Annotated in this window: 44 protein-coding genes and 3 pseudogenes (1 of these 47 only partly in view); 25 read left to right on the forward strand and 22 right to left on the reverse strand. The window is 70.8% G+C overall.

The features are described 5' to 3' along the window. The 8 genes and pseudogenes from BLT82_RS37245 to BLT82_RS24475 all read right to left on the reverse strand — a co-directional run. Positions 1–2,675: caspase family protein (locus tag BLT82_RS37245; protein ID WP_244292110.1), on the reverse strand; the 2,675-nt coding region annotated here is incomplete at its 3' end. Next, positions 2,672–3,535: a hypothetical protein gene (locus tag BLT82_RS24440; protein ID WP_093658671.1), complete on the reverse strand. Its 864-nt coding sequence runs from the start codon at positions 3,533–3,535 to the stop codon at positions 2,672–2,674. The genes BLT82_RS37245 and BLT82_RS24440, both read right to left, overlap by 4 nt. Positions 3,536–3,986: 451 nt before the next feature. Beyond that, positions 3,987–5,375, reverse strand: a complete 1,389-nt coding sequence (locus BLT82_RS24445; protein ID WP_093658433.1) for a CoA transferase — start codon at positions 5,373–5,375, stop codon at positions 3,987–3,989. Between the two features lie 961 nt (positions 5,376–6,336). Beyond that, positions 6,337–7,219, reverse strand: a pseudogene (locus BLT82_RS24455) (RNA polymerase sigma-70 factor). A 104-nt stretch (positions 7,220–7,323) separates the two neighbouring features. After that, on the reverse strand, positions 7,324–8,535 hold the full coding sequence (locus BLT82_RS24460) for an NAD(P)/FAD-dependent oxidoreductase (protein ID WP_093658437.1): 1,212 nt from the start codon (positions 8,533–8,535) through the stop codon (positions 7,324–7,326). A gap of 472 nt (positions 8,536–9,007) precedes the next feature. Next, positions 9,008–10,897: a hypothetical protein gene (locus tag BLT82_RS24465; RefSeq protein ID WP_093658439.1), complete on the reverse strand. Its 1,890-nt coding sequence runs from the start codon at positions 10,895–10,897 to the stop codon at positions 9,008–9,010. 162 nt (positions 10,898–11,059) lie between these two features. Beyond that, the gene (locus tag BLT82_RS24470) at positions 11,060–11,731 is read right to left on the reverse strand and encodes a response regulator (RefSeq protein WP_093658441.1); all 672 of its coding nucleotides are present in this window, start codon (positions 11,729–11,731) and stop codon (positions 11,060–11,062) included. Then, positions 11,728–12,855: a sensor histidine kinase gene (locus tag BLT82_RS24475; protein WP_093658444.1), complete on the reverse strand. Its 1,128-nt coding sequence runs from the start codon at positions 12,853–12,855 to the stop codon at positions 11,728–11,730. The genes BLT82_RS24470 and BLT82_RS24475 overlap by 4 nt, the downstream gene beginning before the upstream one ends. Positions 12,856–13,082: 227 nt before the next feature. On the opposite strand from BLT82_RS24475, the gene BLT82_RS24480 reads away from it, so the two are divergent. Next, the gene (locus BLT82_RS24480) at positions 13,083–13,457 is read left to right on the forward strand and encodes a DUF6223 family protein (RefSeq protein ID WP_093658446.1); all 375 of its coding nucleotides are present in this window, start codon (positions 13,083–13,085) and stop codon (positions 13,455–13,457) included. Positions 13,458–14,341: 884 nt separating this feature from the next. After that, a complete protein-coding gene (locus BLT82_RS24490; RefSeq protein ID WP_244292111.1) occupies positions 14,342–16,000 on the forward strand; it encodes a DUF6895 family protein in 1,659 nt (552 codons plus the stop codon). A gap of 461 nt (positions 16,001–16,461) precedes the next feature. Here the strand turns inward: BLT82_RS24490 and BLT82_RS24495 are convergent, their stop codons facing one another. Further along, positions 16,462–17,322, reverse strand: a complete 861-nt coding sequence (locus tag BLT82_RS24495; protein WP_208868021.1) for an NAD(P)-dependent alcohol dehydrogenase — start codon at positions 17,320–17,322, stop codon at positions 16,462–16,464. Between the two features lie 171 nt (positions 17,323–17,493). Here BLT82_RS24495 and BLT82_RS24500 point away from each other — a divergent pair, with 171 nt between their 5' ends. The 4 genes from BLT82_RS24500 (at position 17,494) to BLT82_RS24515 (ending at position 21,800) form a co-directional block, all read left to right on the forward strand. Beyond that, on the forward strand, positions 17,494–18,144 hold the full coding sequence (locus BLT82_RS24500; protein WP_093658452.1) for a TetR/AcrR family transcriptional regulator: 651 nt from the start codon (positions 17,494–17,496) through the stop codon (positions 18,142–18,144). 390 nt (positions 18,145–18,534) lie between these two features. After that, positions 18,535–20,415, forward strand: a complete 1,881-nt coding sequence (locus tag BLT82_RS24505; RefSeq protein ID WP_167746072.1) for a histidine kinase — start codon at positions 18,535–18,537, stop codon at positions 20,413–20,415. Then, positions 20,406–21,107 (forward strand): response regulator, encoded by a 702-nt coding sequence (locus BLT82_RS24510; RefSeq protein ID WP_093658456.1) that lies wholly within the window; start codon positions 20,406–20,408, stop codon positions 21,105–21,107. Before BLT82_RS24505 ends, BLT82_RS24510 begins: the two co-directional genes overlap by 10 nt. Positions 21,108–21,293: 186 nt before the next feature. Beyond that, the gene (locus tag BLT82_RS24515; protein WP_093658458.1) at positions 21,294–21,800 is read left to right on the forward strand and encodes a hypothetical protein; all 507 of its coding nucleotides are present in this window, start codon (positions 21,294–21,296) and stop codon (positions 21,798–21,800) included. Positions 21,801–22,108: 308 nt separating this feature from the next. On the opposite strand, the gene BLT82_RS24520 is transcribed toward BLT82_RS24515, so the two are convergent. From BLT82_RS24520 to BLT82_RS24530, 3 genes are read right to left on the reverse strand one after another with little or no spacing between them, the layout of a single operon-like run. Beyond that, complete coding sequence (locus tag BLT82_RS24520) at positions 22,109–23,161, reverse strand: ABC transporter ATP-binding protein (protein WP_093658460.1); 1,053 nt, start codon at positions 23,159–23,161, stop codon at positions 22,109–22,111. Beyond that, on the reverse strand, positions 23,158–24,777 hold the full coding sequence (locus BLT82_RS24525; RefSeq protein WP_244292112.1) for an ABC transporter permease: 1,620 nt from the start codon (positions 24,775–24,777) through the stop codon (positions 23,158–23,160). The genes BLT82_RS24520 and BLT82_RS24525 overlap by 4 nt, the downstream gene beginning before the upstream one ends. Before the next feature lie 2 nt (positions 24,778–24,779). Then, entirely contained in the window at positions 24,780–25,796 is a 1,017-nt protein-coding gene (locus tag BLT82_RS24530; RefSeq protein ID WP_093658462.1) for an iron ABC transporter substrate-binding protein, read from the reverse strand. 317 nt (positions 25,797–26,113) lie between these two features. Here BLT82_RS24530 and BLT82_RS24535 point away from each other — a divergent pair, with 317 nt between their 5' ends. The 7 genes from BLT82_RS24535 to BLT82_RS24565 all read left to right on the forward strand — a co-directional run bounded on the left by BLT82_RS24535 (position 26,114) and on the right by BLT82_RS24565 (position 38,093). Further along, positions 26,114–28,753: an AMP-binding protein gene (locus BLT82_RS24535; RefSeq protein WP_093658464.1), complete on the forward strand. Its 2,640-nt coding sequence runs from the start codon at positions 26,114–26,116 to the stop codon at positions 28,751–28,753. Positions 28,754–29,317: 564 nt separating this feature from the next. Further along, the gene (locus BLT82_RS24540; RefSeq protein ID WP_244292113.1) at positions 29,318–30,316 is read left to right on the forward strand and encodes a 3-oxoacyl-ACP synthase III family protein; all 999 of its coding nucleotides are present in this window, start codon (positions 29,318–29,320) and stop codon (positions 30,314–30,316) included. A 2-nt stretch (positions 30,317–30,318) separates the two neighbouring features. Further along, the gene (locus BLT82_RS24545) at positions 30,319–31,266 is read left to right on the forward strand and encodes a beta-ketoacyl-[acyl-carrier-protein] synthase family protein (RefSeq protein ID WP_244292114.1); all 948 of its coding nucleotides are present in this window, start codon (positions 30,319–30,321) and stop codon (positions 31,264–31,266) included. Then, complete coding sequence (locus BLT82_RS24550; protein WP_093658470.1) at positions 31,266–33,230, forward strand: fatty acid CoA ligase family protein; 1,965 nt, start codon at positions 31,266–31,268, stop codon at positions 33,228–33,230. Before BLT82_RS24545 ends, BLT82_RS24550 begins: the two co-directional genes overlap by 1 nt. Then, positions 33,227–34,261: an NAD-dependent epimerase/dehydratase family protein gene (locus BLT82_RS24555; protein WP_244292115.1), complete on the forward strand. Its 1,035-nt coding sequence runs from the start codon at positions 33,227–33,229 to the stop codon at positions 34,259–34,261. The genes BLT82_RS24550 and BLT82_RS24555 overlap by 4 nt, the downstream gene beginning before the upstream one ends. Before the next feature lie 2 nt (positions 34,262–34,263). Further along, positions 34,264–37,413: a non-ribosomal peptide synthetase gene (locus tag BLT82_RS24560; RefSeq protein WP_093658474.1), complete on the forward strand. Its 3,150-nt coding sequence runs from the start codon at positions 34,264–34,266 to the stop codon at positions 37,411–37,413. After that, complete coding sequence (locus BLT82_RS24565) at positions 37,410–38,093, forward strand: formyltransferase family protein (protein WP_093658476.1); 684 nt, start codon at positions 37,410–37,412, stop codon at positions 38,091–38,093. Before BLT82_RS24560 ends, BLT82_RS24565 begins: the two co-directional genes overlap by 4 nt. Positions 38,094–38,471: 378 nt before the next feature. On the opposite strand, the gene BLT82_RS24570 is transcribed toward BLT82_RS24565, so the two are convergent. Further along, positions 38,472–38,819, reverse strand: coding sequence for a helix-turn-helix transcriptional regulator (locus BLT82_RS24570; RefSeq protein ID WP_093658677.1), 348 nt, complete (start codon positions 38,817–38,819; stop codon positions 38,472–38,474). 260 nt (positions 38,820–39,079) lie between these two features. Here BLT82_RS24570 and BLT82_RS24575 point away from each other — a divergent pair, with 260 nt between their 5' ends. Next, a complete protein-coding gene (locus BLT82_RS24575) occupies positions 39,080–39,478 on the forward strand; it encodes a universal stress protein (protein ID WP_244292116.1) in 399 nt (132 codons plus the stop codon). Between the two features lie 45 nt (positions 39,479–39,523). Beyond that, complete coding sequence (locus BLT82_RS24580; RefSeq protein WP_093658478.1) at positions 39,524–40,591, forward strand: TerC family protein; 1,068 nt, start codon at positions 39,524–39,526, stop codon at positions 40,589–40,591. Positions 40,592–41,136: 545 nt separating this feature from the next. Here the strand turns inward: BLT82_RS24580 and BLT82_RS24590 are convergent. Both BLT82_RS24590 and BLT82_RS24595 read right to left on the reverse strand, forming a co-directional pair. Further along, on the reverse strand, positions 41,137–41,814 hold the full coding sequence (locus BLT82_RS24590) for a response regulator (protein ID WP_093658681.1): 678 nt from the start codon (positions 41,812–41,814) through the stop codon (positions 41,137–41,139). 8 nt (positions 41,815–41,822) lie between these two features. Continuing rightward, positions 41,823–43,037 carry a sensor histidine kinase gene (locus BLT82_RS24595; RefSeq protein WP_093658482.1) on the reverse strand — a complete coding sequence of 405 codons (1,215 nt, stop codon included), beginning with the start codon at positions 43,035–43,037 and terminating at the stop codon, positions 41,823–41,825. Between the two features lie 171 nt (positions 43,038–43,208). On the opposite strand from BLT82_RS24595, the gene BLT82_RS24600 reads away from it, so the two are divergent. The 3 genes and pseudogenes from BLT82_RS24600 to BLT82_RS37605 all read left to right on the forward strand — a co-directional run. Next, a complete protein-coding gene (locus tag BLT82_RS24600) occupies positions 43,209–44,297 on the forward strand; it encodes an ABC transporter permease (protein ID WP_093658484.1) in 1,089 nt (362 codons plus the stop codon). Continuing rightward, positions 44,294–45,022, forward strand: a complete 729-nt coding sequence (locus BLT82_RS24605; protein ID WP_093658486.1) for an ABC transporter ATP-binding protein — start codon at positions 44,294–44,296, stop codon at positions 45,020–45,022. The genes BLT82_RS24600 and BLT82_RS24605 overlap by 4 nt, the downstream gene beginning before the upstream one ends. Before the next feature lie 301 nt (positions 45,023–45,323). Beyond that, positions 45,324–45,431, forward strand: a pseudogene (locus BLT82_RS37605) (IS5/IS1182 family transposase); the annotation flags it as partial. A gap of 104 nt (positions 45,432–45,535) precedes the next feature. Here BLT82_RS37605 and BLT82_RS24615 read toward each other — a convergent pair. Both BLT82_RS24615 and BLT82_RS38095 read right to left on the reverse strand, forming a co-directional pair. After that, positions 45,536–45,934, reverse strand: a complete 399-nt coding sequence (locus BLT82_RS24615) for a cupin domain-containing protein (RefSeq protein WP_093658490.1) — start codon at positions 45,932–45,934, stop codon at positions 45,536–45,538. A 188-nt stretch (positions 45,935–46,122) separates the two neighbouring features. After that, positions 46,123–46,527, reverse strand: a pseudogene (locus BLT82_RS38095) (four-helix bundle copper-binding protein); the annotation flags it as partial. A gap of 775 nt (positions 46,528–47,302) precedes the next feature. On the opposite strand from BLT82_RS38095, the gene BLT82_RS24625 reads away from it, so the two are divergent. Beyond that, positions 47,303–48,475, forward strand: coding sequence for a glutathione-independent formaldehyde dehydrogenase (locus BLT82_RS24625; RefSeq protein WP_093658492.1), 1,173 nt, complete (start codon positions 47,303–47,305; stop codon positions 48,473–48,475). 255 nt (positions 48,476–48,730) lie between these two features. Here BLT82_RS24625 and BLT82_RS37250 read toward each other — a convergent pair whose 3' ends face one another. Next, positions 48,731–49,018, reverse strand: a complete 288-nt coding sequence (locus BLT82_RS37250) for a hypothetical protein (RefSeq protein ID WP_093658494.1) — start codon at positions 49,016–49,018, stop codon at positions 48,731–48,733. A gap of 188 nt (positions 49,019–49,206) precedes the next feature. Here BLT82_RS37250 and BLT82_RS24635 point away from each other — a divergent pair, with 188 nt between their 5' ends. Further along, the gene (locus tag BLT82_RS24635; protein ID WP_244292117.1) at positions 49,207–50,061 is read left to right on the forward strand and encodes a universal stress protein; all 855 of its coding nucleotides are present in this window, start codon (positions 49,207–49,209) and stop codon (positions 50,059–50,061) included. A 52-nt stretch (positions 50,062–50,113) separates the two neighbouring features. Further along, positions 50,114–50,794, forward strand: a complete 681-nt coding sequence (locus BLT82_RS24640; protein ID WP_244292118.1) for a hypothetical protein — start codon at positions 50,114–50,116, stop codon at positions 50,792–50,794. An 82-nt stretch (positions 50,795–50,876) separates the two neighbouring features. On the opposite strand, the gene BLT82_RS24645 is transcribed toward BLT82_RS24640, so the two are convergent. Then, positions 50,877–51,386 carry a MarR family winged helix-turn-helix transcriptional regulator gene (locus tag BLT82_RS24645; protein ID WP_093658498.1) on the reverse strand — a complete coding sequence of 170 codons (510 nt, stop codon included), beginning with the start codon at positions 51,384–51,386 and terminating at the stop codon, positions 50,877–50,879. A 9-nt stretch (positions 51,387–51,395) separates the two neighbouring features. Beyond that, positions 51,396–52,517: a PP2C family protein-serine/threonine phosphatase gene (locus BLT82_RS24650; RefSeq protein WP_093658500.1), complete on the reverse strand. Its 1,122-nt coding sequence runs from the start codon at positions 52,515–52,517 to the stop codon at positions 51,396–51,398. A 174-nt stretch (positions 52,518–52,691) separates the two neighbouring features. Between BLT82_RS24650 and BLT82_RS24655 the strand changes: the two genes are divergently transcribed. Further along, positions 52,692–53,234, forward strand: a complete 543-nt coding sequence (locus BLT82_RS24655; protein WP_244292119.1) for a nitroreductase family deazaflavin-dependent oxidoreductase — start codon at positions 52,692–52,694, stop codon at positions 53,232–53,234. A 383-nt stretch (positions 53,235–53,617) separates the two neighbouring features. On the opposite strand, the gene BLT82_RS24660 is transcribed toward BLT82_RS24655, so the two are convergent. After that, positions 53,618–54,790, reverse strand: a complete 1,173-nt coding sequence (locus BLT82_RS24660; protein ID WP_093658504.1) for a PucR family transcriptional regulator — start codon at positions 54,788–54,790, stop codon at positions 53,618–53,620. 234 nt (positions 54,791–55,024) lie between these two features. Between BLT82_RS24660 and BLT82_RS37255 the strand changes: the two genes are divergently transcribed. From BLT82_RS37255 to BLT82_RS24670, 3 genes are read left to right on the forward strand one after another with little or no spacing between them, the layout of a single operon-like run. After that, on the forward strand, positions 55,025–55,174 hold the full coding sequence (locus BLT82_RS37255) for a hypothetical protein (protein WP_167746074.1): 150 nt from the start codon (positions 55,025–55,027) through the stop codon (positions 55,172–55,174). Further along, on the forward strand, positions 55,171–55,737 hold the full coding sequence (locus tag BLT82_RS24665) for a PRC-barrel domain-containing protein (protein ID WP_093658506.1): 567 nt from the start codon (positions 55,171–55,173) through the stop codon (positions 55,735–55,737). Before BLT82_RS37255 ends, BLT82_RS24665 begins: the two co-directional genes overlap by 4 nt. 29 nt (positions 55,738–55,766) lie before the next feature. Beyond that, positions 55,767–56,177 carry a PRC-barrel domain containing protein gene (locus BLT82_RS24670; RefSeq protein WP_244292120.1) on the forward strand — a complete coding sequence of 137 codons (411 nt, stop codon included), beginning with the start codon at positions 55,767–55,769 and terminating at the stop codon, positions 56,175–56,177. 206 nt (positions 56,178–56,383) lie between these two features. Here the strand turns inward: BLT82_RS24670 and BLT82_RS24675 are convergent, their stop codons facing one another. Continuing rightward, positions 56,384–57,671 carry the 3' portion of a glycoside hydrolase family 15 protein gene (locus tag BLT82_RS24675; RefSeq protein ID WP_093658510.1) on the reverse strand. The gene runs 560 nt beyond the window's last position, so the window shows 1,288 of its 1,848 coding nt (coding positions 561–1,848); its start codon lies beyond the right edge, outside the window; its stop codon occupies positions 56,384–56,386.

The raw sequence follows: 57,671 nt of genomic DNA on the forward strand, positions 1-57,671 counted from the left end.
GAACCCGTCGACAGGTCCCACAACCGCACCGATTGGTCGGTACTGCCGCTCACGGCGACGGGTGTGCCGTCCAGAACCGTGCACGCCACCGCGTTCACCGCGTGAGTGTGCCCAACGAGGGGCCCGCCGACCGACGCGCCTGATGTCAGGTCCCAGACGCGGAGCGTTTCATCGGTGCTGGCGGAGACGGCGATCGGATTGCCGTCCAGGACGGTGCATCCCGTCGCCGTCACCCAACCGGTGTGCCCAATGGTGAATGTATCCCGCAGTGCCGGGGAGAACCCGCTCCCCGTAGCCCATCGGGGTGCCCAGGTGTGCCCCGGCATGTAGCTGGTCAGGCGCCTGTGCAAGGGGCCGGCGCCGGCACGGGCAGCGTCGAGGGCGAGAGACTGCCGCCGAACGGCGGCAGCGGCGGTGGCATGAAGACCGAGGGAAGCGCGATAGACGGCTGCGGTCAGGCGCGCGGATTCGCCCCGGGCGTGGTGCAACTGAGGTGTCAGGCTCCGTGGAACGGCGTGTACGAGATATTCGGTGTCGGTGAGGATGTCGTCGAGGCGCCCGGCGGCAGCGGCGTGGAAAGCGAGGTAGTTGAGGGTGTAGGGATGGGCACGGGACCAGTCACGCACGGCATCGCCGCGATAGGGGACGCGTTCGGTCACCACGTCCGTGATCGCCGCATGGACGGTGCGGGGATCGGATTCTTCGCGCAGGTACTCGGCGAGGGCCTGGTGGTAGAGGCGGTAGGCCGAGCGGCCGGATTCGGTGGCTTCCACCACATAGGAGCCGGCCGTGCGGCGCAGCCACAGGAGGTCGTCGTCCGTGTAGGTACGGCCGGAGACCGCTGAGGCGAGGGGCGCCCAGATGTCCTCCCAGGGCAGGCCCTGGCCGACGGCGAAGGCCAGCGGGCGCAGGAGGTCCACAGCTCGCCGGGCATCAGGTCCGAGGCGGCGGCCGAGGTCATCGCGCATGGCCTGCCCGGCGTGGCGCGGCAGGCTGTTGCGCCACGCCCGGTCCATGGGGTTGGTGATGACGTCGTCCGCCGCGGCCAGTGTGCCCGCGGTGATGCGGGCGACGAGGAACGAGGTGCCAGCCGCCTCGGCGACCGCTTCGGCGACCGGCCGCAGGGCTGCGGGGCGGCGCCGATAGGGAGAGGTGCGGCGGGCTTCGATGAGGTTGCGGATGGTGTAGGCGCGCAGTGCTTCCGGGTCGGTGTAGCGCGGATCGTCGAGGTTGACGACCTGGGTGTGGTAGGCCGAGCTGTGCCGGATGATGCCGACGCGGTCCAGGAGGTAGGAGCGGGTACCCAGCAGTAGCCGGATGCGGCCACGGGAGTGCTCGATCAGTGGCCGCAGGACCCGCGAGCACAAGGTGTCGGGGCTGTCGGCCTCGTCCAAGGCGTCGATAAGCGCCGTGAACGGCCGCTGGCGCGCCTGCGTCTCCAAGCCGTGGAGGAGCTCGCCGACAGTACGGGCGTGTACGCCGGCGGCGGCGGCAAGCCCGTGCAGGACGTCGTCGTCGGTGAGGTTCTGGGCGTAGACGGCTACGTCCACGGCACCCTCACCCGGCACCAGGTCCGAATGGAGACCGAGGGCTTCGACGGGTACGGTGCGGCGCCGTTCAGGATGGGACAGGACGGCAATCAGACCGAGGACGGCGGTCTTGCCCGATCCGGGCCCTGCGGTGACCACGCGACACGCCGACGCGCCTTCGGCAGCGTTGCTGTTCAGCCACGTGGTCAGGTCGGCCAACGCGGCACGGCGGCCGCAGAACCACCACCCCTGCGCACCGTCGCCGTGGTAGCCCATGGCGCGCACCAGGAGACGACGCGTGAGTTCGGTATCGCGGCGCCTGGCCTGTTCGTCGAACTGCGCGGCTTGCTGGACGGCCAGGTCCACACCGGTCAGGCGGGTGCTGTGACGGGGATTGGCCAGGAATGCGGGCGGTTCTCCAGTCAGCCCGACCAGCGTCAGGCCGGTGCGCTGGTAGCCCGGACGGTCGGGGTGGTCGTTCATCTGCTGCACAACCGTGGACACCGACAAGGCTTCGGGCCCGTGTCCTGCCGTGGCCGGGCTCCCCACCGCCTGTGCGAACAGGTGGGGGAACAGCCCGGCCCTCGCCTGCTGGTGAGGCTGCGCGGAGGAGATGATCACAAGACCCGAGCCCGTCGCCTGCCCCCACTGGGCGCTGATGCGATTCAACGCGGCCGCGGCCAGCTCGTTCCCTCCCTGCCCGGAGTAGCAGGTGTCCAGGATCAGGAGCAGACGTCGCACGAGGGTGTGCCGCAACATCGTCCGGGCCAGTTCCACCGTGGGAAGTGCGGTGTAGGCGATGTCGTCGGGGTCGGTGTCGGTGGTGAACAGTACGTGGTCACCGCCGTCGTCGAGGACTTCGCCGTGGCCGGACACGTACACGGCCAGCAGGTCGTCCTCGCGCCGGTCACCGGATTTGCAGAACGCACGTAGCTGGTCGGTCAGTTGGACACGGGTCGGATCCAGCCCGAGCGCGGTCTGATGCCGGTAGCCGAGCTCGCGGGTGAACAGTTCGATGATGTGCTCGCGGGCCTGGACCAGCCCGGGCCGGTCCCACTCCGGACATTTGGGGTATCGCGAGACAGCGGTCGCAATCAGGAAGCGGCGCGGGGCGTCGCCTTCCGCACCGCCCCCTCGAACGCTCACGCGAGCCCCGCCGCGATCGCCTGCCCACACAGCTTGTCGGTCAAGTACGCGGTCGCATCGTGCGCATGGGAGCCGTTGTGCACCCGTGCAGACACCACCGACTCACCGAAGGCGGGGCGCAGATCTTTGACCAGCGCCACGACGTCGCCCTCATCGGCAATGTTGGTCCAGGCGAGGCCCTTCCCACCCGGCCAGACTCCGCGTGCCGTGCGGCCGAGTCCCAGAGGTACAGGCTCCAGCCGGTGGAAGACCAAGTGCGGGATCCCCAAAGGCGACCCGATGGTGACCAGTGCTCGCACGCCGTGCCCGGGCCGGGCGCACAGCGCCTCATAGGCCACCACCGAACCCAGGGAATGGGCCACCACAACCCGGGTATCCTGGCCGATCATCTCCACTACCCGGCCACGGACCTCGTCCCGCACATCAGCATCAAGGAGGTAACGACTCACCTGCTTCAGGTCGTGAACCATCGACCGAAGTGCGACACCGGCGAAGAACCGGGAACCCGACAGGGCCCGAAGCGCAGCTTGCACCGACCGCGGCGTCGCCACCAGCGTGTCAGCCGACGGAGGCACCACACCTGGATCATGCTCCGCGGCCGCCCGCCACCATGCCAGCAGCAATTCCTGCTCGAGGCCCTCCTCGACGTCGGCAGCGGTGTAACGCCTCTCCCCTACAGCGAGTAAGTCTCCGTCCAACCGGAAGACATCCCCGTAGAACGCCATGGCCAGTTCAGGTTCGGGTTCCTGCGCCCCGGCGCGACGCAGCCCATCCGTCAGAGCGGGCCGCCACTGACCGGTGAGGGTGTCCTCGCCGAGCAGCTGCTTACCGATCCCGTGCACTCCCACTACCCGCGCCATGCAGCGCCCCCCGGACTCGCCCGCCTCTGTGAGAAGCACTGTAGAAGTCACCGCACGGCCAAGCGGGGCGAACAGGCAATCTGCTCGGGACGGACGAGAGGAGGACGAAGGCGGCGAACAGTGCCAAGGGACCCCTCCGGTAGCGGCGCAGCAAGTCCTGCCGGCCCGGATGCGCCTGTCAGCCGGGCAAGTTCGCTGTCGGAGCACCCGGTGGTCGGCCGCTCCGACAGCGACAGGAGGGGAGAGCATTGCGTTTCATAGATGGTCACCTACGAGAATGTGCTGGTTCGCTCCGGGACAGAGCCAGGAGTCGCGCCGATGCGGCTTACCGGGTCCCGCCGGGCCTGCGTGCAACGCCACATGTGGCGTACTCGGTGACATGGTCGTCCCGCATCCCGCGGCCGCGACACGACTTCATCGGCGTGACGGGTGCACCGACCCGATGTATGCGTCAGGCGCCGCCCCAGACCGGTGCGTCCGTCCCCCACCGGCCCGGCGGACGTGCCCAGTCCACCGGGCCCCCCTCGTACGACACCGGTGGCAGCGCGTGCCGGAGTCGGCCCATGGGGCTGTCGGTCTCGGTCAGCCAGTGCTCGGCGTTGAATCCCTCGTCCTCGCCCGGAGCGGGTGCCAGGTCGTGGATCAACCAGTGCGCGGTCTGCGCCAGGGCCAGGCGGACCAGCCGCGTGCCACCGGTGCGGTGCTGCTCGGTGAGCGCGCGCAGCACCCCGGCCGCGAGCAGATAGCCGGTGCCGTGGTCGAGCGCCTGGGCGGGCAGCACCCCGGGCGAGTCCGGCGAGCCCTCCAACTCCGCTATGCCGGTGGCCACCTGGACCAGGCTGTCGAAGCCGCGCCGCTCGTGCCATGGCCCGTAACGGCCCCACGCGGAGAGCTGGGCGATCACGAGACCCGGACGGCGCTCGGCGAGCGCCTCGGGAGTCAGCCCGAACCGTTCCAGCGCGCCCGGTCGATAACCGGTGACCACCACGTCTGCCTCGCCGAGCAGTTCCTCGAAGAGCCTACGGTCGGTGGTCTGTCCCAGGTCCAGGGTGGTCGAGCGTTTCCCCATCCCGGTGTCGTTGTGGGCCTCCTGACTTTCCGGCAGCTGTGGGGCGTCGATCCGCAGCACGTCAGCGCCCTGCAACGCCAGCGTCCGGGTGGCGACCGGTCCGGCCAGCACTCGGGTCAGATCCAGGACGCGCAGACCCGCGCACGGTAGTGGGGCACCGTCGGGCATCCGGTCCGGGGCGTCATCGATGCGCGCCGTCGTGAGCAGCGGCTGCGCCGCCGCCGTGATCCCCTGCTCGCTCTTGTCCCAGTCCTCGGGGCCGCGTGCCGCGATGGCCAAACCGCCGACCGCGTACACGGTCTCCTCCACCTCGAGCGCGGTAAGCCCCGCGATCGCCCGGGCCACCGCGTCCACCGCCTTCTCGCCGGCGTCCCTCTGAACCCCGAGAGCGGCGAGCAAACGGGCCCGATGGTGGGGATAGTTGGCGTGCGTACGAACCCATCCATCGGCCGCTCGCCAGAACCGCGACAACGGCGAGAACGTCGACCACCCTCGACCGTCGACCCGCACCAACCGGTCGCTGAGGAACGCCGTCGCGACTGCCTCGTCATCGACCCGCACGCGCATCACGGGGCGTCCCGTGCGTAGGGAATTGAGCTCGGCAGCCGCGAGCGAGCACACCGCGACGGTGGCGCGCGCCAGCTCCATGACGGGCAGCCGCGCCGGCAGGCCTCCGGACGGGCCGCCGTAGGACACCCGGTCGAGCAGCGAAGAATCGGCGCCCAGTGCCGCCCAAGCCTGTGAGGTCCCGGAACTGATGGGAGAATTCATAACTGCCACCATCGCATCGGGTGCCGCTACGGCTGCTCAGCCTCGACCGTCCGCGCCGACTGTTTTCGGACAACCCGAAGACCGGGGTGGGATCAAGGCCCTGGGGAACACGGGCTGCTGAACCTCCTGCACACGTACACCAACCGGTCCCGGACGCCGACGCAGCCACATCTTCCCGCGCCGGCTCGGCCGGGATGATCCCCACCAAGCCCGACGACCTCAATGCCGAACAGCACGGCCTACTGGCAAGAGCTCCCCGCCGCCCGACCTGCGACGACCCAACTGACGGCTCACAGCGCGGACTTCGTCCACTCCTGACACCTCGCGAGGGAAATACCGAGGGCTCTCGCGCTGGATCGTCCAGGCCCGCGCGACCGCTCTGCCCAAAGCCGCTCGCCCTGACCCGGCCGATGCGTCTCTCGCACTCATCGTGGGCGACGTGGAGGGCGGACAGCGCATCGCCGGGCGTCGGCGCACCAACGAGGATCCCGAAACTCCCCGCAGGACACGTCCACCCCAGCCGTCTCCATGCCGAAGGAACGTAGCCAGGCGTGCAGTTGGCGGTACCCGGTGGCGATGGTGGGAACTCGCGGTCGGCGAGGTGACGGCCGATCCGGTCGATCACCGCCGCACGGTAAGGGTCTCGCCGTGGGTGCCGACGCCGCCTGTGACTTCCGGGGCCCGGTCCGTCCTGCTGTTCACTGCCGCTTTCTCGTTGATCCCGGTGGAGTGGCACGCACCGGCCGGGCGGGCGGACAAGACAGTGATGGAGCTTCTGGACCAAGCTCCTGACTTGTTGGATCGTCACGGGCCCGCAGTGCTCCTTTGGTCACGGACGCCCGTCCGGTCGCGTGCGTCGGCCTCCCCCGAGCTGGACGACGAATCCCCTTGGGACAGCCAGTCGGCGTCGGTGAGTTCGTGAGTCGGACCCACTCGGAGAAGCCACCGCACATCCTCACAGTCAGTGAAGGGTGAGCGGAGTCGCGGATGCGACGCGGGACAGTTTTTCGGGGTTGCGGACGTAGTACAGGCCGGTGATGTGGGCGTCCTCGACGCTGATCGCCATGACGCCGTCGACCTCGCCGTCCAGGCGGACGAGGAGTGCCGGGTTGCCGTTGACAAGGGTCGGTTCGGTGGTGATCGTGCCTTCGAGCTTGCCCAGGCCGCCGGCGAACATACGGGCCACCCGCTCGGCGCCGGTGACCGGCCGCAGCGCCGCGTGCTTGATGCCGCCGCCGTCGCTGATCAGGACGACCTGGGGGGCGAGGACATCGAGGAGGACCTGCGGATCCCCGGTCTCGACGGCGCGCCGGAACGACTCCAGGACCGCCCGGCCCTCGGCCGACGAGACCGACCGGCGGGGGCGGCGGGCGTCGACGTGCCGGCGGGCGCGGTGGGCGATCTGGCGGACGGCCGCGGGGCTCTTGTCGACGGCGGCCGCGATCTCCTCGTAGCCGATGCAGCACGAAGACGGCCCGCTCGGTCGGGGACAGCGTCTCCAGGACGAGCATGAGCGCCATCGACACGCTCTCGGCGAGCTCGACGTCCTCGGCCACGTCCGGCGCGGTGAGCAACGGCTCCGGCAACCAGGGGCCGACGTACGCCTCCCGGTGGCGCTTGATGGTACGCAGCCGGTTGAGCGCCTGCCGGGTGGTGATCCGGACAAGGAAGGCACGCTGGTCGCGGACCTGCCCCTGGTCGGCCTTGACCCATTGCAGCCAGGTCTCCTGCAGGACGTCTTCGGCGTCGGCCGCCGACCCGAGTACCTCGTAGGCGACGGTGAAGAGCAGGTTGCGATGGGCGAGGAACGCCTCGGTCGTCGGGTCGGTGGCGGCCCCGCTCATCTCTCGTCCCGTCCCTCGTCCTTGGCGATCAGCCCCGCGGCCGACCGCCGTTGCGTGCGTCCACAGCACGATCTTCCCAGCACGCACCGGTCAGCACGCACCGGTCAGGACGCCCGGTCGGCGGGGACCGGTGTCCCGGCGCGGTGGGCGCGCAGCAACTGCCGGCGCTTCGCAACACCTCCCCGTACACGGTGCAGGCGGAACGAACCGGGCTTGCGCGCCTCACCGGCCAGGTGCCCGGGGATGCGCTTGCAGACCATCTCCTTGATCCTTGCGCCCAGCCCGTCGTCGATGTGCAGCCACACCGCGACGTCAGACCGGTTGGCGAACTGGTAGATCCCCGCGCTCCGGCCCAGGCTGATGCACTGGGCGTGGAAGCCCTGATGGAGGGGCTCCGGCCGCTCACCGGCGAGCCGGCTGAGTACCGTGTCGGCGGCCCGCGCGCCCAGTGGTGTCGCGTTGAGGCAGCTCATCCGCAGCGGCAGACCGGACGGCGCCGCGGAGTCCCCGGCCGCGAGGACGCGCTCGTCGTCCACGCTCGTCAGCGTCTCGTCCGTGAGCAGACGCCCCGCGGCGTCGGTGCCCAGCCCGCTGCGTGCGGCAAGGTCCGGAACGCCGAAGCCGACGGTCCAGACGGTGACCTCGCTCGGCAGCTCACGGCCGTCGGCGAGCCGCACGGCGCCGCGGGTCACCGCCGTCACCTTCGCGCCCGAACCGTCGATGACCGTCACACCGAGCCTGGCCAGCCGCTTCGAGACAGACCGCCGGCCCCGCGTGTGCAGGTACGGGCCGAGAACGCCGCCGCAGACCAGGGTGACCCGGCGGCCCTGCTCCGCGAGCTCGGCGGTGGTCTCGATGCCGGTGGGACCGGCGCCGACCACCGTCACCGGGGCCGTCGGGGGCGTGGCGTCAAGGACCGCACGCAGCCGCTGTGCCTCCTCCAGGATGGCGAGCGGGTAGGCGAACTCAGCCGCTCCGGGCACGCTCGCTTCGGCGCTGCCGCTGCCCACCGCGTAGATCAGGTAGTCGTAGTCGAGCGTGCCCCGGGCGGCTGCGAGCGTCACGCTGCGCTCGGCCGCGTCGATGCGGGTCACAGTGTCGACCACGAGCCGCACGCGCTCGGCCAGGACATCCCGGTAGGCGATGACCCCGTCGTCGGATCCGCCCACCAACTGGTGCAGGCGGACCCGGTGGACCAGGTCCGGGCGCGGGTTGATCAGCGTCACCGTCACGTCGTCGCGCCGCGTCAGCCGGTTCGCGGCCATCACGCCCGCGTATCCGCCACCGATCACGACCACATGCGTCTGCTCAGTCATGGTGCCTCCTCCGGTCCACGTGTTCGGCCTTAAGTCACCGCGACATCGGCCGCCGTGACAGCACGTGAGCCAGATCACACCACTCGGGCTCGGCGGGACGGGGACCACCTTGGTTCACCAGGTGGGACAGGCCGCGAGTCTCGAGGGGCAGCATGTGGCCGCAGTGAATGCCGGATATGCTGCGCCGCCGCCTCCACCATGATCAGGTGGAGCCGACTGACCTGCCGGTGCCTCGAGGGCTCCGGCAGATCACGCGTTCGGCCTTGCTCGGTTCCCAGCCCAGCCTCGTCGCGCCGGTCACGAGCCAGGGCAGACGTCCGGGCCCAGGGGCAGTGCACAACACCGGGAATGGTCCGTCAGGAGGGCACACCGCGACGTGCACTCCGTCAGGAGGATTCACCCGACTGGGCCGTGGACGGGTAGACCCCTGTGACTCCGGTGTCCAGCGTGCGCTTCTTCTGCCCTTCGCTGATCACGAGGCTGAACGCGCCTTTGGCGGTGACGCGTTCGATCCGTTGCCCGTCGGCGGCAGCGAGGGCCGGGCGGGCTCCTTCGCTGACTGCTTCCAGGTGTTGGCGCCGGGTGCGAGGGTGTAGTGGAAGGGTGCACGGCCGAGGTCGGCGGCGCACGATGCGGCGTCGGCCCCCTTCTCGGCTCGGTAGACCACGTGAGCCGTGCCGTCGGGGTCGAACCACGTCTCGTGGACCCGGTAGCCCACGCCGGGGCCTTTCAGCGGAACGGAGGTGCCGGAGGCGATGTCGAGGCCGGCCATCGGGTAGGCCCCTCCACCGCAGGAGTCGTACGGCGGCTGTCCAGTCGGCGGGTCGAAGACCGCCCTGCTGCCGTCCGGACTGACGGCCCAGAGACCGTTCGCGTAACCGAGCGTGGGCAAGCCCCTGACCTGCCGCGCCTTGGTGGGTGAGCCGAGCGTGGTCAGGATGGATCGCTGGCCGGTCTCCCCCACGCGCGAGACCGCGTAGGTGTGCAGCCCTGAATCGCTCCAGGTGTTGAGGAGTCTGGTGTTCGGCGGTCCGTCGTGCGCCGGACCGGCTGGGATCTCGGACAGGTCGTGGTCCTTCGCCGCACCGCCGTCGGCGGGGTGGCTGCGGATGTCGTTCCCCCCGGAGACGAGTTCACCGTCCACGAAGGCGATCGTGCACGCGAAACACGTCCAGGAGTGCTCCTTCCCGGACCTCAGATCGCGCAGCTTGACCGTTGTGTCGTCCGCGAGGCCGTCCCCGGAATCGGCGGTGTTCGTCTCCGTCCACGCCACGCGGGTGGCGTCCTGCGACCAGAAGACCCGGCCCGGGCTCGTCCGGTTCCCCGTGGTCGCCAGCACCTGGGGGCGGCCATTCGGCTTGCCGAGGACCTTGACCTGCGTCCTCGTGGTCCAGGCCAGCGGACGAAACTCGACGGCCGGCGCCGGGGAACCAGTGAGCTCAGCGCACCGGCGGCGGGCGGCGCCGTCCTCGGTACTGGTCGTGGTGGCGCAGACGTGGCGGTCCCTGTCGGCGGTGAGCGTGCAGGAGTCGGCCTGCGGGCCCTCGTCGCAACCCCAGTACACAAGGCTGACGCCCTCGGGAAGGGGCTGGGCCGGGTCCACGGAGACCGGGCCGGACTCACCCTTCTTGGATTTCACGACCCTCGTGCAGTCCGTGGCACCGCCCCCCACCGAGCAGGCGCCTTCGGGGTCGCCAGGCATGGTCGCCTCGATGACGCTGGTTGCCACGGTGACCCGGACCGGCACGGTGTCCGCTCCGGCCTGCTGGCTGAGCACGACTCCCCCCGCCGTCACCGTCGCCGCGAGCCCGCCGCCCACGACCACCTTGGCCGTCATGCCCATACCCGTCTTGGCGGCGACACCGGCCTTGGTCGAGGCGGCCACCGACCCGGGGTCGACGGGCAGGGCGGACGCGAGTTTGTGTCCTGCGTCGCCCAAGCCCGGGTCACCCAGAGTGCCCTGGTCACCCGCCGCCGGACCTTCGCCGCCGGAACCGTCGAGGCTCGCCGCGTCCTGCTGCGCGCCGTCGTCACGGGGCACCGATGAGTCCGCGCCGGCGGCCGGGTCCCCGCCGCACGACCGCGCGGCGTCCTCGGCGGCCGCCGCATGGCCCTCGTCGCCGAGTTCCCGCCAGTATGCCCCCGCCGCGGCGAAGGCCACCGCCGCGAGGACGCGCTTGCCCGAGACCAGTCTGCGGACACCGTCCTCCCGGCGGAGGCCGCCAGCCTGGCCCGTGCGGCCTCGCCGGCGCTGGCCTGTTCCCTGCGCACGGGTGCCTGGGGGCAGGACCTCGACCACTACCACCCCAAAGACGTCGACGCGGTCGGCCTCCCTCTCGGCCGCGACCAGACGCGCATCCACACCTGCCCGACCGACCCTGCCCCACCCACACCGCCTCACTTTCCCGCAGGTCCTCCAGGAGCCGTGTGGCCGAGCCGGGAAGAAGGTCTCGCCGAAAACGGGAAGGCTTTGCCGGGACTGCCCGCGAGGTCCTGGCGGCGGGCACCGCAGCGCCCCGGCCCGTCAACGGCGTACGGAGTTGCGCGGGGTTACCAGACCGGATTCGTAAGCGAGGACCACGAGCTGGGCGCGGTCACGGGCGTGGAGCTTGGCCATGGCCCGGTTGACATGGGTCTTGGCGGTGAACGGGCTGATGACGAGGCGATCGGCGATCTCGTCGTTGGACAGGCCCTGTGCGGCCAGGGCGACCGCCTCGCGTTCGCGGCCGGTCAGCCCCTCCAGCCCGCTGCCGACACGGGTCGGGGGAGGCTGGGTGACGTACCGGTCGATGAGCTTTCGGGTGATCGCGGGCGCGAGCAGGGCGTCGCCGCGGGCGGCCACGCGTACGGCGTGCAGGAGGTCTTCCGGCACGATGTCCTTGACGAGGAAGCCGGCGGCGCCGGCGCGCAGCGCGTCGAAGACGTGCTCGTCCACGCCGTAGTTGGTCAGCATGACGACGTGCACACAGGCCAGGGCCGGGTCCGCGGCGATGCGCCGGGTCGCTTCGATGCCGTCCATGACGGGCATCTGGATGTCGATGAGCGCGACGTCCGGCAGATGCTCCCTGACGAGGGCGCAACCCTCTCGGCCGTCGGCGGCCTCGGCCACCACCTCGATGTCGTCTTCAAGGTCGAGCAGCGCGCGGAAGCCGCTTCGGATGAGCGGCTGGTCGTCGACCAGCAGGACACGGATCACGGCGCTCCGTTCATGGGGAGTTCGGCCTGGACGGTGAAGCCGCCTGCGCGGCGCGGTTCGGTGCGCAGCCGGCCGCCCAGAGCCGCGACACGTTCGTGCATGCCGCGCAGCCCGAGGCCGGGAGTCAGCGCGGGATGCGAGGTGGCCTTTCCGTCGTCGTCGACGCGGATGGCGAGGGCGTCCGACCGACATTCGATGAGTACCGAGACAGTGCTCGCGGCGGCGTGCCGGGCGACGTTGGTGAGCGACTCCTGAACGATCCGGTAAGCGGTACGGCCCACTCCCGCCGGCACGTCCTGCGGACGTCCTTCGATCGTCAGCGTCGTCTCCAGCCCCGTCGTTCGGAACCGTTTCACCAGGTTCGGGATGTGGTCGAGTCCGTGCGGCGGGGTGGTGTCGTCGTCGCGCAGCGCCTCCAGGGTCGAGCGCAGCTCCCGGCTCGCCTCCCGGCCCGCCTCCCGGATCGCCAGCAGGGCCTCCGGCACCTGCTCGCCCCGCCGCCGGGCCACGTGGACCGCGACCTCTGATTGCACCTTGACGACCGAGATCTGGTGGGTGAGCGCATCGTGCAGTTCCCGCGCGATGCGCAGCCGCTCCTCGTCAGCCCGGCGTCGCGCGGTCTCCTCGCGGGTGCGCTCGGCTTCGTCCGCCCGGCGTTCGGCCTGCCGCACCGCCTCCCCGGCGGCGAACGCGGCGATCAGCCAGGCGATCTCAAGCGTGCTCCGGGCGTGCGCCACGACCTCGCGCGCGGACCCGTCATGGAGGACCAGGGCGGTGAGGTGGAGTACGACCAGCAGGCCCAAGGACGCCGCCAGCGTGACGCCGCGGTACCCGGCGCGTACCGCGCCGAAGACCGCGACCAGGTACGAAACGGCGAGTACCTCGAACCCGGCCCCCAGGTGGCCCACTGCGCAGAGTCCGGCGACAGCCAGGACCACGAGCGGCGCCCGGCGTCGCGCGGCCAGCGCCAGCCCGCCGGTCACCAGCAAGGTGGCGCCGAGCAGTTCGCGGCCCCCGGCCGGGTGCGGCCCGGACAGCCCGGTGACCAGCAGCAGCGCTGCCACGCCCAAGGCGGTCGCCCAGTCGGTGACTGCGGCCGGGACAGCGAACCGTCCTTTGTCCATGGCCGCACCGTAGCCGGATCCGGTCGTGGTCGAGTCCGACCCTGGGACGAACGCCGGCTACTGCGTGCGCGGTACCAGCGCGCCGTCTGCCGCAGCCGGAGTATCCGGATCGCCCGGCGGTGGCAGCGGAAGGTGCCTGCATCTGCTGGACGACCCGCACGGGACCCGGCGCGCATGCTCGCAAGGCACACCGAACGTCGGAATCAACGGAGAAGGAGGGGATCGGCATGAGTGCTTCAGCAGCACTGATGGCGGCCGCCGAGGGCGGGATCATCGGCGACGGGCGGACCGGGGCCAACCTGGCTCTGGGGGTAGGGCTGCTCGGCCTGGCTGTCGGCGGGCTGGCCCTGGCCCGCGCGGGCCGCCGGATCGGCTCCCGCTACGCGCGCATCGGCGGGGTGTCGGCCATCGCGGTGGGGCTGGCCGGCACGATCCTCGCACTGCTGCACGTGGCAACCACCAGTGGCGGTCCCGGCACGGGCAACGGGCTCCTCGGCGCCGTCGTGGCCATCCCGCTGGGGCTCGGCGCCGTGTTCCTCGGCCGCCGGGCCCTGGCCCGTGGCCACCGCGCCGACCCGCCGGCAGATCGGATGTCCGTCTGACCGTCACGGCGTGCGTGCGGCCGGCGCGCGCCGGACCCCGTGGGCTTGCCACCGACGCCCGTCAGAAGACGGTCTTGCCGACCACGAACCCCCAGGCCCGCCAGGTAGCCCCATGAATACCCGGGGTACTCGCGGCCCTCCCACGGGCGCTCGATCGTCAGGTGAGTCAACATGGCTGCGGTCAGCGGGAGTTCGTCTTCGCGTACGAGCCAGACGGCCCGACGGGTTCCGCCGCGGGTCGGCCCCGTCCGATGCATGCGTGACAGCCCTGCCCTGGTTCGTCGTCGCCCTGCGGGCCGTGACCACCGGTTCGGGCCAGGTTCCGGCTTGATGCAGCGGTCCTCCGGAACGGGCTTGGGCGGTCGGCCGTCGGAAACTCGGGGCGTGGACCCGCTTCGGAAACCGCTTCACGCGGTCGCCACGGATTCCGTCCCATCAGCGCGAAGTGCAGGTGTTGCAGGCCGCGGCGAAAGCCGTTCGACCGCGAGTAAACGGCCCCACCAATGGGATCGATATGACTGTATGAGTTACCGCACGCATATTCCGCTGCCATGCTCAAGGAGCAGATAGTGGTTGGGCAATGCTCGCCCCTTTGAACAGGGAGGTGCGTCAATGTCCTGTCCGCCGTCTGTTGATGCGCGTAAAGCGCTGGACTTCCTCAGGACCAGTGGACTGGTCGATCTCAGCGTTCCGCTGGAGCGCGTGGTCGGCCAGGTCAGCCAACTGGACGACGTGGCCGGCTACGTCCTGGCCTGGGAACGCTACGTCCTCGTCGTCGCCAACGAGGTAGCCGCGGACGCCGCCACGCCGTCCGACAACTGAACCACGATCGCTGACTGAAGGTGACTGCCGGGAGGAACAAAGTGAGAACAGAGGAACCCGGCGTGCGGTCATCTCGATGGCGCGCGGTGGAGACCCAGGCGGTCGCCTGGCTCGCTGCGCGCCGGGACCTGCTGGACCCCCGCCATACGCACCCGGACCGTGTCCTTTTCACCCGTAAGGCGCTGATCGAGACTGCTTTTCTCGTGGGTTTGCGCGCCCGGCTCGATGACGCACCCCTGACGGGTGACTACGCGGCTCTTCTCGAACAGGTCGAAGAGGTCGCCCGACAGCCCTCATACCGGGAAATGATCCCCCGGGACGAGGCGGCCCTGCTGTTGTACGCCGGGACATACGCGGCCCTGCGGCTCTGCGGCCGCGAAGACCTGGAGTTCCGACGCCTCATCCAACAGGCCGTGGACGGCGGGTACGCAGCGGCGTTCGAGCGCATCCCGTACCGGCAACTGGACCTGCTCCACACACTTCACGTATGCGGCATCGCGCACGATCTGCCGACGATGGACGAGGTTCTGCCGTTCACGCTCCTCTGCCGCCGGCCGAACGTCCTCAAGCTGACCGATCGCGACGTCTACGCCATCACCCACACCATCTTCTACGTCACCGACTTCGGCAGGCGGGAACCCGTGTGGCCCGAGGGCTACGACCCCAGGGAAGGCGTCGAACTCGTCGAAGCGCTCCTCGTCCTGGCCGAAGGCCGCGCGAACGCCGACTTGACCGGCGAACTGCTCTGCTGCCTGTATTCCCTCGGCGTCACCGACGCCTGCACCGAAGACCGGGCCTGGGCCTATCTGGAATCAGTACAGGAGGACAGCGGACGGGTGAACGGTCCCGAGGGTGTCGTTCATCCCGGGATCGACAGCGGCGACGACCACTACCGACGCTGGGCAGAGGCGTACCACACCACCATCGTCGCTGCTCTGGCCGGCATGCTCGCACGAAGCACCCGCCGCCGGCCCGTCACGGCGCGCCGGAACCCGCCGGCCGCACTCCGCCTGGAGACGCCGCTGCGGAGCGCCGTGGTGTGGCTGTGTGAGGCGAGCCTGCCACAGGACCCCCGTACCGGGCTCGCCGGAGTCGCGGCCGCCGCCCTCGGAGCCGCCGCGATCGACGAACACGACCTCGTCCAGCCGGCGCTCCAGTACTACGCGGCACGCCTCGCCGACGCGGACCCCGCCTTCTGGCAGGAACAGGGCATGGAAGTGGTGGGAGAGTTCGCCCTGGCCCTCCGAGCGGCAGATGTCGCATGCCCCTCCCTGAACGGCTTCCTCAAGGCCGCAGCGGACGCGGTCGGTTCACTCACCACGATCCCGGTGGACATCGCCGACGGAGTGCACCGGCTGCACGCTCTCGGATTCGTCCCCGCGTCCACCGCCGCGGCCATCCCCCGGCAGAACGCACACCGGGAACCGCCTCACTACCCGCTGCACGCCGCACTCGCCCTGCGTGAAGCCCTCGAGAACTACCACCTCGGCCAACTCGCAGCCACCATCCGCACACTCGTCCACCAGGGGCACGGCCCGCACCGCATCACCCAGGACGCCATCGCCTTCCTCGTCGCCCAGCAGAACACAGACGGCGCCTTCGGCCACCCCGCAACCGACGAACCCACAGCACGGCGGAAGGCCCAGTACTCGTGGACCCGCAGCGCCGTAACCGCCCTCGCCACCGCCGTGGAGAGACGGGACGTCATCGCCACAGGCTGACACGCGGCTGCGTGCAGGACCCTACGGGCCCGCCCCTGAGGCGTCACAGATTTCTGCAGCGCTCGCCCACTGGCTGCAGGGCTGAACGTCCCTGGCGGGTCATTCCCTCCGCACCTCCACGCGAGGAACCGGCCCGCATCGCTGCCCGCAGTCTGCTCGGCGGCCAGGGTAACGCGTGGCTGGATCCCGTCGTCCTGAGCGTGCTGTGCGCGCGCCCAACGCCGGACATCGCCGAAGCGATGCAGCCGGCTCGCGCGGCCCGTGCATCACGTCCCCGCCCGGGTGCCGGAACGGGATGCGCGGACAGTCACAACGGTGGCGGGACTGTCCGCTGCTGTCAGCTCACCGAAGGTGGGGCCGATCAGTGAGTCACGCTGGACTGTGGCTCTCTGGCCCACCGGTTCGGAGAACGCGGAGGACGTTCCAGCCAGAGATAGCCGGACGACGCCGTGCCGCCGTGGCTACGGGCGCACGACGATGTTGCCGATCTTGCGGCCGCTGTCGACCCGGTGATGTGCTTCAGCGATGTCGCACAGGTCGTAGATCTGGTCGATCACGACGGTGATCTTGCCATCGGCAGCCAGTCGCAAGAGCAACTCGAAGTCCTCGACGCGTTCGGGTGCAGGGCCCGCGACGACGTTGCCACGGGCACGTACAGTGTCGCCCAGGCCCGCGACAGCCAGCAGCAGCACCCCTCGGGGACTCAGCAGGCGCCGGCCTGAGGCGATCGAGAGGTTGCCGACGACGTCCAGCACCACGTCGAACCGGTCGGCGATGCCGGCCAGGTCGTCCCGGGTGTAGTCGATGACCCGCGCTGCTCCCAGGTCGGCCACCAGACCCGTGTTCGCCGTGCTGGTCACGCCGGTGACGGTCGCGCCGAAGTACTTCGCCAACTGGACGGCGTTCGTGCCGATCGCGCCTGACGCACCGTTGATGCACACCGACATGCCGGGCCCCACCGACGCCCTGTCCCGCAGGAAGTACAACGCTGTCGAGCCTCCGAACAGCAATCCCGCGGCATCCTCGTGGCTCACCGCGGACGGCTTCCGCGCGAGCCTCCTCGCCGGCACCACGACGTACTCGGCATGTGCGCCGAGTCTCACCCCGGTCATGCCGCACACCTCGTCACCCGGCGCCATGTCCCGGACGCGCGCGCCAACGGCAAGGACCTCCCCGGAGAAGGAGCTGCCCAGGACCGTCCGCCGAGGACGGAGAACGCCGAACGCCAACCGTGCGAACAACCCGAAACCCGCCGGGAACCGGGCCCCGCGTATACGCGAGTCGGCCGAGGTAACCGCCACCGCCTTGACGCGCACCAGCACCTCGTCTCCACGTGGCGCGGGCCGTGGAACCTCGCCGATGCGTACGACGTCGGGCGCGCCGTACCGGTCGACGACTGCTGCCTTCATGCACCCCTCCTTACAAGTGTAAGTCTGCGCTTCACGGTAGCCTTACGGGCGTAAGTCAGCAAGCCTGATCAGAGAGGTTCCGTCATGCCCCGGCGTCCGGCGCTCAGTCACGACCGCATCATCGACGCCGCGGTGCAGGTCGCCGACCGCGGCGGCCTCGCCCAAGTGAGCATGCGCAACGTCGGCAAGGAACTCGGCGTCGAGGCGATGTCGCTCTACCATCACCTCGCCGGCAAGGACGCATTGCTGGACGCCCTGGCGAACTGGACCTTCACTCGGATCGAGCTGCCCGAACCCCGGCAACCGTGGCGGCGGGCGATGACCGACCGCGCGGCGTCGGCCCGGGCCACCCTGTCACAGCACCCATGGGCCCTCGGCCTCATCGAGTCGCGCCGCTCCCCAGGCCCGGCCCTGCTCCGACACCACGACACCGTGCTCGGCTGCCTGCGCCACAACGGCTTCCCGATGGCGCTGGCGTCGCACGCCTTCTCCGCGATCGACGCCTACGTCTACGGCTTCGTGCTGACCGAGCTCAACCTGCCCTTCGACACCGACGCCGGAGTCGAGGAATTCGTCGGCGAGATCCAGGACCGGCTCTCCCCCGACGCCTACCCGCACCTGGCCGAGCTGATCACCGAGCACGTCATGCACCGGGACTACTCGTACGCCGACGAGTTCGGCTACGGTCTCGACCTCATCCTCGACAGCCTCGAAGCACGCCTGGCAAACCGGTGAAGCGGCCTCCGACAGTGCAGGCAGGCTCGGACGAGCAACCATGGTTGGCGACGCGGCGGTTGGCGCGCGCGGTATGCGCCGGATGTGCCACAAAGAGCGAGCCGGCACTGCCCACCGACGCGGCGGGGGCCGTGATACGAGGGTGACGTCCGTTGCTCCGGCTCGAGGACCAACGTTCCGTCAACTCCCGGGTCTCCGGTCCCGAACAAGCCGTCGCCCACCAGGCCCGCCGGCAGCTAACGGCGGGGACCGTGAGACCAGTTGAGGTCGGAGGCCGTGGCCTCCCCCGTCGGCCGTGGCCGCTTCCCGGCCCGGGGAACGACCAAGAAGGCATACACTGTCCGGGCATTCATTGACATGTACAGACGCGGTGCCAGGGGGAGGCATGACGTGTCCGAGCCAGACCGGCGCTCCGGCGGCAGGCCGACGTCGGTGAAGATCCTGGAGTCAGGGTCCGACCTGAGGCGCCGGGGCGGTCCCGCCGAAGAACTTCCGACCGGTACGAGAGCCACCCGCAAGGCCCGGAAAGCACGGTCGTCGCCCCGCCTCCGACGCCGTACCGAGGCGGGAGCCTGCGCCCTCGCCGCGCTCACCTGGGCCGGTACGGCCGTCGCACTCTCCGGCCCGGTCCTGGAGCGCGGCTGGATCGGAACCGTGCTGCACGGATTCGGTGCGCTGGCGATCCTGTGCGGACTGGTCGTCTGGGTACGCTCCCCCACGCCCGGAACCGGTCGGCTGCTGATGATCTGCGGCGCCGCGTTCCACCTCGGGGACCTGCGGGCGAGCCACCACCTCGCGCTCTTCGCGACCGGCTACTGCCTCGCATACCTGTGGACGGCGGTACTGGGCCACCTCGTGCTGGCGTTGCCGGACGGGCGTCTGGTGGACCGCCCGTCAAGGATCCTCGCGGTGGCCGGCTACGTCGGCGCGGTGGGCACGCAGATCGGCCGGTACGTCGCGGAGTCGCCACGACCGCCCTGGTGGTGGGACATGACGCCCGGCCCCAACACCGCCTGGGCACAGGCCGGCAGCTGGGTCTACATCGGACTGACGGTGGCCGTACTGGCGGTGGTGGCCCGCCGGTGGGCCTCGTCGACCCGGCTGCGCCGTCGTCATGCCACGGCCATGTGGGTCGCCGCGGCGGTGGCCGGGGCCGGCGGTGCCGCTGCCGCGACTGCGGGCGCATTCGGCGCACCCGTCCGCGTCCGGGTGGCGATCCTGCTCGCCGCGCTGGCCGTCGATCTGATCGTCATCCCGCTGGTCGCGGTGGCCAGGCTGGTCCAGCTGGAGATCGCGCAGGGACGGGCCGCTCGTGCGGTGCTGCGGATCGAGCAAGGAAACCCGCACCTTCCGCCCCAGCGGCTCCAGCAGGTGCTCGCCGACGCCCTGGGCGACCCCACGCTCACCCTCGTCCACCCGTCCGGCCCCGCGGACGGCACGCAGCCGCGGCCGCAGCGTCCCCCGAGCGGCCGGGCCGTCACGGGGGTCCGCCGCCGGGGCGCGCTCATCGCCCTCGTCGAGCACGACGAGGCGCTGGCCGCGCAGCGCCCGCTGGCCGAGGCCGCGGTCGGAGTCGCCGGGCTGGCCATCGACAACGCCCGTCTGTACGCGGCTCAGCAGGCCCAGTTGGAGGAACTGCGGCGGTCGCGGGAACGGATCTCGACCGCCGCGTACGAGGAGCGTCACCGTATCCAGCGGGATCTCCACGACGGGGCGCAGCAGGAGCTCTACTCCGTGCTTCTGCTCCTCGACGTCGCCCGGCACGCATTGACCGGCACGCCGACGCCCGACCCGGCGGCAGCAGGGGCGACGGTCGAGCGGGCGCACCGACTGCTCGGCGAGGCGATCGCCGGATTACGGGACCTGACCGAGGGCATCTACCCGACCGACCTGGTCGCGCACGGGCTGGCGGCGGCCGTGGACCGACTGGCCGACAGCGCGCCGGTGCCGCTCCATACCGAGATCCCCCCGTGCCGGTGGCCCCGGCACATCGAACTGACCGCCTACTTCCTGATCGTCGAAGCGCTGACGAACGCGTACAAGCACGCCGACGCCCAGCGAATTGGGCTGACGGTCCGTCCGGTGGACGGCGGCGTGGGGATCGAGATCAGTGACGACGGACGAGGCGGGGCATCCGCGAGTCCGGGCTCGGGGCTCAGCGGATTGCACGACCGTCTCGCGGCCGTCGGAGGAACCATGACCGTCACCAGCCCGGCCGGGTGCGGCACCCGGCTGACCGCACTGCTTCCCGTGGAGGATCCATGCGCGTAGCCGTCGTCGAGGACCAGCCGCTCCTGCAGGACGTTCTCGCCGAAGGCCTGACCAGCCGCGGGCTCACCGTGGTCGGCCGGGCCCGGGACGCCACCGAGGCCCTGCTCTTCCTCGAGCGGACGGAACCCGAAGTGGTCCTGCTCGACATCCGCTTGCCCCCGGGCTACTCCGACGAGGGGCTGTGCCTCGCCGAGACCGTACGGGCCCGGTATCCGGCGGTCGGACTGCTCGTCCTCTCCTCGTACGCCGAACTCCACTTCGCCCAGCGGCTGCTCGGGATGCAGGAGGACGCCCGGGCGGTGGGGTACGTGCTCAAGGAGCGGGTCGGGGACCTCAACGAGCTCGTCGAGGCGATCCGGCGGGTTGCCGCCGGTGAAGTGGTGGTGGACCGTCATCTCATCAACCGGCTGATGTCCAGGCAGCGTACGAGCGACCCGTTGGAGCGGTTGAGCCCGCACGAGCGGCGGATCCTGGCCCTGGTCGCCGAGGGGCGCTCCAACCTGGGCATCGCCGAGCAGATGGGCTGCCGGGTGAGCACCGTCGAGAAGCATCTCTCGTCGATCACCGCGAAGCTGGATCTCGCCCCGATCGGCGAGGCGACGCGACGCGGGGTGAACGTCCGGGTACTCGCCACGCTCGCGTTCCTGCGAACCGTTGACAGCAGTGCCGCTGCCGCCGGTGGGCCGCGGTGACCGCGGGCCGCCCATGGTGCGGCGGCGCCTGCCACCCAGGTTTCCCCACCGTCGTGGTACGGGATCGCCTCCGCGACTCCCGTGGCTTTCCCGGTCGTTGCGCGTGCTCCGGGCGGCGATTCTCGTTGTGCGCCGCCGATGGTGCGCGGCGCGGTCCATCGCCATCGACCAGGAAGGCAAGCCATCGTGCGTGGCCGACCCGACATCTCCCTGAAACGACTCTCCGTACTCGCCACGGCGACCGTGCTCGCCGCGGTCGGCATGGGCGTCACCGCCGCACCGGCTAGTGCCGGGCCTATCGGGCCCTGCACCTCCCTGCGTTCGTTCAACCTGGAGTTCAGAACCGGCGGCGACGACCTGCGAGGCAACTCCGAGGTCATCGTGTGGCTCAGAACCACCAGCGGAACCATGGAGCTGCAGCACGTGTGGGGTCGGTTCGCCGACCACACGAGCACCTCGCGCCTGGTCACGTTCCAGAACCCCAACTGGGCGGTGAACTCCTGCACCATCACCGGGGTGTCGGTCCGGATGGCGTCGCACCCCGAGTGGCACGAGACCGCCGACAACTGGAACATGGACGGCTTCGCCCTCCAGGGCTACTCCTCGACCGGCACGTACGGGTACTCCCTGTCGCGCAACAGCGCCAACAAGCGGTTCACCGCCGGCTCCCCCTGGTGGCACGCGACCGAGTAGTGCGGCGGCAGGCCCCGGCCCGCACCCACCTGCCGGCCGACGGGCCGCGTCGCCGGCACAACGCGGCGGATTGACGGAAGACACAGAACGGGCGCCGGTCGGCCCACGGCCGCAGCAGTGCCGATACACGGCCGGCGTCCGCGCCAGGCAAGCCTGCGGCCACAGCCGTACGGCGGGCCGCACGGCTCGGCGGCGTGACCGCGGTGAACAGGGGGCGTGGCGGCGCAAGGCCGCCAGACGCGCACCGACAGCCGCGGCCACCGCTCCCGAGCCGCCGCCCGGCGACCGCAACGACGGCCTACCGGCCTTCAATGCCGCACGTGTGGTACGGGGTGCAGCGTGCCCTCCCCCGTCACCCGGACCCCGGTTCGTCCGCCGGGGCGCACGGGTGCCGGGCCCGGCACCCGGACGTCGACCGGCGCGTCCATGCCGTCGACGGCGACCGTGACCATGGCGTCGTGGCCGTAGAAGCGGACATCGGTGACCGTGCCACGGGCGTCCGCCGCGGCGTCGGTCAGCCTGAGCTGTTCGGGACGGAGGAGCACCAGGCCCTCGCGCAGTCCGCTCGGCGGGGCGGCGAGCGCGACGCGTCCCAGGGGTGTCGTCGCCTCGTCCTTTGCCGCGGTGCCGGAGACGATGACGGCGTCGCCGACGAAGGCGGCAACCCACGGGTCGGCGGGGCGGTGGTAGACGTCCTGGGGGGCGGCGCACTGAGCGACGCGGCCGTTCCGGACGACCGCGACCAGATCCGCCGTGGACAGGGCCTCCTGCTGGTCGTGGGTGACCAGGACGGCTGTGGCGCCGGTGGCCTGGAGGGCGGCGCGTACATCGGCCCGCACCCCCGCCCTCAGGGCGCTGTCCAAGGCGTTGAAAGGCTCGTCGAGGAGCACCAGTTGGGGTTCGGGGGCCAGGGCGCGCGCCAGGGCGACACGCTGTTGCTGGCCACCGGAGAGCTCGTGCGGCATACGGTTGCCGTAGCCGCTCAGCCCGACGAGGTCCAGCATCTCGTCGGCACGCCTGCGGCGCGCGGCGCGGTCGAGGCCGGTCAGGCCGAACGCGACGTTGCGTGCCACGCTGAGATGCGGGAACAGGGCACCTTCCTGGGGAACGATGCCGATTCGGCGGCGCTCGGGCGGCAGATGCACACCGGGGGCCGTCAGAGTTCGGCCACCGAGCGTGACGCTGCCCGCGTCGGCGCGCAGGAAGCCCGCCACGATACGCAGCAAGGTCGTCTTGCCGCACCCCGAGGGGCCGAGGACGGCGGCCAGGGAGCCGCCGGGGACGGTGAGGTGGAGTCCGTCGAGCACCGTGGTGCCAGCGCCGTACGCCTTGCGCACTGCCGTGATCTGAAGGTCGGTCATGTTCTGTGCCTTCCGAGCAGGTAGGACGGGACGGCGGCCAGAAGGATCAGCGCGGCGGCGTAGGGGGCCGCGGCGGCGAAGGATCCGGCGCCCGTCTCCGTCCAGAGACGGGTCGCCAGGGTGTCCATGCCGGTGGGGCGCAGCAGCAGGGTCGCGGGGAGTTCCTTCATGCAGACCACGAAGGTCAGGGCGGCCCCGGCGGCGATCCCGGGGGCGGCGAGCGGCACGGTCACCTCGCGCAGGGCCCCGAGCGGTGAGCGGCCCAGCGAACGGGCGACGTCCTCCAGCACGGGCGGGGCCTGGACGACGGCCGCCCGGGTGGCGGCCACCGCGACCGGCAGGAACAGCACGGCGTAGGCGCAGACCAGGAGCGGCAGTTCCTGGTAGAGCGGACGGGCGTAGCGGACCGCGAAGAACACCAGGGAGAGGGCGACGGTGATGCCGGGCAGTGCGTGCCCCGCGTATGCGGCCTGCTCCAGCAGATGCGCTGCCCGGCCCCGGTGGCGCGCGGCGATCACGCCGACCGGCAGGGCCAGCAGTGTCGTGAGCGCGGCGCCCGCGGCGGCGACCCCGAGGGTGGTGAGCGCGGTGTCGGTGAGCGTGGTGGGGTCCCAGGTCGCGGAGGAGCCCACGGCCAGCCAGTAGCCGAGCGTGCCGAGCGGGAAGGCGACGGCGACGGCGACGACCGTGCCGCACCAGGCCAGCGCGGGCAGGCGCAGCCGGCCGAGGACCGCGGGTGCCGCCGGACGTGCCGTGCCCCTGCCGGTCCGGGAGTGCCGGGCGCGGCCCCGGGTACGGGACTCCGCGGCCACCAGTGCCACGGTCATGATCACGAGGACGGCGCTGAGGGCGGCGGCGGGCGTGCGGTCGAAGCTCGCCCGGTACGACGTGTAGATCCCGCGCGTGAAGGTGTCGTACCGCATCAGCGACACGGCTCCGAAGTCGGACAGCACATACAGAGCCACCAGCAGTCCACCGCCGGCGGCGGCGGGGCGCAGCTGCGGAAGCGTCACCCGCAAGAAGGTGCGCAGCGGGCCGTGTCCGAGCGAGCGGGAGACCTCCTCCTGCGCGGGGTCGGTTCCGCGCAGCGCGGCGGAGACGGGCAGATAGACGTAAGGGAAGCTCACCAGGGTCAACGCCAGCGCCGCACCGGTGAATCCCGCGAGTCCGGGTGCCGCGGACAGCCAGGCGAAGGCCGCGACGTAACTCGGTACCGCAAGCGGCAGAGTCACCAGCACGGACCAGGCGCGGGCGCCGGGCAGCGCTGTTCTGACGGTCAGCCAGGCCAGGGACACGCCCAGCACCAGACAGGCGGGCACCACGGCGGCGGTGAGGGCCAGACTGCGGCCGAGCAGTGCGGCCGTACGCTCGTCGGCGACGATGTCCCAGGCATGGGCAGGGCCGCGCTCCAGGGCGCGTACGGCGAGATAAAGGAGCGGAAGCACCGCGAGCAGTGCGGCGGCGCAGGCGGGGACGAACAGGGCCGGGGAGGGGCGCGCGCCCGCGCTTCGCCGTCCACGCCGTCGCCCGGCGGGCGCCGGGGCGCCCGCCGGGTGGGCGGGACCGCGCGACGGTGCCGCGGAGTCCTGTGCGGCCGGGGTTTCCGGTGTGGGCACCGTCAGACCATTCCGACGTCCTGGAGCATGGCCAGGGTTTCCTTCAGCGAGTCGAGCCTGCCGAGGTCGATCTTCGGGGGCTGGAGGGAGTCCAGCGGCGGGAGCCCGTTGGCGGCCTTGACGCCCGCTGCCAGCGGGTACTCCTTGGTCTCGTCGGCGAAGTGCTTCTGGGACTCGGCCGAGAGCAGGAAGTCGACGGCCTTCTGTGCGTACTCGCTCTGCTTCTTGTCGGCGCCCTTCAGCTTGCCCACCCCGGCCACGTTGACCAGTCCGCCCGGGTCGCCCTCGGGCAGGAAGTGGATCCTGGCCTTGATCTTGTCCTCGCCCTCCTCGGCGGCCTTCGCGAACCAGTAGTAGTGGTTGAGCAGGCCGAGTGAGACCTCGCCTTCGTCCACGGCCCTGAGCACCTCGTCGTTCTTCTCGTACGCCTTGGGCTTGTTGGCCTTGAGGCCCTTGAGCCAGGTACGCGTGGCGTCGTCGCCCTCCAGGACGCGCATGCCGGTGACGAACGCCTGGAAGGAGGCGTTCGTGGGCGCGTATCCGACCTTGCCCTTCCACTCGGGCTTGACCAGGTCGTGGACGGAGTCCGGAGGTGTGGCGGCCTTGTCGGGGTTGTACGCGAGGACACGGACGCGTCCGCTGACGCCGACCCAGTCACCGGCCGCGCTCCGGTGGGACGGTGCCACCTCGTCCAGGGTGCTGCTGGGCAGTGGCGCGAGGCGGCCCTCCTTGGACAGCGCCCCGAGGGCCCCCGCGTCCTGCGAGAGGAAGAGGCCGGCCTCGGTCTCGTCACCCTCTTCCAGGAGCTGGGCGGAGAGTTCGGCGCTGTCGCCGTAGCGGACCTCGACCCGGGTGTTGAGGGAGTCCTCCAGCTTCTCGATCAGCGGCCCGACGAGGTTCTCGTTCCGGCCCGAGTAGATGACGAGCCCGGCGGGCTCGTCGCTGCAGGCCCCGAGAGCGGGGATGAGCAAGGTCGCCGCGGCGAGCGCGGTGAGGCTGCGGGCCAAGGGGCGGCGCATGGCGGGTGATGCCTTCCTGCCGTGCCCACCGCCGTCACCGCACGGGGCGATGCCATGGGTGAGCGGCGAAACGGTGCCGGGGAACCTGTGAACAGAGTATTGATAAGGTAAACCTTGCCTAACGGTCAAGGGTGACCTGTATAACAGCTCGGCCGCAGAAGGCCCACCGAGCGGGATCCGCCCGGATCACTCACCCCCAACCTTCGGGCGCGTCCGGACAGTTGGGGTTCACACGGCCCATCCGGCCGCACCCCCCGCCCCGCGGGGGGCGCCCCCGCCCCCTTCCGCATAAGGGAAGCCTTACCTACGATGCGCCCGTGACGCTCCACCTCGCACCGCCCACCAGCGGTAAGACGCTCCCCCTCGCCGCCGACCTCGCCGTCCACGGCGACCGGCCCGCCCTGATCACCCCGGACGGTGAGATCTCCTACCGTGAGCTGGCCGCACGAGTGGCGGAGACCCGCCTGCGCCTCGGCTCCGAGCGACGGCTCGTACTGCTGCCCGGCGCCAACAGCGCCGAGGCCCTCGTCGTCCATCTCGCCGCACTGTCGGCGGGCCATCCCGTGCTGCTCGTGCCGGGTGATCATGCAGGAGCCGTCGAGTCGCTGACCGCCGCGTACGACCCCGATGTCGTCGTGCACCCGGCAGCGGGGCAGTGGGTCCTCGAGGAGCGGCGCGCGGTCTCCGCCCATGCGCTCCACCCGGACCTGGCTCTGCTGCTCAGCACATCCGGCTCGACCGGATCGCCGAAGCTGGTCCGGCTCTCGCACGAGAACCTGCAGTCGAACGCGGAGTCGATCGCCACCTACCTCGGCATCCAGGACACCGATCGCGCCGCGACGACCCTGCCCATGCACTACTGCTACGGGCTGTCCGTCATCCACAGCCATCTGCTGCGCGGAGCGGGCCTCGTCCTCACCGGTCTGTCGGTGGCGGACTCCTGCTTCTGGGAGCTTTTCCGGGAGACCCGCGGCTCCTCTTTCGCCGGCGTCCCGTACACCTTCGACCTGCTCGACCGGGTCGGCTTCGCCGACATGGACCTCCCCCATCTGCGGTACGTGACCCAGGCCGGCGGCCGGCTGGCGCCCGACCGAGTAGCGCATTACGCCGAGCTCGGAGCGCGCCGCGGCTGGGACCTGTTCGTCATGTACGGCCAGACCGAGGCGACCGCCCGGATGGGCTACCTCCCGCCCGAGCTGGCAGCCGCGCACCCCGGGGCGATCGGGGTGCCGGTACCCGGCGGGTCGTTCCGGCTCGAGCCCGTGGAGGGCCGGACCGGCCGGGAATGCGGGGAAGGACCAACCGGGGAAACCGCGGAGACCGGAGAACTCGTGTACACCGGGCCGAACGTCATGCTCGGCTACGCCCGCACCCCGGACGACCTCGCCGTGGGCAGGACCGTGGACGAGCTGCGCACCGGCGACATCGCGCGGCGCACCCCCGAGGGCCTGTACGAAATCGTGGGCCGGCGCAGCCGGTTCGTAAAGATCCTCGGCCTGCGCATCGACCCGCAGCAGATCGAGGCGATGCTCGAAGGGCACGGCGTCACCGCGCTCTGCGCGGGCGACGACGAGGCGCTCGGTGTCGTCGCCGTCGGTGCGAGCGACTCCGACGGACGGCGGATACGAAGACTCGTCGCGGACGAGTGCGGCCTGCCGGCGCGCGCGGTCCGCGTCCACCTCGTGGCAGACCTCCCGCGCCTGCCCACGGGCAAGCCCGACCACCGGGCCGTGCGTGAGCTCACCCGCCCGGCCGACGACACCCTCCCCGGCGCGGAACCCGCCGCGGGCAGGGGCAGCACCGAGGACCTGTGCGCGCTCTACGCACGGGTTCTCGACCGCTCCGACGTGACGGAACACAGCACCTTCGTCGGGCTCGGGGGTGACTCGCTGTCGTACGTCGAGATGTCCATCAGCCTCGAAGAGCGGCTCGGGCACCTGCCTTCCGACTGGCATGTGACGCCGATCCGCGACCTCGAGCCGCCGAGCCGGAAACGCCCTTCACGCGTACGCGCCCTGGAGACCGGTGTCGCCCTGCGAGCCGTGGCGATCCTCTGCATCGTCGGCTCGCACATCCCCGTCTTCAACATCAAGGGCGGAGCGCACCTGCTGCTCGCCGTCGCGGGGTACAACTTCGCGCGATTCCACCTCACCACCGCCGAACGACGTGACCGCATCCGCCACATCCGGACGAGCATCGCCCGCGTCGCGCTGCCCAGCATGGTCTGGATCGGCTTCGCCCTCCTCGTCACCGACCACTACACCCTCACCAACCTCCTCCTGCTGCACAACGTCCTCGACCCGCAGGACACCGGACCGGGAATCCACCTCTGGTTCATCGAGGCCCTCGTCTACATCCTGATCGCCGCCGTCGCCCTTCTCGCCCTGCCGGTGGTGGACCGCACGGAGCGGCGTTTCCCCTACGGCCTGCCCCTGACGCTCGCGGCTCTCGGCCTCCTCACACGCTACGACCTCGTCGGCCTGCCCGACCGCTCACACATGACGGACGCAGTGACGGTCTTCTGGCTGTTCACGCTGGGCTGGGCGGCGGCCAAGGCCCGTACGGTCGCCCACCGGTTGCTCGTCACCTTCACGGTGCTGGCCACCGTGCCCGGCTTCTTTCCCGACGAGCCGCTCCGCGAGGCCTTCGTCATCGCCGGTTTCGCACTGCTCGTCTGGGTGCGCACCCTTCCCGGCCGCGAGCGCGTGAACCAGATCGCCGGTCTGCTGGCGACCGGCTCGATGTACATCTATCTGACCCACTGGCAGATCTACCCGCTCATCGACGACTTCTCCAGGCATCTGGCGTTCCTCGCCTCGCTGCTGTTCGGCGTCGCCTACGCCACCGCCGCGACCCGCCTGATGCGGGGACGACTGCCCCTTCCGCCCGGGCTGCGCCGGCCGGGGCTGCTCCGCCTCGCCCACGGACGTCTCGTCCCCGGCCGAAGCAGGTCGTGACGCAGGCCCCCGACCCGGTCGAAATCCAGCCAGACTCGTGGGCCGATTGTGAACAATCGGCCCACGATGCCGTTCTTCCCGCGCCGCCGGCCCGACGGAAACGGTGAGACGGCATTCCGACTCGGCACCGTTCGGGCCAACGGCCCGCAGCACCCCGGGAGAAGTCTCCGCATTCTACGGAATCATTCACTCCGGATATCCTTCGTCATCGTGCCGTCATAAGCGGCCGCCGATTTTCCGCCATCACGCACAGCGACCCTCCGCCAACGGCGAGTGGTGATCGTCACAGGCCTGCGGCGTGAGACCGCCCGGACCGGTGCGATAACGTCGGTGTGCAGCGCACCGATGTCCGGGATTTCCCTGTCGCCGGACCACGTCCCGCCGACGGTGAAACCAGAATTTATCGATGGCTTCACCGCACGAGAACATGACGCGGACCATGGTTTCCTGACGTCTGTTCATCATTCACCGCGACGCCGCGCCGCGTGAACGAGAAACCACCGGGAGAGGTTTGTGTACAACAGTCGCTTAGCGTCCATCGGGGCCTATCTGCCATCGGCTTCGATGAGCACTCCGGAACTCCTGGCCCGCATGGAGAAGGCACCTGAATTCGACCTCTTCAAAATTACCGGAATGGCCGAGCGCCGGGTCGCGGACGACACCGGCGACAGGCCAGAGGACTGCCTCACCATGGCCGTGTCGGCGGCTCGTGAGTGCCTTGGCCGCTCGCGCTACGCCGCCGACGAGATCGACATCGTGATCTCCTGCTCCATCAGCCGTACGACGGACGGCCGCCGCCACCAGTTCGAGCCGTCGTTCGCCCGTCGCATCGCCGGGGAAATCGGCGCGGACAGGGCGATTCACTTCGATGTGTCCAACGCCTGCGCAGGCATGATGACCGGTGTCTATCTACTGGACCGCATGATCCGCTCGGGTGAGGTGCGCAGCGGTCTGGTGCTCAGCGGAGAGCACATCACCCCGATCGCCTTCACCGCCGCCCGCGAGATGGAGGACAGCCGGGACCCTCAGTTCGCCTCCCTGTCCGTCGGTGACTCCGCCGTCGCCGTCCTCGTCGACCGCGCCACCGACGACGCCGACGTCATCCACGACATCGAACTGATGACCTGCTCGGAGTACTCGCACCTGTGCCTGGGCATGCCCAGCGACGACACCGGCGATCTGGCCATGTACACCAACAACAAGGAGATGCACGCCGAGGACCGTCTCGCGCTGTGGCCGGCCTTCCACCGCGACAGACTCGCCGACGACGGCCGCCGGTTCGCCGACGAGGGGTACGACTTCGTGGTCCAGCACCAGGTCGGCAGCCGCTTCATCGACTACATGAACCACGTGGGCGAGAGCACTTTCGGGACACCGATGCCCGAGTCCCTCTCGGTCGTGGAGCAGTTCGCCAACACCGCGACCACCTCCCACTATCTGGTCCTGCACCAGGCACTCATGGAGCGCCGCATACCCAGGGGCTCGAAGATCCTCATGGTGCCCGCCGCCTCGGGCGTGGTGACCGGGTTCCTGTCCGCGACCGTCTCCTCCCTGGAGGTGTGACAGTGGCCACGGTCATCACCTCGACGGCACTGAGCCCCGCCGACGAGACCGGCAGCGCGATCGGTTACGCGGCCTCCGCCGGAAGTGCGTGTCTGCGTCGAGCGGGTCTCACCCCCGCGGACGTCGACGTGCTGATCAACGTCGGCGTCTACCGCGACTCCAACGTCTCCGAGCCGTCCGTCGCCGCGCTCATCCAGAAGCGCATCGGCATCAACCTGGACTACCTGCACGCCACCGACAGGCATGCCGCGTTCTCGTTCGACCTGATGAACGGTGCCTGCGGCGTGCTCAACGCCGTCCAGGCCGGGGGTTCGCTGCTGGTGGCCGGCAGCGCCCGCCGCGTGCTGGTGGTCTCGGCCGACACCCACCCCTCGATGGACCCGGCCAGAGCGGGCACGGCCGCGTTCCCGTATGCGAGCACCGGCGCGGCACTGCTGCTGGAACGCAGCGACGACGCCCGCGGCTTCGGACGAGTGCACCACCGTTCGCTGCCGGGCGGCCACGGCGTCAACGGATATCTGCCGCTGTACGAGGCGGGCTCCGAAGGCCGCAACACCATAGCCGTGGACCGCGACAGCGGCGTGGTGGAGCGGATGCTCGATCTCGCCGTCGACTCCGTGCGCGACGCGCTGGCAGCCGAGTACGGAGCGGAAGCGGCCCAGGCACCGACCGCCCTGGACCGCACCCTGCTGATCACCTCTCAGCCGTCGCACGACTTCGCCTCCCGCCTGTCCAAGCGCCTGGGCCTGGCAGCGGATGCCGCGGTGACCGTCGAAGGGCTCAAGGGCGACCCGCACACCTCCGCACTCACCTACGGCTTCACGCAGGCCCGGGACTCGGGAAGGCTCGCGGGCCACGACCGGATCCTCTTCCTCGCCGTCGGCGCGGGCCTGAGCTCGGCGACGTCCCTCTACCGTCTGACCGGCGACCCCGAGGGAGCCGTCCGCTGATGTCCGGCACCATGACCGGGCCGAGCCGGCACGCGTCCCTGGCCGAACTGCTCGCCCGGCACGCCACCCGTACCCCCGACAGGGCAGCCGTCGTCCATCCGGCCAGGAGGCAGGACTCGTCGGGGCCACCCGCCTACACGTCGATCGGCTACGGCGACTTCGCCACCCGGGTCACCGCATGCGCCGCCGGTCTCAGGGCTCGTGGCATCGGCCGCGGCACCCGGACCGCCCTGCTGGTGACTCCCGGCGCCGACCTGCTCATCCTGGTCTTCGCCCTGATGCACACGGGCGCGGTGCCCGTGGTGGTCGACCCCGGCATGGGGCTGGGCCGCATGCTGGACTGCATCCGCCGGGTCGGGGTCCAGGCCTTCATCGGCGTACCGTCCGCGCACCTGCTCCGGCGTCTTCGGCCGCGTGCCTTCGCCGGAGTGAGGAGCGTGATCACGCTGCCCCGGGGGAACGGCACCGGACTCGAGGAGCTGTCCGCCCTCGGTGCGGACCGGCCGCAGCTGCCTCCGCAGGCGTCCGGGCCGGACGACGTCGCGCTGATCGGCTACACCACCGGCAGTACGGGTCCGGCCAAGCCGGTCGAGATCACCGTCGGCATGCTGCGGGGGATGGCCGACGGCGTCGAAGCCGGCCACTTCACCGCCGACATGACCAGCACCCTGGTCACCGTGCCGCTGATGGGTGTGTTCGACCTCGCGGCGGGGCGCACGGTGGTGGTGCCGAGGATGAACATGGGCCGGGTCGGCGCCGCCGACCCGGCGCTGCTCACCGACGCGATCCGGCGCTTCGGTGTGAACGCCATGTTCGCCTCGCCCGCCCTGCTGGGACCGCTCTCCGCCCATCTGGCGAAAACCGGCGCCCAAGTGCCGTCACTGCGACTGATCGTCTCCGGTGGGGCCCCGGTGAGCCCTGGACTGATGAGCGCGCTGCGTGCCGTACTGCCGGACGAGGCACGCGTGTTCAGCACCTACGGGTCGACCGAGGCACTGCCGATGGCGCTGGTCGAGAGCAGGGAGGCACTGGCCGGACCCGCCGACGGCCCCGCCTCCGCCCTCGGTGTCTGTGTGGGGCGGCCCGCGCCCGGCACAACGGTCCGCACCATCGAGGTCAGCGACGGGCCGGTTCCCTTCTGGACGCCCGAACTGCCGGTCGGGGAGGGTGAGATGGGCGAGATCGTGGTCAGCGGCCGGGCGGTCAGCCCGCGCTACTTCCGCTCTCCCGGGGCCGATGCGGAGCACAAGATCCAGGACGGCGGGCGTCGCTGGCACCGCACCGGTGACATCGGATGGATCGACGGCGAGGGCCGCATCTGGTTCTGCGGACGCAAGAGCCACCGTGTCCGCACGGCGAACGGCGACCTGCACACCGTGCGCTGCGAGGGCGTCTTCAACGTCCACCCGCAGGTCAAGCGCACGGCACTGGTCGGCTTCGGCCCGCACGGCGAGCAGCGACCCGTGCTGTGCGTGGAGCTCGAACCGGGCACAGGTCCGGCACACTGGCCGCGGATCGAGGGCGAGTTGCGCGCTCTGGGCGCCGACAACCCGGTGACCAAGGGAATCGAGGACTTCCTGCCGCACCCCGCCTTCCCCGTGGACATCCGCCACAACGCCAAGATCCGCCGGGAGCTGCTGGCAGGCTGGGCCGAGGACCGGCTCACCGGCAGTCGCCGCCCGACCGCCGCGGACCTGGCGCTGCGCACCGTCCCGCTGCTCGGCTGGGCCTATCTGCCGGCCTGGCCGCTGCTGCCCTGGGACCACGTGGCGCTGACCGCCCTGTGGTGGATCGACGCCTTCCTGAGCGTCGTGGTCCATGCGCTCCAGATACCGTCCGCCCTGCGCGTGGAGCAGGAACTCGCCACCGGGCGAAGGCCGTGGGCCACGGCCGCGCTCACCATGCTGTTCGGTGCGACCTGGTGGCGCCGGCGCGGCGGCAGGCCGAAGGGGGCGGCCGCGTGAAGGTACTGGTGACGGGCGCGTCCGGGTTCCTGGGCAGCCACATCGTCGATGCCTGTCTGCGCGCGGGCGACGAGGTGCGGGTCCTCGTCCGCGAGGAGAGCGACCTCAGCCATCTGCGCACCGTCGCCGGGGTCGAGTTCGCGTACGGAGATCTGCGTGACGCCGCGTCCCTGCGCAGAGCGACGGACGGCATCGACGTCGTGCACCACAGCGCGGCCCGGGTCACCGACCGAGGCACCCGGGCCCAGTTCCGGGACGAGAACGTCGCGGGCACCGAGCGTCTGATGACGGCGGCCCGGCGGGCCGGGGCACGGCGCTTCGTGTTCATCAGCAGCCCCAGCGCGCTGATGGGCGTTCGCGGGGGTGACCGGCTCGACATCGACGAGAGCGAGCCGTACCCCGCGCGGCACCTCAATCTCTACTCGGAGACCAAGGCCGAAGCGGAGCGTCTCGTCCTGGCCGCGGACAGCGGGGAGTTCACCACCGTCGCACTGCGCCCGCGGGCCGTGTGGGGGCCGCGTGACCACTCCGGTTTCATGCCGCGGCTGATCGCGAAGATGATGACGGGAAGTCTGCCCGACCTCTCCGGTGGCAGGCCGGTGTACGCCTCGCTGTGCTACTGCGAGAACGCCGCCGATGCCTGTGTGAAGGCGGCACGTGCCGACGGGGTCGGCGGCCGGGCGTACTTCATCGCCGACCGCAAGCCGGTGGAGGTGTGGAGCATGCTCGCCGTCCTCGCCGGACGGTTCGGCGGCAGACCCCCCACCCGGCAGGTCTCCCACGGTCTGCTGCGGGCACTCGCCTTCACGGCGGACACGGTCTGGAAGCTGCCGCCGCTGGCCAGGCGCTCCTCCCCGCCGCTCTCCCGGTACACGCTGGCCCTGCTGACGCGTTCGGCGACGTACGACACCTCGGCCGCACGGCGGGACCTGGCCCCGCCGCCGGTCGCCCACGAGGCGGGGATGGCACGGCTCGAGGCCTGGATCGACAGCATCGGCGGCGTCAACGAGTACATCAGAAGGGTGCAGTAGTCATGAGCGCGCAGCACGCCGCCGTGGGCGGCGGTGCCGGTACCGGGTCCCGCGGCCGGGCGGACTTCCGCCGGTCCGTCTCCCCCACCGAGTGGTCCTATCTTGCCGCCGCCCGGCTGGGCGAACTGCTGGTGCTCCAGCTGGTGGTCGAGGGTACCGGGCCGATCGACGCCCTGGCCCTGAGCCGTGCCGTGGCCGAGGCCTCGGCGTCCTGCCCCGGCTCGCGGCTGGTGCGCCGCGGCAGGACGTGGGTCGACAGCGGACGTCCGGCACGGGTCGTGGTCGTCGAAGGAACGCCGTTCGACCGCACGGCGCTCACGGGACCACCGGAACTCAACGCCCCGCTCGCCCACGCGGAGGACCGCCCGGGCTGCGAAGTGCTGCTGCTCACCGGCGAACCCGCCACCGTGGTCTTCAGGGCGTCCCACTCCGTGATGGACCTCAAGGGCGTGTCGCTGTGGGCCGCGGAGGTGTTCCGGGCCCTGCGCGGTGAACCCCCGCGGGGCGCCACGGACTCGCTGGCCGACTACACGCTGCTGGACGCGGTGGGCAGGACCGGGCAGCGGCCCCCGCTCGGGCTCGACCAGCGCTCACCGCTCGGCGGCCGGCCGGGCAGCGGTTCGGTGTGGCGGCGGCGTACGGTGGCCGGCCGCCACGCGGCGCTGGCCGCCAAGGTGGCGGCAGCGGTCGCGGAGGGCGTACCCGGTCCGGGGGCCCGGATCATGGTCCCCGTGGACCTGCGACGTCACGCCCCCGGTGTGTCGTCGACGGCCAATCTGGCCCTGCCGGTGTTCCTCGACGTCCCGTCCGGTCAGGGCGCGGACGCCGTCCACCGGCGGTTGCTGGGCGCGCTGGCCTCCCGGCGGGAACTGGCCGCCGGCACGGAGGCGGCCCTGGCCCGCCTTCCGCTTCGGGCGGCTGCGGCCTTGGTGGGCGCGTCACGGGCCGTCGCCTCGGCACGGCACCGGTACCTGGCGTCCGCCATCGTGTCGAACGTCGGCCGGCTTGCGCCGGCCGACTTCAGCGCCGGGGAGTTCACCGCAACGACCGTCTACGCCCTGCCGGTGCACGCTCCCCTGGTACCGGTCAACATCGCGCTGCTGGAACTGCCCGAGCACGTCGAGCTCGTGGTCTCCGCCCGTGGAGCCGCGGACGTCGGCGAGCGCTGCGAGGCCCTGCTGGACCGCATCGACTCCGCGCTCGGCGCGGACGCGACGGCCTCGGGCACGCCGCCCCCGGCACCGCCGCGGAAGCCCGCTGCCGCAAAGCTGCTGCTCTCGCCCGGCCCCGGCGGACTTCCTTCGCTGGAGCACTCGGTGGTTCAGCTGTTCCGGGCGCAGGCCGCCCGCCGGCCGGACGCACCCGCCGTGCTCGGCGACGACCTGCGGTGGTCGTACGCGGAACTGGACCGTCGCTCCGACGCCGTCGCGGCCGAACTGCTCACCCTCGGCGTCCGGCGCGGCGAGGTCGTCGCCGTCCTGGCGGACCGTTCGGCAGCCGGCCTGGCCGGAGTCTGGGGCGTCCTGAAGGCGGGCGCGGCCTTCCTGCCCGTCGACGTGCGCAATCCGGCGCGACGGGTCGAGGAACTGCTGCACGACGCGGGGGCCGGCATCTGTCTCGCGGAGAAGTCCTGGTGCGACCGGGCTCAGGGCAGCGGATGCACGACGATCCTCCTCGAGGACGTCGCGGGCGACGGAGCGACCGTCGACGAGCGGGGTCGCGCGGCCCTCACCGCCGCCGCTCCCGGCCCCGACGATCTGGCGTACGTCATCTACACGTCGGGCTCCACGGGCAGGCCGAAGGGCGTACAGATCGAGCACCGCAGCCTGACCAACGTCGTCGGGTGGATCGCCCCCTTCATGCGCTGCGACGAGGAGACCCGGGCCGCGTACTCCTTCTCCCCCGGATTCGACCTCTCGATCATGCAGATCTTCCCGCCCCTGGTGCACGGCGGTGCCGTCGTGCCAGTGCCGGGCGAACTCGACCACGTCAAGCTGCGCGAGATGTTCTCCGGACGGCTGGCCAACACCCTCGGGCTGACGCCGACCCACCTCGCTCTCGCCCGGCGACTCGGAATCCGCGCTATGGGCATCCGCGCCCTCCAGTCCGGCGGCGAGAATCTCACCACGGCCGGCAGCAGCCGGGCACGCGCGTCGTTCGGACCCGACTGTCTCTTCGTGAACATCTACGGCCCCACCGAGGCCACGGTGGCCTGCACCGTCGCCGTGGTCGACGACGTGACCGGACGCCCGTCCGCACCGATCGGAGTGCCGGTGCACCGCACGTCCGTGGCCGTACTCGACGAGCGGGGAAGCGAAGTCCCGGACGGGGAGCCGGGCGAACTCCATGTGACCGGCGTCCAGCTGGCCCGGGGCTACCTCGGCCGCCCCGACCTGACGGCCGACCGTTTCGTCTACCTCCCGGACGGCCGACGCGCCTACCGCACGGGTGATCTGGTGCTCCGCCTGCCCGACGGACAACTGGAGTACGTCGGCCGGATCGACTCACAGGTGAAGATCCGAGGTCACCGTGTCGAGCCGGGCGAGGTCGAGGCCGCGCTCACCGCTCTGCCGGACATCGCGCAGGCCGCGGTGGTCGCCCGCCGCAGGAACGACACCGGCGCGCAGGCGCTGTGCGCTTTCGTGGTGCCGGCCCGCAGCGCAGCCGCCTTCGACGGGGCGGCCGTACGTGCGGATCTCGAGCGCTCGCTGCCGTCCCACCTGGTTCCCACGGTGATGTGTGCGGTCACCGGGCTGCCGGAGACAGCCAGCGGCAAGACCGACCGCAACGCGCTGCCGAATCCCTTCGACGGGGCGCCCGCTCTCGTGGGGGCGAGCGACCTCCCGGGCCCCGCCATCGGACCGCGTCCCGCGGGGGCGGCGGACGATCCGGGACCCGGTGTGGCCTCGGTGACGGCCGGGATCTGGGCCCGTGTCCTGCGCTGCGACGCCAAGGACCTCGATGCCTCGTCCGACTTCCATGCTCTGGGCGGCGATTCGCTCGCCGTCCTGGAGATGCTGGCCGCGCTGGGCGAGGAGGTGCTGGGCAGGGACGCGGAGCAGCGGTTCCTGACCCAACTCGGCTCCCTGAGCGAGAGGCTGACGCTCGGCCGGGTCGTCGAAGCCGTCGAGGCGCTGCGGAGCGGGTCGTGATCTTCGTCGGAGAGGGCGCTCTCCTGTGGCGCGCCGTTCAGCACACCCTCGACAGCGACCTGCCGGTGGACCTGGTCTGCGGGCCTCCCCCCGCTGTGAACACCACTCGGCCCGATGTTCCCTTCCGCGCCGTCGCGGACGTCAACTCCGTGGCGGCCGAACTGGTCGCCGCCAGCACGGACGGCGTCGTCTGGTCGCTGAACAACCGGATGATCTTCCGTGCGCCGGTGCTGTCCCGCGGGCTTCGCGTCCTCAACGTCCACCACGGTCCGCTGCCCGCCTACCGGGGGCTGCCGGAAGTGGCCCTGGTCTACGCGATGTTGCGTGGCGAGCGGGAGTTCGCCGCGACCCTCCACCAGGTGGACGACGGAATCGACACCGGCCCCATCCTGGCCGCCGATCGCTTTCCGATCGGGCCCGACGAGCCGTTCCACATGGTTCTGCGCCGCGGACTGCGGGTCTGCCACCGGCTCTTCGAGCGTTGTCTGCCCCTGGTGGCAGCCGACCCCGCCTGGAACGGCGAACCGGCCCGCCCCGGCGGTGCCGGCCCCGACGGGTACTTCGGCCGCAGGGAGCTGGCCCGTCTGCCCGACCACCGGGACCACCCGGAGTTCAGCCGGGCCACCAACCTGGGCTTCCTCGCGGACTACCTCCCGGAGCTCGCCGCGGTCCTGGATTGAAGCGACCGCGGATCCGTCGGGGCCACGAGCCGCGCGGTCGCTGCCTCTGGCCAGATCAGGCGGGCCAGGTGCAGTTGGCGGCGTTCCTCGAGTTCCTCTCAGCGCGGGTGACGGTTGAAACGAGCCGGGAGCGGGATGCTCGCCCGGCCCAGGGGCCCGCTACTCGGACAGGTCGAGCCGGATCGGCATCAGCAGGTGTGCCGTAGCCGTCACCGGCCAAGTCGGGGTCGCACCACAGCGGGGAGGCAACCGGGGCGCTGGTCCTGGAGGTCAGTGGCCGATCGCCTTGTTCAGGACGGGTGCGCCGATGCCGGCATCCACCGCGTCGACCACGCCCGCGACGGCCTCGCGCACCCCCGGGCGGCAGTGGCTCCTCGGTCACGGCCTCGCGGCCGCATCCGCCTCGGCGCGCTCGGGTGCGGGTGGGTCTTCGCGGTGGAGGAAGGCCGTGAGGAGGTCGCCGACGGGATGGCCGGCCTCGTTGGGGTGGCGTAGGGCGACGGTGGGGTCGATGGTGTAGCGGTTGCGGCGCCCCACCCGGGTCCGGGTGAGGTACCCGGCGGCTTCCAGGTCGGCGACGATGATCTGCACCGCGCGTTCGGTGATGCCGATCCCGGCGGCGAGGTCACGCAGCCGGACCTCGGGGTCGTCGGCGATCCTCAGCAGCACCCGGGCGTGGTTGGTGAGGAACGTCCACTGGTCGCCGCGTGCTGGTGAGGGACTCATGAGCCTCATCATACGAACTCCGCTTCGCCTTTCAACGCTTTTACCGAAAGACCATTAGCGAAAGTTTTTTCGCGTAAAACTTGACGGGTGTCGCGGGCCGGGTGACGCTTGAGGGGATTCCTCCCGGCACAAGGAAGGCGGGTAGCGTCATGGCCCGATCGCTTTCTCCCTCCCCCCACGGCGGTGCCCCCCGCCCCGCACGTGCGGGGCTTGTGCAGCCGGTGGCTGCGGTGCTGACAGACCGCGTAGACGATGTGGCGGTGGCCGAGACCGCGGCGCGCATCGCGCTGACCCGGCGCGTGCCGCTGCTGCTGATCGCCGTGGTGCCCCCGCACATCCGTCAGTCGGGCCTGGGGCCGGCCACCGCGCCGGTGCGCGCGGTGCTCGCCCGGGTCATGCCGAAGATCGGGCCGCTCCACGTGGGCTACATCCCCGAGGTCTTCCATTTGCCCGCCCGGAACGGCTCGCGCCTGACGGCCGCGAAGGAGCTGCTGGCGCTGGCCACCCGGCACCGGGCTCCGGAGGTGGTGGTCTCCCGCCGCGGCCCCGAGGGCCTTGACGGTTTCGCCCTGATCGAGGCCGCGGCCCTGCGCGGCGGCCCCTGCGTCCACGCGGTCACGCCCCCCACATGGGCCTCACCGCGCCTGACGACGCAGTGATCCCCCCTACAGCGAGAAGAGTCCCGGAGAGGAAGCCGTTCAGCGATGAATGATCTGTCGTTCGCCGTCCCCTTTTGGGTGTGGGGCGCCGTCACCGTGGGCATCGGTGTGATGCTCGCCGTCGACCTGATCGCTCACCGCGACAACCACGTGATCGGCTTCCGCGAGGCCGCGATCTGGAGCGGCATCTGGATCGCCATGGGGCTCGGCTTCGGTGTCATCCTTCTGTTCTGGCAGGGCGGGGAGGTGTCCTCCACCTACTACGCCGGCTACCTGATCGAGAAGGCCCTGTCGATCGACAACGTGTTCGTCTTCGCGCTGGTCTTCTCCTTCTTCGCCGTGCCCGACGCCTACCAGCACAAGGTCCTCTTCTGGGGCGTCATCGGAGCCCTGGCCTTCCGGCTGGTGTTCATCTTCATCGGCGCCGAACTGCTCCAGCTGTTCTTCTGGACCGCCTACCTCTTCGGCGCGTTCCTGATCTGGACCGGCTGGAAGATGGCCTTCTCCAAGGACGAAGAGGTCCACCCCGACCGCAACCCCGTCGTCCGCCTGGTGAAGAAGCTCATCCCCACCGACCCGAACTTCCACGGCGACAAGTTCTTCACCCACACCAACGGACGTCGAGTGGCCACGCTGCTGTTCGTCGTCCTGGTCGCCATCGAGGCCACCGACCTGATCTTCGCCGTCGACTCCGTCGCCGCCGTCCTCGCGATCACCACCAACACCTTCCTGGTGTGGTCCGCCAACGCCTTCGCCGTCCTCGGCCTGCGCAGCCTCTACTTCTGTCTCGCCGGACTCCTGCGCCGCTTCCAGTACCTGCACTACGGCCTCGCGGTCCTCCTCGCCTTCGCCGGCGTCAAGCTCATCCTCTCCGAAACCCCCGTCGGCAAGCTCCCCATCCCGCTCACCCTCGGCGTCATCGCCGCCACCATCACCGTCTCCGTCATCTGGTCGCTGATCGCCACCCACAACCAGCCCCCGGCCTCCGGCACCGAGGGCCGGCCGGCTGGGGCCGGGGAAGGCCGGGCCGGCGGGGCCGGCGAACCCTCCGCTGGTCCCGCACCCCAGCAGTCCGCTGCCGGCCGTAGCCCTTGCACCAAGGACTCGCCATGACCACGCCCCAGGCACCCCAGCCGGCCGCCCCGACCCGAGCCCGGCTGAGGTGCACGTCCACCGCTTCGCCCTCCGCGCCGACGGCAGTGTCCTGGCGCCGTTCACCGGCTCCCGCGACGCGGCGGTGGCCGCCAACGCCGCAAAGCTCGCCGCACGCACCGGCCACCCCGTCACCGCCGCAGCAGTGCGGCACGTCTCGTCGCAGATGAAACGGCAGCATGGGAAACCCGGTGGCCGAACGCCAGGCTGCGGTTGGGGCACGCGTTCATCTGGCCCGCCACGCACGTGCCCCTGTGCCCCTCCCCCGGCCCTCCACGCGGCGGCCTACGCAACATGGCCGAACACGTGGCGGCGGAAGCCGAAGAGGTGCCCGGGCGACGGTACCCGAACTGGAGCTCTCCTCCGCCGTCGTCACCGGCGAGCCACTCACCCTCCTCGAAGCCGGCCCCCCGCCGCCCGGATCGAGGTCCGGACGGGGACTCCATGATGCGCAAGTTGCCGGAAGTGGACGCGCGAGCCGCTGTCTGCGGTGGCTGGTACGCCCGTCACCGCATTCGCCACGCGGCGGTCCCTCGGGGTGCCCGCGTGCGCTCGGGTCGGCGGCGGATGAGGCCGAGGTCGGTGGCGGCGGCGACGGCAGCGGTGCGGGAGTCGACGTCGAGTTTGGTGTAGATGCGGGCGAGGTGGGACTTGACGGTGCCTTCGGTCAGGTGAAGGCGTGCCCCGATGGCCTGGTTGGACAGGCCGTCGGCAACGAGTGCGAGGACTTCGGTCTCGCGTCGGGTCACGGCGGTGCCGGGGGCGCGTAGCCGGTTCATCAGCCGGTCGGCGACGGTGGGCGCGAGTGCGGTGCGGCCTGCGGCTGCGGTGCGCACGGCGGCGGCCAGTTCCTCGGGCGCGGCGTCTTTCAGGAGGTACCCGGTTGCGCCGGCTTCGATGGCGTGCAGAGTGTCGGCGTCGGAGTCGTACGTGGTGACGATCAGCACGCGGGGGGCTTGCGGCCGGGCCGTGATCTGGGCGGTGGCTTCGGCGCCGCCCATGCCTTTGCCGAACTGCAGGTCCATCAGCACGACGTCGATGTCTCCTTCGGCGGCGCGGGTGACGGCGTCCTCGGCGGTGGCGGCTTCGGCCATGACGACGAGGCCGTGTTCGGTTTCCAGCACGGCGCGCAGTCCGGCTCGTACGACGGGATGGTCATCGGCCAGGAGCAGGCGGATGGACATGTCGTCTGTCACGGGCGGGCCTCGGTCTCGGCTTGCGGGGTGAGGGGCAGTTGGGCGGCCAGCGCGGCGCCGTGGCCGGGGGCGGATTCGATCGTGAGGGTGCCTCCGAGGGCCTGGGTGCGGGCGTGCATGGCGGCCAGCCCGAAACCGCCGGCCTCGGGGTCGGGGGCGGGCAGGCGGGCGGGGTCGAACCCGCGTCCGTCGTCGGCAATGTCGAGAGCGACGTGGTCCCCGAGGTAGCGGAGGGTGACTTCGGCGGTGGTGGCCTCGGCGTGGTGGACGGTGTTGGCGAGGGCGGACTGGGCGATGCGGAGCAGGGCGACCTCGTGCGCGGTGGCGAGAGGGGCGGGGTCACCGGCGAGGTGGAAGCGTGCGGTGAGTCGGTGCCGGGCGGACGTGGTGGCGCACAGGCGTTCCAAGGCGCCGGCGAGGGTGGTGCCTTCCAGCGTGGGCGGGGTGAGGGCGGCGACGAAGCGGCGGGCCTCGGCGAGGTTGTCGATGGCGGCCTGCCGCGCCTGGTCGACGTAGCGGGCCGCGTTCTGTGGTGCCTGGGGCAGCGATCGTTCGGCGGCGCGCAGCAGCAGCTGGATGCTGGAAAAGCCTTGGGCGAGGGTGTCGTGGATCTCGCGCGCCAGGCGGTCGCGTTCGGACAGCACACCGGCGGTGTGCTGTGCGGCGGCCAGATCGGCTCGGGTAGCGGTGAGCTCTTCGATCAGCCTGCGGCGGTGTTCGCTCTCCCGGTACAGGGCCTGATACCCCCACACCACCGCGACCGCCACGGCGGCGCCGAGCACGGGACCGATGGCCATGGCGGGGCTGAAGGAGTGCTGGTGGGCAGCGAAGCCGGCGGTGGCTGCCGCCGCCGTGGCAGCCACCGCGACCAGTCCGGCGCGGCGGGGCAGCAGGTGCTGCTGGAGAAAGTACAGCGGGAAGGCCACCCACACGGCGTCGGGGGACAGGGCGAGCAGCACCAGCCAGCACGCGCCCACGGCGGCCAGCCACAGTGCGGCGGCCCGCCGCGAGCGGCGTACGCCCGGCAGCGTGGGCCCGACCGCGTACACCAGGCCGCATGCTGCCGATACGGCGACGATCCACCCGACGTGGGGCCGGCCGTCGGCCACGGCCCGGCCGGCGGCCAGGGCGAGCAGGCCGATGACCAGCAGATGCAGGCACCAGGCCAGGGCCCGGGTGGTCGGGGTCAGGGCGGGAGCAGCGGTGTTCACAGTGCGTCCCAGATTACGGAGGCCGGCACTCTGGCGCCTCCATCGAAAGTTGCAACCCTCGTGCCCTCTTTCGGTCCACCAAGTGCCCTCATGCGCCAGAGGCGCGAACGGGGGCCGACGGCGACGGTGGAGCCATACCGCTTCCACCGCCGGAAAGGACAGGCCAAGGCCGTGTTCGTCGCCTGGAGAGACCTGAGATTCGCCAAGGGGCGCTTCGCTCTGATGGGGACCGTCATCGTGCTGATCACCCTGCTGGTCGGACTGCTGTCCGGGCTGACGGCCGGACTGGGCCAGCAGAACATCTCCGCGATCACGTCCCTGCCCGCCGACAGGATCGCCTTCCAGGCTCCCGGCGGCGGCCAAGACCTGTCGTACTCCAACTCCACCGTCACGGAGGCGCAGTGGCGGAAGTGGTCCAAGGCGCCCGGCGTCGAAAGCGCCGAGCCGCTGGGAATCACCACGACCAAGGCCACCGCGGGAGACAAGAGCACCGGCGTCTCGGCCTTCGGCGTCGAACCCGGCTCCCGCCTCGCCCCGACCAGTAACAAGATCACCGGCAGTGCTGTGGTGCTGTCCACCGCGGCCGCCGAGGGCCTCGGTGTACAGGCAGGCGACTCCCTCACCCTGGCGGGCCAGGAACTGAAGGTTGCCGCCGTTGAGGGCGACGCCCACTTCAGCCACGCCCCGGTGATCTGGACCAGCCTGGACACCTGGCGGAAGGCCGCGCCGCCCGCCGGCAGCGGGCCGGGCAGGACCGCGACCGTCATCGCCCTGAACACCAGGTCCCAGGCCGATACGGCAGCCACCGACCACCAAGTCGGCACGAAGACGGTTCTCACCGACGACTCGCTGTCCGCGATCGGCTCCTACACCTCCGAAAACGGCTCCCTGCAGCTGATGCGTGGCTTCCTGTTCGCCATTTCCGCGCTGGTCATCGGAGCCTTCTTCACCGTCTGGACCATCCAGCGCAGCGGCGACGTCGCCGTCCTCAAGGCCCTGGGCGCCTCCACCGCGGGCCTCCTCAAGGACGCCCTCGGACAGGCCGTCGTCCTGCTCGCGGTAGGCACCCTGATCGGCACCGGCATCGCCGCCGCCCTCGGCGCACTCGTGTCCGGCTCCGCCGTGCCCTTCCTCCTCACTCCCGCCACGGTCCTGATCCCGGCCGCCGTGATCATCCTCCTCGGCGCGCTCGGAGCCGCCCTGTCCATCCGCCGCATCACCTCCGTCGACCCGCTGACCGCCCTGGGGAGCGCCCGATGAGCCTGAACCTGACCGACATCACCCTCACCTACCCCGACGGCGACACCCGCCTGACCGCCCTCGACCAGGTCAGCCTGAAGGCGCCCCAGGGCAGCCTGACCGCCGTGGTGGGCCCTTCCGGCTCCGGCAAATCCAGCCTCCTCGCAGTCGCCGCCACCCTGATCACCCCCGACACCGGCACCGTCACCATCGACGATCAGACCACCACCGGCCTGAGCCGCGGCGAGCTCACCGAACTGCGCCGCCACAAGATCGGTATCGTCTTCCAGCAGCCCAACCTGCTGCCCTCCCTCACCGGCGCCGAACAACTCCAGGTGATGGCTCGGATCGACGGCCGCAAACCCCGCACCGCCCACACCCGCGCGATGGAACTCCTCGACGCCGTCGGCCTCGCCGACCAGGCTGGCCGCCGCCCCCACCAGCTCTCCGGCGGCCAGCGCCAGCGCATCAACATCGCCCGCGCCCTGATGAACGACCCCACCGTCCTCCTCGTCGACGAACCCACCAGCGCCCTCGACCACGAACGTGGCGCCGCCATCCTCGACCTCATCACCCGCCTCACCCACCAGCGGGCCACCGCAACCGTGCTCGTCACCCACGACCCGGCCCACCTCACCGCAGTCGACCAGATCGCCGAAGTCCACGACGGACGCCTGAGCCTCCAGGCCGCGAACCGCCACTACGCGCGATCCTCGCGTACAAGCCACGCACCCGAGTCGGAGTGAACCGTTCCGTTGAGCACGGTGCATAGCGGCTCGACGCCGCCGAAGCGGTCCCGGTGCTCGTCGATGAGTCTCACGAGCGCAGATGTGGCCCCCCCCCCCCCCCCCCGCGGTCACCGAGGTGCGGGCCGACGGCGGCCACCCGACCAGCGCCTTCCAGCACGGAGCCTGCCTGGGAATCGACGTCGAGGTCGTCCAGCGGCCGCGACGAAGGGGGTTCGAGCCGTTGCGCCGCTGGTCGAGCCGTTACCGCCGATACCCGGGCCGAAGCTGAAGCCGGGCAGGCCTCGGGTGCCGGACGGGCACCCGGCTCATACCCCTGCTGGAGAAGATCCCGCCCGTCGCCGGCCCGGCCGGACGGCCGCGCAAGCGGCCCGACAGCCTGCTCGGCGACCGCGGCTACGATCACGACAAGGCGCCTGCCGTGTGACCGAAGGAGTTGACGGTCCGTCGGCTGCCCCCTCCTCTCCTTCGACGCGAGATGCGAGGGACGCCATCCGGCATGGGCGCAGCAGATCAGCCCGCGGCGGGACGCGGGGCGCGCAGGTGCGCCCGCTCCTTCAGCTCCTCCTCTTCGACCAACGTGAGCATCGGCTGACCCGGCGCGCACAGCATGGTCACCAGGAACTTGGTCGGCGCGTCCGTCAGGGCGTTGCCGTCCTGGTAGTGGATCACGTCACCACCCGGCTCCCAGAACGTTCCACCGGCCTCGACAACCCGCTCCGGCTCGCCCTCGAGCTCGAACCGGAGCGCGCCCTCCATCACGTAGCCGAACGCCGGACCCGAGTGGCGGTGCGGAGGGAGCCCGGGGTGACCGGGAGGCCAGTCGACGAGGATGGTCATTCCCGACCCGCCTTCGGGAAAGAAGGGCGGCGTCACTTCCTGCAGCAACTTGACTTCGGGCGGCAGCGACATCTCGCGCCCCTCGGCCGGGTCCGCTTGCGACGGGTTCTGCTCTGACACTGTGATGCACCTCCAGCTCTGCACAAAGGGGAAGTGTTACCCGCCGTCTCATGAGGCGGTGTCCGGATGTCTCTCGTTCGGCGGACCGCGACCCCTGATGACCAAGGCACGCTGATTCCGTGACAGATGGCGCCGTCTCGGAGTGGATCGTTGCACGCCGTCTCGCAGGAGCGGCGGGCCCCGGAGCACGGGCGGCAGTGCTCCGTGCGCGTGTAGCGGCCGCATTCGCCGCTGCACGCCTCACATGGGTGGCACACGTCTGCAGGATGGCGCGGGTGATGTCGGCGTCGTGGCCGGCGTGGCGGGACAGGACCGACGCCGCGGCATGGCAGATGTCGGCGCAGTCCATGCTGGTGCGGATGCACTTGACCAGCTCGGCCGGCATGTCCTCCGACAGGCAGGCATCGGCACACGCGGTACACGCTTGGGCGCAGGCGATACGTTCCTCGATGCATCTGGTGAGCCTTCTCTCGGTCAACGCGACCGGGGTCGGCCGGGTAGGTGGCGAGCATCTCCTTCACCCACGTCACGGGTAGCGCCTCCATTGGTGCCGGCGGCCGGCAGGCACAGATCGTCACACCTCCTGGATCTCGGGCCCTTGTCTCATTCTCAATCGGCTCACGGGGCCTCGCACGGGCAGGGCGTGCTTCGCCGACGTCCGGAAGTGAGGGGGCGAGATGAGCGCCGCTCGTCCTCGCCCGTGACGTGCACTGAGCCCGCTCGCCGTGCCGCGGCCGGGCACGGCTGTCGAACGCCCGACCAGCCGGAACAGAGGAACCGGTGGTGGCCGTCCTGGGAGTCGCAGCCGTCCATCCTCCAGCCGGACCGCTCGGCGTGGAGGTGCCCGGCCTGCTGCTCCACCGGTGGTGGCGGTTCGCGCTGATCATGCCGATGACGTGCTGCCCGGGTGACCAACCAAACCGGGGCCTTCGGATTCCGGGCGATCAAGGTCGGCGGGAACCCAGTGCTCGCGCAGATCATCCGGCTTGGTGCAGCAGGCGTAGGCATCCCGGGCCGCCGCCGGCAGGTGCCGACCTGGCTGCGAGCTGGTTCGTGCCGGTGGTGGTGTTCATCGCCGTGGCCTTCCTCGTGGAGCGTGCCCCGGCGCTGCCCATCGGGCCGGTGGCCCGCCGTTGCGGTTCTGGCCGTCGCCTGCCCGTGCGCGCGTGGGAGTGCGAGCAGCAGGCCGCCGACAGGGGGATCCGGTGGTCCCGCTCGGAGCAAAGGGCGAGGACCGGGGAACACTCGAGGCAGATGTATCCAACGTGCCGCTGGAGTCGGTGCGGCCGAGCCCTGTGGTCTTCCCAGACAAGGAGCCTCATGAAGGCTGTGGTGTTCGACGGAACCCGAGCGGTGTCCGTGCAGGATGTGCAGGACCCGGAAATCGAGCAACCCACCGACGTGATCGTCCGGGTGACCTCCAGCGCCCTGTGCGGAACCGACCTCCACATGTACGACGGTCGCACCGGAGCCCAGCCCGGACTCGTGCTCGGGCACGAGCCGCTGGGAGTGGTGGAGCAGGCCGGGCCAGCCGTCAGCGCGGTCTCGGTCGGCGATCGGGTCGTAGTCCCCACCCATCTGTACTGCGGCACCTGTCTCCACTGCTCACGTGGTCTGAGCGCCGCGTGCAGCCGGGTCCGCCCCGGCGGCTTCGGCGCCGCGTACGGGTACGCCGGAATGGGACCGTACCGCGGCGCTCAGGCGGAGCTGCTCAGGGTTCCGTTCGCCGACGCGAACTGTGTGCCCCTGCCCGGTGAACCCGGAGACGCGAACGAGGACGCGTTCGTGATGCTGGCCGACGCCTTCGTCACCGGCTGGCACGCAACGGAACTCGCTGGTGTGCGCCCTGGATCCGTCGTGGCTGTGTTCGGCGCCGGCACGATCGGGCTGCTCGCCGCCCACTCCGCCGTGCTACGGGGAGCGGCGCAGGTGTTCGTGGTGGACCGGATCCCGGAGCGGCTGGAGGTGGCACGATCGTATGGTGCGGTGCCCATCGACTTCCGTGATGGTGACCCAGTGGAGCAGATCCGCGCCCGGCGTCGTGCTGACCGGCTGCCACCCGGTGAGGACGGCATGGACGGCGTCGACTGCGGGATCGACGCGGTCGGCTTCCAGGCCATCGACCGCTCCGACTCAGCCCACGAGAATCCCCGCCAGGTCATCGAGGACCTGACGGCGCTGGTGAATCCGACGGGACGAATCGGCATCGCCGGGGTGTACGCGGCAAGGGACCACGCTCCAGCGCCGGCCGGCCACGAGGACGGCTCCCTTCGGGTCCCCTGGGCGGCCCTGTTCGACAAGGGCATCCATGTCGGTTTCGGCCGGACGCACGACCGCCGATACACGGCCCTGCTGCGCGACCTCATCCTCACAGGCAGAGCCGAGCCCCAGCGGGTGGTGAGCCATCGCGCCAAGCTCGACGAGGCGCCCGCGTTCTACCGGGACTTCGACCGAAGGGCGAACGGCATCATCAAGGTCGTGATGAAACCGTGAGAGTCGGCCTGTCCGGGATGGTGCAGCGGATGCCGTGCGCGGCTGGGCGGGCGCAGTCCTCGCCGGAGGCGTACGCCCGTGGGCGCACTCGCCCGGTCGCGTGCGCGACCTGACCAGCCCGGCCGGACTCGAACCGCGGAGGCGCCGCGCTTGTCAGCGCCCTACGAAGGCTCAGGGAGACGCAGAACACGCCGAACGCCTTCCGAGACGCGGCTGCTGTGCGCGTGCTCGACCATCCGGACGAAGACGCGCCGTTCATGCGATTCCCCCACGACCGAAATGGTCGGTGCGACCGACGGTGTGCGGGTCCGCCGACGGCACTTGGCAGGTCCCCGCGGGGTAGCACGGGAAGCGTGTACGCCAGTGCACCGTCAACCTCTGCTCCGTGTTGAAGAACAGTTCCTGGCGCCGCACGTCGGCCAAGGGGAGGCCGAGCTGACGGCGCATGCCCTGCCAGGCGATGTACTGGACGACCGTGATGGACCCGATGGTCCGCCCGTGAGGGCGGTGCGACTGGTCGTTCTCCTTGGTGATGGCGACCAACTGGCCCGCCAGGTGACCCGGCCATCGCCACGAAGCTGCGCATCGGTTGCCGGTGAACGCCCGTTCCCCTGTGATGGAAGCGCGAGGCGGAACGGGACACGTATCAAGGCCTGATCTCCGCTGGCGCCCTTCGAGCGGCCGGGAGAGGAGTCGACGTGCATGATCACCACACGGCCGGACCGGTGGTGGTGGGTGCGGTCGAGGCACAGGAGCAGGTGGTGCTCCGCGCGGCAGAGGAGGCAGCACGCGCCAGTACGGGGCTTCGCATCATGCACGCCGTCGCATGGCCGTTGCCTTCCGGGACTACCGACGCCGGTACGGACGGCGCAACGCATGCGGACCGTGCGGAGCGTGTCATCACCCGTTTCACCGAAGCGGTGCACCGCAGGTTCCCGGATTTGGCGGTCGAGCCGGACATCGTCTCCGGCTCACCGGTGCCGGCACTCATCGAGCGGTCGGTCGCAGCTCCATTGATCGTCGTGGGGCATCGTGGGAAGGGGGGATTCCCGCGCCTGCCCCTTGGATCCGTGAGCCTGCAGGTGGCCACCCACTCACACTGTCCGGTCCTCGTGGTGAGGCCCCGCGGGCGCGCCGAGCCGCGCGTCAGCCGGGTGGTGGTCGGCGTCGATGTCGATGACATGCAGCCGCACGTGATGGAGTTCGCCCTGCACGCGGCCGCCGCCCGTGACGCCTCGCTCGAAGTCGTTCACGGCTCCACTCGGCCCGACATCCTCGGCACCGGCCCCACCGGCCCCCTGCTCGTCGGCCATGAGAAGAGACCGAGTGCGGCGCAGGACCTGCTGGAAGAGAGGCTCGCACCCTACCGGTCCCGCCGCGCCGACCTGGAGATCCGCGCGCGTGTCGAACTGGGCCGACCGGCGGGCCTTCTGGTGGATTCCTCACGGGATGCGGCACTGCTGATTGTGGGCACCCATGGCCGGACCGGCCTGCGGAGACTGATGCTCGGCTCGGTGAGCGGTGAGGTGCTGCACACCGCCGCATGTCCGGTCGTCGTGGTGCCCCCGCCCGAGACCGAGGAGTGATGCGCCCGGGGTCGGTGTCCGCACCGGCACTCTCCTTTGCATAATGCAAGTCATGGAGAGCGGGAGACGTCGAGCAAGGTCACAGCACAGCTACTCGATCAGCGCGGCACTGTGGGGGGCCGCCCACTACCGCGGCCGACCTCCCAACTGGCTGGTGACGGAAGGCATGGCCGTTGGGGTCGTGAGTGCGGCAGCCATCGCCGGGCCGGGGGTCGCGGGAACCCTCCTCGGCTCGACGGTGTTGCAGACGGGCGAGGCGGGGATGGTGGTCGCGCTGGGACTGGTGATCTTTCTCCTCTGCCTGCGGGCCGGCAGAGCCTTCCTGGGCCCGATCGCCGTCCTCGGCGTGTGCTGGGCGGTCGCCGCGCCCAAGGCCACGAACGACGTACTCCTGCGCTGGGGCGGCGAGGTCAGCAGCGTCGTCGTGACGTCCGTGGTACCCGAGAAGGGCGAGACCACGGAGCGGCACTACTGCTCGGTGCAACACCTCGACGGCACGCCGGTCTCCGGGCGCATCTGGCGAGGATGCACGGCGACGACGGTACCGGGCGACCGGATCGGGCTCGTCCACGACCCTCATGGCAGAGTGCCCCCGCGTGGGATAACTGCTTCCGGTCACGACGGGAAACCGCTGGCCGAATCGCTGGGCATCGGCCTGGCGCTCGCGACGCTCAGCACCGTCGCGGTGGTCCGCTCCTACCACCTGGGCCCCACGACTCACGCGCCGTCCTGATGAGGGCACGTCGTACGAGGTTCACCCCCACCCCGCCCGGGGGGGGCGTCCGTCGGCACCGGCCCGGGCCGGCTTCGCAGATCTAGCGGTCTGCCCAGCCCAGGGGATACGTCGCGCTGTCCGAGGCCGGCACCGTGGGCTCACCGCCCGCTTCGTTGAAGGCGGTGAGCGCGTCGATCAGCGCGGCTCGCTGGGCCGGCGCCATGCGCTGCACGATTCTCTCGATCTGCCTCCGGCGTCTGCTGGTGACGTCATCGACAAGTGCGCGGCCCTCTGCTGTGAGCCGCAGCACCGTTTCCCGGCGGTTGGCCGGGTTCGTCCGGCGATCCGCGAGACCGGAGGCGATCAGCCGGTCGATCATGCGCATGGCTGTGGAGGGGTTGACGCCGAGGCGCTCGGCCAGCACGACGAGCTTCGCCGGTCCGTGCATGGACAACACGACCAGCAGCCGGAACTGAGGCAGCGTCACCCGGTCCTCGACCGCCGCCAGTGAATGGGCCGAAACGGCCACGAGCAGCCTGGACGCCGTCAGTACCGCGCGCGTCACCGCATCGACGTCGTCGACGTGCTGCACTTGCCCTCTGTCGGTCATGGCCCCTTTCTACCCTCTGCGGCCCGCGCGCCGGAGCTCACCCGGTGGTCGACGGTCTCCGGTGCCGCTCACGTCGGCCTCGTGGTAGCGGATCAGCAGCATGGCGGCGTCGTCGTGGAGCGGCCTCTGGGCGTGCTGGACCAGATCGGCGCGCAGCGCCTGGAGAGCGGAGTCGGAGTCGGGGTCCTTCAGGAGCCCACCCCTGTCCTCCAGGGGATAGAAGCGCCCCGCTCCGTCGCGGGCCTCCGAGACGCCGTCCGTATACAGCAGGATCTGGTCCCCCGGCACGAAGCGCTCCGAGTGGGACTCGGGCCGGGTGCCCGCGTGTATCCCGAGGCCGAGCGGCAGAGCGGGGAGCGGCGGCTCGGCGAGGCGCACCCGTCCGTCCGGCCTCACGATCATGGGTGCGGGATGCCCGTAGTTGAGCAGTGTCACCGTCCCGTCGTTCCCGACTTCCGCCAGCACGGCCGTCACGAACTTCTCACCTTGGAGTTCCCTGTCCGCCACCCGCTCCAGCCGGGCGCCGACGCCGGTCAGATCCGCCTCGTCATGGGCGGCTTCCCGAAAGGCGCCCAGGACCAGGGCCGCCGTCTCGACCGCCGCCAGCCCTTTGCCCTGGACGTCCCCCACGATCACGCGCACGCCGGCGGAAGACGCCACCACCTCGTACAGATCGCCGCCGATGCGCGCCTCGGCGACGGCCGAGGTGTAGGAAACCGCCACGCGCAGATGCCCGGCGCTGCGCGGCACCGGCCTCAGCAGCACGCGTTGTGCGACTTCCGCGATCGAACGGACACTGGCCAGTTCGGCTTCCCTCCGTTGCCGCATCACCGCTGCGACAAGCCCCGCCACGGTCACGCCGGCCACGGATGCCAGGGCCGTCCAGCCCCGGCGGCCGGTGAACAGACCGTCGTAGAGCCCGAGCCCGAGGCACAGGAGCATCGCCAGCCCGCCGATGACGGCGGTGCGCCGCCAGCCGCCGACCAGCCCGGCGAAGGCCGGGCCCAGGGATACGAGGGGAAGGAAACCCACCGAGGGGCCCGCCGTGACATCGACGACAGTGACGACGACCATGACGCCGTAGGGCAGGACGGACAGCACCGATGAGCGCTGCGGTGTCATTTCGGGCATGGCTGACCCCGCGGTGTGTGAGGCGGTGCGATCGGCTCCGAGCGGGCGTCCGGCACCACCACGGACCGCCGCTTGATTTAGCCTATGCAAAACTTACCCTCCCGAAGCATTTTGGGAGAGTCTCGTTACAAAACCGACAGCGGCAAGGCGGCAGCCGGAACCGGAGGGTGCCTCGTGGACCGTTCCAACCCCCCATCACAGCGACCTGCACCGCCAACCGGCTGGAAGCGGCTGGTCGCCCGGCTCCCCGTACACCTGTTCAGGATCGGGTTGGGCCCCCTCTTCGGCCGGAGGCTCCTTCTGCTGATTCACACGGGAAGGCTGAGCGGAACCTCGCGCACCGTCGTCCTCGAGGTCGTGGAGCACACGCGGGCGCCCCACTCCTGGACCGTGGCCTCCGGCTACGGCCCTACGGCCCAGTGGTACCGAAACCTCCAGCACACCCCACAGGCCACCATCCAGCTCGGCAGGCGATACCACGCCGTGAACGCGGTGTTTCTGCCTGCCGAGACCGGTGCTGCGATCATGGCCCGCTATGCAGCAACCCATCCCCGCACGGCCGCTCGACTGTGCGGGCACCTGGGGCTCCCCACCGACGGGACGGACGCCGGTTACCGCCGCGCGGGGGAGTTGATCCCGTTCGTGCGACTGGATTGCGACCCCGCCTGCCATCGCCCACGGGCAGCAGGCCGGAGGACGGGCAAACCGACCACCTGATGACCGAGGGCGGACGTGCACTCCCCCGCCGGCACCCTGCCGGGCCGACAGCAGACATAGCCGCACAGACCGCGGGAAAAGGGTGCCATGCCTTGGTACGAGCGCGAATCGACCATTCGCCCGCGCGAGGCTGCTGGATCGATCCATTGCATCATGCAATTCTTCTGGATGGCAGCTTTCTCCGAGGCGCGGAAGGCCCGCGCGTGAGGCGCGGCGGGTGTCCAGCTGTGACGCTCGAAGGAAGCCGCCGCCCGGCTCCGGACACGCTCTCCGGCCCCTCCCAAGCGAGCAGGAGGAGATCCGGAGCCGGGCTCAGGCCAGACGACCCGCGAGTGCAGAGGTGCCCGACTGGTCGGACCATGCTCCGGCTCCGGCGCAGGAACTCAGTCCGCGGACTGCAGGGGCGACTCCGGCCAGCCCAGTAGGCGTGCTCCCAGCACCGCGGTCTGCAGGACGTACCGCTGATCAGGATCGGTCGGGTCGTACCCGGTGAGCTGACGGATGCGGGCGATGCGGTAGCCGACGGTGCGAACGCCAATTCCCATTCTTCGCGCCGTGCTCGTGTTCCGGCAGCCCGTGGCGAAGTAGGCGGTGAGGGTGTCCAGCAGCACGTCTGCGCCACCTCGGGCCTGAGCGAGGCCCCCGAGAACGGTGATCACAAGATCTGAGATCGCCGCGCGATCCCGACCCAGCACCTGAAAGACCAGGAGGTCGGACGCGTTCACCACGGGAGCGTCGAAGCCCAGCTGAGTGGCGGTGTCGAGTGCCCTGCACGCCTCCTGGTACGAGCGGACGATGCCGCTGGGACCCGTCCGAGGTCTGCTCACGGCGACCCGGCACGGCTCCGCGACCGATTCCCCGGCCTGAGCCGCGAAAAGTTGAGGCACCTGCGCCACCGCTCCCGAGGCCACGCAGACGAGCAGTCCGTCCTTGGTGGTGATCAGCACCTGCTCCACCCCGAAACGGCTGGTCAGCCCGTCCTCGACATAACGTGTCGATGCCGCGCCAGCTTCGAAGGGAGTCCGCGTACGCGCGACGGCCACTCTGTGCGGCCCGACCAGACGGAGACCGAACCGCTCGGCCCGCTCGGCCAGCCGCCCCAACGGTGTACGCCCCTCGAGCAGATCGTCGACGAACTCGCGCCGGCCCGCCTCCTCCCTGCGGATGGCTGCCCGGTGCGCGGTCTCGTAGCCCTCACTCAACGCCACGGCCGCGTCGCCGAGCACACCCAGAACCGCGGCTGCTCCGTCGCGGATCTCGGACGGATCGCCTTCCTGACCCGAGCCCGCACTGCCGGCCCAAACGCGGTGGGCGCAAGGGAAGAAGTCGGCGAGCACGATGTGCAGCGGAGTGCCACGGTCGGCCGCAGCGGCCCCCAGGGCTCGCAGGTCCTGGACGTTCGCGTCGGTCAGTCTTCGCGCGCCGCAAATCTCGGCAAGCAGCCCCTGATGTTCTCCCGACGCGTCGCCGCGGGCGCCGTCCCGAGCACTCGCCGGTGTCGAGCCAGTCGCTCGCTCCGCGGAAGGGGAGCCGCGGGGCTCCTCATCCATCGCCATACGGACATTTTGCCGAAAGGCGGCAACATACACAGGTGCAATACGGCCGCCCATGTCGCACACCCGCAGATGGTCGACAGAGCAGCAGGGTAGGCCCTCGATGACGGGAGCCCCAAGGGCCGCCCCGGGCTCGACGGGCGACGGACCACTCGCCGGCCGGGTCGGTACGGAAGCAGACAGCGGCGCTTCGGCAACAGACCGCGCGCCGGGTCCTCGCGACAGGAGGTGCTCCTCATGGACTGGTGGATCTGGGTTGTCATCGGGCTCGCCGTTCTGGCCGCGGTGGCGTCCTCGGTGGTCGCGGTTCAGGCGCGCCGCCGTAGCGGCGACGTCATCGCCGGCGGCACCCGGCCGCGCGGTGGCAGGAAAGGCAGGCAGACATGAGCACGTATCTGCGCGCGCGCGAGATCCGCGAGGAGCCGGTGGTCACGCTCGCAGGCGAGGACATCGCCCAGGTCAAGGACATCGTCTTCGACCCCATGCGAGGCACCCTCACCTGCTTCACTCTCAGTGGTCGCGGACTCCTCGCAGGTCCGCTCAAACGCGCACTGCTGTGGAAGAAGGTGCACGCACTCGGCCCGGACGCGGTGATGGTCCGGGACGGTAAGGCCTTGGAGGAGGACGACCAGGCTGCGCGGGAGTCCATCGACGCGCCGGGCGGCGGCCACGTCATAGGCGCCCGCATGATGACCGAGGACGGCACCGTCCTCGGCACGATCACCGACGTCATCATCGAGACCGGCAAGGCCCCCCAAGTGATCGGATACGAAGTCGTTTCGACCGCGCAGACGGGACGAACGCTCTTCCTTCCGGTCATCAAGCCCAGTTCCGTGTCGGAGGAGATGGTGGTTGTACCGGCCTGCACGGCCGATTTCTCGGCCGGAGACGTCGTCGGCCTGCCAGCCGCCGCCGAGGGCCTTCGTCGCCGGCTCGAACAGGAGACATGATGCTGCTCAGTAGCGCTCAAGGACGTGCGGTGGTCGCCGTCTCGACCGCTGAGCAACTCGGGACCATCACCGCTGTCACGCTCGCGCCCTCACCCCCGCACATCTCGGCCGTCCGTCTCAAGACCCGTGGCCGCCACGGTCACGTCATGGCCTGGAGCAACGTGCACTCCTTCGGCAAGGACGCCTTGACCGTCCGGTCGGTGGAGGCGCTGAAACCCGAGAACGAACTCGGCTCCGACGAGGAGGCCCACAGGAGTCACGACCCTCTCGGCAAGCCCGTCCTCGTCGAGACCGGCGAATGCGTGGGAACCATCGAGGACCTCGACTTCGACGAAACGGATGGACGGATCCGTGCGCTGTTTACCGCTGAAGGAGAAATTCCTGGCGACCGGCTCATAGGTGTCGGTAGCTACGCCGTCATCGTCCAGCGGCCCGAATGACCGGTACGGGATCCCCGATCACCGGCGCGACCGCTCCGCACATCCGAGTACCGCTTCACGCGTCCCGTTCCGGGTCGCCTCGCGGGTCCCGGCCGTCAACTCGCCTCCGTCGCCCACAGGCGACCTGGTCCTTGCAGAGCCTCCGTCGGTCCGGCCCTCTGCAACGCCACACGCACGGGCACCTCCCCGCCTACGATGAACCACCGTCACTGGCGCGACCACGTCCGCGTGGACAGGTCGGGCCGTACGCCGCGCTGCGCACGGCCGAGTACGACGGCCGTGGCCAGCAGGCCGACATGGCTGATCGCCTGCGGGAAGTTGCCGAGGAACGAACCGTCGGACGGGTCGATCTGCTCGGGCAGGAGTCCCAGGGGGCTGGCGTAGGAGCAGAGCCGGTCGAAGAGTTCCGTCGCCTCGTCGATGCGCCCCTGTCCGGCCAGATTGTCGGCCATCCAGAAACTGCACAGGAGGAACGCTCCTTCGGGTTCGTCGATGCCGTCCGGTGAGGCCCGGGGGAGGTAGCGGTGGAGCAGACCGCCACCTGCGCCGAGGCGGTCCGCCACCGCCCGGGTGGTGGCGACCATGCGGGGATGGTCGGCGGGTACGACCCGTCGGAGCGGAAGGGCGAGCAGGGAAGCGTCCAAACCGCCGCCGCCCAGGTGCTCGGTGAGGGCTCCCTCCTCCTCGTCCCAGGCCTCGTCTAGGACCCGCGCTGCGAGACGCTGCGCATCCCGGTTCCAGCCCTCCGTGTCGCCGGGCAGATGAAGCATGCGGGACAGGCGTGCCGCCCGGTCGAGGGCCACCTGGCACATGGCGGCCGAGTACGTGAACGGTCGACCCTGCGTGCGTACCTCCCAGATGCCGTGGTCCGGGCGGTTCCACGCGGTGCGGGCCTCATCGGCGAGGCGTCGGAGCTGTCGCCACAGGCCGGGGTCGAGCACTCCCCCTGTCGCCGCCCACTGGAACGCGCAGTCGAGGATCTCGCCGTACACGTCGTGCTGCACCTGGCGAGCCGCGGCGTTGCCCCAGCGCACCGGAGCGGATCCGCGATAGCCCTCCAGTGCCGCGTCCTCGATTTCATGGGGCGGGGCATGTCCGTCGAGGTCGTAGAGGACGAGAGGACGCCCGCTGTCATGGGAGGCCCTCAGTGCCCAGCTCAGGAAGCCTTCGGCCTCCATCGGCAGTCCGATGCGCCGGAGGGCGAAGACCGCGTAGGCGGTGTCCCGGATCCACGCGTAGCGGTAGTCCCAGTTCCGCGTGCCGTGCATGCGTTCCGGAAGGGAGGACGTGGGTGCGGCGATGAGAGCACCGTTCTCCACATGGTCCAGCAACTTGAGGGTGATCGCGGAGCGCAGTACGAGATCGGGGCGGGGGACGTCCCGCACCACGTGAGCGGCCCATCGCCTCCAGACCCGCGTGGTGGCGTCCAGGCCCGTTGCAGGCCGGTCGAGACACTCGGTGCCGCGGCGGGCCCCGTCGCCCCAGGTCAGGGAG

The sequence above is a fragment of the Streptomyces wuyuanensis genome (genome assembly GCF_900103455.1).
GTDB classification, from domain to species: domain Bacteria; phylum Actinomycetota; class Actinomycetes; order Streptomycetales; family Streptomycetaceae; genus Streptomyces; species Streptomyces wuyuanensis.

Bases quoted from the DNA above. Each gene is read 5' to 3' on its own strand.
- BLT82_RS24480 (WP_093658446.1), top strand. From the start codon at position 13,083: ATGAGTGCTTCAGCAGCACTGATGGCGGCCGCCGAGGGCGGGATCATC.
- BLT82_RS24520 (WP_093658460.1), bottom strand. From the start codon at position 23,161: ATGACCGACCTTCAGATCACGGCAGTGCGCAAGGCGTACGGCGCTGGC.
- BLT82_RS24640 (WP_244292118.1), top strand. From the start codon at position 50,114: ATGGAGAGCGGGAGACGTCGAGCAAGGTCACAGCACAGCTACTCGATC.
- BLT82_RS24475 (WP_093658444.1), bottom strand. From the start codon at position 12,855: ATGGACAAAGGACGGTTCGCTGTCCCGGCCGCAGTCACCGACTGGGCG.
- BLT82_RS24590 (WP_093658681.1), bottom strand. From the start codon at position 41,814: ATGTCCATCCGCCTGCTCCTGGCCGATGACCATCCCGTCGTACGAGCC.
- BLT82_RS24550 (WP_093658470.1), top strand. From the start codon at position 31,266: ATGTCCGGCACCATGACCGGGCCGAGCCGGCACGCGTCCCTGGCCGAA.
- BLT82_RS37255 (WP_167746074.1), top strand. From the start codon at position 55,025: ATGGACTGGTGGATCTGGGTTGTCATCGGGCTCGCCGTTCTGGCCGCG.
- BLT82_RS24500 (WP_093658452.1), top strand. From the start codon at position 17,494: ATGCCCCGGCGTCCGGCGCTCAGTCACGACCGCATCATCGACGCCGCG.
- BLT82_RS24460 (WP_093658437.1), bottom strand. From the start codon at position 8,535: ATGACTGAGCAGACGCATGTGGTCGTGATCGGTGGCGGATACGCGGGC.
- BLT82_RS24510 (WP_093658456.1), top strand. From the start codon at position 20,406: ATGCGCGTAGCCGTCGTCGAGGACCAGCCGCTCCTGCAGGACGTTCTC.
- BLT82_RS24530 (WP_093658462.1), bottom strand. From the start codon at position 25,796: ATGCGCCGCCCCTTGGCCCGCAGCCTCACCGCGCTCGCCGCGGCGACC.
- BLT82_RS24605 (WP_093658486.1), top strand. From the start codon at position 44,294: ATGAGCCTGAACCTGACCGACATCACCCTCACCTACCCCGACGGCGAC.
- BLT82_RS24645 (WP_093658498.1), bottom strand. From the start codon at position 51,386: ATGACCGACAGAGGGCAAGTGCAGCACGTCGACGACGTCGATGCGGTG.
- BLT82_RS24615 (WP_093658490.1), bottom strand. From the start codon at position 45,934: ATGTCGCTGCCGCCCGAAGTCAAGTTGCTGCAGGAAGTGACGCCGCCC.
- BLT82_RS24650 (WP_093658500.1), bottom strand. From the start codon at position 52,517: ATGCCCGAAATGACACCGCAGCGCTCATCGGTGCTGTCCGTCCTGCCC.
- BLT82_RS24445 (WP_093658433.1), bottom strand. From the start codon at position 5,375: ATGAATTCTCCCATCAGTTCCGGGACCTCACAGGCTTGGGCGGCACTG.
- BLT82_RS24580 (WP_093658478.1), top strand. From the start codon at position 39,524: ATGAATGATCTGTCGTTCGCCGTCCCCTTTTGGGTGTGGGGCGCCGTC.
- BLT82_RS24660 (WP_093658504.1), bottom strand. From the start codon at position 54,790: ATGGCGATGGATGAGGAGCCCCGCGGCTCCCCTTCCGCGGAGCGAGCG.
- BLT82_RS24540 (WP_244292113.1), top strand. From the start codon at position 29,318: ATGAGCACTCCGGAACTCCTGGCCCGCATGGAGAAGGCACCTGAATTC.
- BLT82_RS24625 (WP_093658492.1), top strand. From the start codon at position 47,303: ATGAAGGCTGTGGTGTTCGACGGAACCCGAGCGGTGTCCGTGCAGGAT.
- BLT82_RS24570 (WP_093658677.1), bottom strand. From the start codon at position 38,819: ATGAGTCCCTCACCAGCACGCGGCGACCAGTGGACGTTCCTCACCAAC.
- BLT82_RS24440 (WP_093658671.1), bottom strand. From the start codon at position 3,535: ATGGCGCGGGTAGTGGGAGTGCACGGGATCGGTAAGCAGCTGCTCGGC.
- BLT82_RS24665 (WP_093658506.1), top strand. From the start codon at position 55,171: ATGAGCACGTATCTGCGCGCGCGCGAGATCCGCGAGGAGCCGGTGGTC.
- BLT82_RS24560 (WP_093658474.1), top strand. From the start codon at position 34,264: ATGAGCGCGCAGCACGCCGCCGTGGGCGGCGGTGCCGGTACCGGGTCC.